The sequence below is a fragment of the Micromonospora pattaloongensis genome, from assembly GCF_900107255.1.
GTDB lineage: Bacteria > Actinomycetota > Actinomycetes > Mycobacteriales > Micromonosporaceae > Micromonospora_I > Micromonospora_I pattaloongensis.
In genome coordinates this window covers 1-55,770 of record NZ_FNPH01000009.1, presented here as the reverse complement: position 1 = coordinate 55,770, position 55,770 = coordinate 1, and the positions used below count along the sequence as shown (strand labels likewise).

The window sequence follows — 55,770 nt, the reverse complement described above, 5'->3', positions numbered from 1 at the left end:
CGGCCGGCTGCCGCGCCAGCCCGACAGGTGCGGCAGCACCCGCTCGGAGAGGTCGTGCTCGCCGGCGATGCCGTACATGATCTGCAGGCGGGCTCCGGCCCGCGGCGTCGCCGTCGCGGTCGTCATGAACGCGAAGAACTCCGCCGCCTCGTCCGGGCAGGCCGCCACCCAGAGCGCGTCCATCGTGAACGACGCGTCGCGGATCCAGGTGTAGCGGTAGTCCCAGTTGCGCTCACCCCCCACCGTCTCCGGCAGCGAGGTGGTCGGCGCCGCCACGATCGCCCCCGTCGGCTGGTAGCTCAGTGCCTGCAGCACGCAGCCCGAGTGGTGCACCTCGTCCCGCCACGGCCCCTGGTAGTTCTGGTGCAACTCCGACCACGCCCGCCACGCCCGCACCGTGCGATCCAGTTCCCCGCCCAGCTCGGCGTCGCCGTACGCCCGCGGCCGCTGTCCGTCCAACGGTCCCCAGTGCAGCGCGAACCGCACCGTCTGCCCGGCCCGCAACCGCACGGTCCCGTGCGCCGCGCCCTCGTCGATCGTCAGCGGGACCGGGCTGGACAGCACGGTGCTCGCCGGGCCGCCGCGGGCGTTGATGCCGCCGTCGACCGGGACCAGCAACGGCACCACGAGTCCGTACTCCGGGCGCGGGCGGAACCGCACCTGGACGTCGACGGCGCCGTCGAGGCAGGCCACCGAGCGGACCAGCAGGTGTGGGGCGTGGGCCCCCAACGCGTGCGGGTCGCGGTCGCCGCCGGTGGCCAGCGCGTCGGTGACGGTGAGCGTGCCGTCGGCGGCCCGGAACCGGGTCTCGAGCACCATCGTCGCCGTCAGGTAACGGCGGGTGGCGGTCGCCGGGCCGGCCGGGCGGATGGACCAGCTTCCGGCGTCGTCGTCGAGCAGCGCCGCGAACAGCGACGGGCTGTCGAAGCGGGGGAAGCACAGCCAGTCCACCGAGCCGTCCCGGCTGACCAGCGCGGCCGAACGCCGGTCGGACAGCAGCGCGTACTCCTCGATCGCGGTGCCGACCACCACCGCCACGCTAGTGTCCGACCCGGCGGCCGCGACGGCGAACCGGCGGGTCCGGGCGGGTCACCGGGCCAGCCCGGCGATCAGGTTGATGGTGCCGGCGATGATGACCGCGCCGAACAGGTACGACACCAGGGCGTGGCGCAGCACCGCGGCCCGCATCTCGCGGGTGCTGACGTTGGTGTCGGAGACCTGGAACGTGATGCCCACCGTGAAGGCCGTGTAGGCGAAGTCGGCGTAACACGGCGGGTCGGGCTGGTGGAAGTCGAGGCCGCCGTCGGGGCCGGTGTAGTAGAGGCGGGCGTAGCGGGTGGTGAAGACGGTGTGCACCACCATCCAGGACAGCAGCACGCTGACCACGCCGAGCGCCACGTGCAGCGTCTTGTCCATACCCGGGCTCGACGACGCGGTCCCCACCACGATCGCCACCGCGAGCAGGCTGGCGAGGCAGGCGACCAGCAGCAACGCGTCGGCGAGCGCCCGGTTCGGGTCCTGGCGCACCGCGAGCCGGGCGGTCGCGGCCGAGTCCAGCCGCGCGATCGTCAGCCACGCCCCGGCCAGGTAGACCGCGGCGGTCATGTCCCAGCCGACCAGCGCCGCCACCAGCGGTGGCTGCGACAGGCCGGCGAGCAACCCGGCGACGACGCCCGCGGCGAGCGCGGCGATCCTCTGGAGCCAGAGCGGCGCCACCTCGCCGCGGGCGCTGCGCCGCATCACCGGCGATCTCCGCTCGCCGGGCGCGGTCGTCGCCCGGCTGCCCCCGGCGTCATCGCCGCGGGGGCAGCGCGGGCCCGGTGCGGCCCGGCGGCTGACCGAAGGGGAGCGGGACCGCGGCGAGCGCGGTCGCCGTGGCGGCCGAGCCGAGCACGATGCCCCAGCCGACCGGACCGAGCGGACGGCAGCTGAAGAATCGGCTGACGACCGGCGTCTGCACGGCCCCGACCAGGGCCGCCATCGACACGCCGGCGGCGGCCAGCACGACGGGGTCGCCACGGGACGCGACCACGGTCTGCCCCAACTGGCTGGCCACCAGGGAGGCCAGCGCGACGCTGCTGGCCCGGGTGCGCGTGCCGGTGAACCGGGCCAGCAGCCAGCTCCCGGTGGTCGCCACCGCCGTCGCCGTGGCCCGCCGGGCCACGTCCCGGGACAGCGCGCTGCCGAGCGACGCGTCCGGCCCCTCGCGGGTCAGCGCCTCCGCGGTGACGTGCCGGGGCGGGCGCACCGCGACCGTGATGGCCGGCAGCAGGTCCGTCAGCAGGTTCACGAAGAGGAGCTGACGGGCGTTCAGCGGCTGGCGCGCCGCGACGACCGACGATCCGAGGGTGAACATGATCTCGCCGAGGTTGCCGCCGAGCAGCAGCGACAGCGCGTCGCGGACCGCGACCCACATCGCCCGCGCTTCGATCACGCCGTCGGCGATCGTCTCGATCCGGCTGTCCGCCACGATCATGTCCGCCGCCTGACGCGCGGCGGTCGTGCCGTGCCCGCCCAGCGCGATGCCCACGTCCGCGAGCCGGATCGCGGGCGCGTCGTTCGCGCCGTCGCCCGTGACGCCCACGACGTGCCCGAGCCGGCGCAACGCCCGGACCACGGCGACCTTGTGCGCGGGGCTGACCCGGGCGAACACCCGCGCGCCGCCGACCATCGCGTCGAACTCCGGCCGGTCGGCGTCGTCCAGCCGCGCCCCGGTGACCACGCCGCCCCCGTCGGCCGCGCCGCCCCCGCCGCCCTCGGCGGCCACGCCGCCCCCGTCGAGCAGGCCGAGGTGCCCCGCGATCGCCTCCGCGGTGCTCGGATGGTCGCCGGTCAGCATCACCACCGTGACCCCGGCGTCGCGCAGCCGCCGTACCGCCTCGGGCGCGGTCTCGCGCGGCGGATCGGCGAGTCCCAGCAGCCCGCACAGCTCCAGCCGCTCCACCCGGCCGTCGTCGAGGTCGTCGCGCGCCGACGCGCGCCGTTCCGCCACCGCCAGGACCCGCAGCCCCTGCCGCGCCATCCGCTCGACCTCGGCGTGCACGCCGTCCCGATCCGCCTCGGTCAGCGGCGCCGACCGGCCGTCCCGGCGCCACGCCCCGCAGCGCGGCAGCACGATCTCCGGCGCCCCCTTGACAGTGATCAGACCCGCCTCCGCCAGCCGCCCCAGCACCGCGTGGAAGCCCCGTCCCGGTTCGAACGGCAGCTCGCCCAGCACCCGCCACCCCGGCGCGCCGTCGCCGGTGTCGACGCCGGCGTCCCGCGCGCCGGTCAGCACCGCGTGGTCCGTGGGGTGCGGCAACGGCTCGTCGCCGTCGGGCTGCGGGGTGGCGCGCAGCGCGGCGGCGAGCACCTCCCGGTACGCCGGGCCGAGCCGCGCGGCCGGCTCGGCCCGCCGCCCATCGGAGACGCTGTGCAGCCCGATCCGCCCGTGCGTCAGCGTGCCGGTCTTGTCGAAGCAGATCACGTCGACCCGCCCGAGCGCCTCCATCGCCCGCGGGTCGCGTACCAGAATGTCGTGCCGGGCGAGCCGCTTGCTCGCGCTGAGCTGCGCGGCGGTGGCGACGAAGGGCAGCCCCTCGGGCATCGCGGCCACGGCCAGCGCGACCGAGGAGGTCATCGACTCGGCGACCCGGCCGCGCAGCAGCCCGCTGCCGAGCACGCCGGCCGCCGCCGCCACCGCGGCGGGGATCGTCGCCGAGGTGAGCTTCTGCAGCCGGGCGTGCACGCCGCCCCCGGGGGCCTCCTCAGTCACGCCGTGCGCGCTGCGCCCCGCCTCGGTCGACCGTCCGGTGGCGACGACCACGGCGGCGCCGGTGCCGGCCGCGACCGTGGTGCCGGCGTACACCATGCTGTTCCGGTCGGCCACCGCGGCAGCCAGGCTCGGCGTCACGGTCTTGCGCACCGGAACGGATTCCCCGGTCAGGTTGGACTCGTCCATCTCCAGCCCGGCCGCCTCGATCAGCCGGCAGTCGGCGGGCACCGCGTCGCCCGGCTCGAGCGCCAGCAGGTCGCCCGGCACCAGCTGCTCGGCCGGCACCTGACGCACCCCGTCGGGACGGATCAGCCGGACCTGGACGGCCGCGGCCGTGAGCAGCTGGCGTAGCGCCCGGCCGGCGGTCACCTCCTGGGCGCCGGAGAGCAGCGCGTTGGCGAGGATGACCGCGAGCACCAGCACGGCGTCGACGGGGGAGCCGCTGGCCGCCGAGACGCCCGCGCCGGCGGCCAGCGGCGCGGTGAGCGGGGTGTTCAGGCCGTCCAGGGTCGCCGTGAGGAGGCCGCGTTCCTCGCCGTCGGCCGGCTCGTCGATCTGGTCGTCGCGGCGTTTCGCGGCCTCGGCGTCCGACAGGCCGGCCGTCGACGTCTCGAGCGTGTGCAGCACGTCATCGACGGAGAGCGCGTGCCACGGCACGACGTCGTCCGGCACCGGAAGGGGGCGCCGGGCCAGCCGCTGTGCCGCCCACACGCCGTTCGCGAGGTTCGCGAGCGCGGCGACACCGCCGGCGAGCAGGGCGTTCCGGCCCGCCTGTGGGCGGGTGTCGAAGAGTCCGAGCAGCGCGCCGGCGGCGGAGCCGAGCAGCGACAGCCGGACGCTGCGCCCGCTGACGTGCCGGGCCAGCGTGGTCGCCTCCAGCGCCAGCCACGCGTTCTCCAGGCCCGGTCCGGACAGCAGATGCGCGCCCCACGGCGGGCGCCGCCCGTCGCTCAGGATCCCGATCCCGCAGTCGGCGGCCGCCAGCGCGGCGTCGTTGCGGGCGGCGATCAGCAGCACGCCGTGCCCGTCTCGTTGGGTCGTGCGCACCGAGTCCGCCAGCCGGGACCCGCCCGCGACCGAGCCGTCGGCGTGCACGCGTTGTCCCACCTGCGAGCCCAGTCCCGCGATCAGCAGCCGGCCCACCCTGCGCGCCGCGGCGGCCAGCGCGGGCGCCAGCGGGTCGAGCGCGATCTCCACCCGCAGCAGCGCGACCAGATCCGTCCCCTCCGCGAGGGCCAGCACGTCGCCGCGGCCGGCCCCGATCTCGTCCAGCCGCGCCATCGCCTCGGCCGGCAGGGGCGCCTCCAGCGCGGAGGGAGCGGTCAGCCGCCATCGCGCGGGCGAACCGGCGTCACCGTGGTCCCGTTCGAGCAGCTCGGTGGCGCGCGCGCGGGCGTCCTCGGCGGTGCCGCGCACCGGCACGACGTGGGTGACCACGCTGCGGCCGGTGGTCAACGCCGAGGCCTCGATGATGACGGTGTCGACCCGGTCGAGCCGGCGCAGCGGCTCGGGATCCCGGACGATGACGCCGCGGCGCGCCAGCACCCGGCCGAGCTGCGCCGCGTACGCCTGCCGTCCCAGGTGCGCGCCGTGCGGCGAGCCGGTGGTGACCGCCCGGGCGGCCTGTGTGATCTTCCCGGAGAGCGGCAGCAGCGCGCTGCCGGCGAGCAGCGTGACGGTGCTGATCCGCTCCGCGAACTGCTCGATCGGGCCGCCGGGCAGCGGCCGCGGCCGGGCGCCGACCGCCGGAGCCGACGCCCGGCTGGACTCCCGGTCGCGGTGCAGCTCCGGCGCGCGGCGCGCCCAGGCGTCCCGGTATGCCGCGGTCTCCGCCAGCATCCCGACCCGCAGCGCCGCGTCGGTGAGGCTGGCCAGCGGGCGCTGGGACGCGGCGGCGATCGCCGACGACGCCAGCGCCAGACCGAGGTCGGCGCGGACCGTGCCGAGAACGCGACGCAGCCGCCGGCGCAGCCGCGGGATCTCGAACGCCGCCGTCAGCGCGGCCAGCTCGGCGGGCACCGCCGGCAGCCGCAGGGCCCGACCCGCCAGCCCGACCCCGGCGCCGATCAGGTCGCCGGCCAGCGAGACGGCGTCCCGGACGGCGGGATCGACGTCCGGGCTGCCCTCCGCCGGCTCGCCGATCCGGCCGTCGCGCCCTTCCACCGTCTCCACCGCGGCCACCAGGTCCGCCAACCGCACCCGAGCGGGGTCGAAGCTGACCACCACGCGCCGCAGCGCGCCGTTCCAGGCCGCCCACCGCACCCCGTCGGCCGCCTCGACCGCCTGCTCCAGCCGCGCGGCGTCCTGCGGACACAGCTCGCCCGGCCCGCACCGCACCTCGATGTGGGCGTACCCGTCGCCGGCCCAGGCGTGCCGGTGCCGGGACGCGCGCAACCGGGGTGGCAACTCGGCCGTGGTAGCGGTCGCCGAAGCCGCCGGGGGCGATTGCGCCTGGTCCGCTGCCATCTTCGCCGATTCCTGCTCGCTCGTCGGGTACACCTTGCCGCGGCCGCCGGGAGCGGCGCTGCCGAGCCGATGTGGATGCGTCGCGGCGTGGCGCGGGCAGGCCCGCTCGAACAGCCAACCGGGGAAGAGGAAGTCCGCCGCGGCCGCCACGGGCCGCCGAATGTGGCGCGCAGGCTCACCATATCGGCCGACCGCCGCGATCCGAGACGCTTTCACGGTCTGCGCCGTGGCCGCCATGCCCGCCGTGCCCGACTGGGCTGGCGGGCGTGCTCGGGCCGATCGGGGCGACTTTCCGGGACTCGCCCGACGCCCACCGATGGTCGGCATACAGTCGGAGCCGATCGCGCAGCACGCTCAGCCGGCGAGCCGTACCGGGGGCAGGCGGTGGACCCGCCATCCGGTCTTCGCCGAAGGCGGGGGAAGGGGGCCGCGATGGGGCGGTCGGCGGACGAGCTCAGCGTCGCCGAGATCTTCGACCGGCGGGTGGCGCCGGTCGCCGGAGTGGCCGACGACGCGGAGGCCATCGCACGGGCCTGCCACGCGATGGCGCTGCGGTTGCAGCGCGGGGGCAAGCTGATCGTCTTCGGCACGGGCGCGGCGAGCACCGACGCCGCCCACGTCGCCGCCGAGTTCGTTCACCCGGCCGTCGCCGGGACCCGCCCGCTACCGGCGATCTCACTCACCGCGGACGTCGCGACGCTGACCGGGATCGCGGAGCGCTCGGGGCTGCCGGAGATCTTCGCCCGGCAGATCCCCGTGGTCGCCGCCGCGGACGACGTCGCGCTCGGGATCTCCACCGACGGCCACTCCGACAGCGTGCTGCGCGGCCTGCGGGCCGCGCGCGCGGCCGGCCTGCTCACCGTGGGGCTCACCGGCGGCGACGGCGGCGACCTTGCGGCACTGGCCAGCGTGGACCATCTGCTGATCGTGCGCTCCCACGACCCACAGGTGGTCAAGGAGGGCCACGTGACGATTTACCACATCCTCGCGGAGCTGGTGCAGGTGTTCCTGGAGCAACCGCGCGTGCCCGGAACGGAGGCGCTGTCATGACCGCGCCCGGGTCCGAGCCGCGTCCGCGTGACCGGGACGGCGCCGGTCCCACCGGGGTGGCCGGCGACGCGAGCCTCAACGTGCCGCTCTATCCCTTCCTCACCGCGCAGCACGGCGACCTCGACGCGGTGTTGGCGGGGGTCCGCCGCGCCGCCGCGGAGCGGATCGACGAGATTGTGGCGCTGCGCCGTACGGTCCTGGAACGCGACGCCGATCGGTTGGCGGCGTGTGCGCGCTCAATGGCGGCCTCGTTCACCGCCGGCGGGCGTCTCCTCGCCTTCGCCAACGGCGTCAGCGCCACGGACGCGCAGGAGCTGGTGCGACTGTTCCTGTGCCCCCGGGACGCACGGTCCGAGGGCGTCTTCCGCGCCATGCCGGCGTTCGCGCTGACCACCGACGTGGCGGCGGTCACGCCCCCGAGCACCGGAGTGGGCTGCGACTCGGTCTTCTCCCGGCAGGTGGCCGCGCTCGGCCGGGCCCGTGACATCGCGGTCGGGATCTGCACCGGCGGCGGTTCCGCCAGCCTGGTGCGCGGGTTCGAGGCGGCGGACCGGCGCGGGATGCTCACGGTCGCGATCACCGGGCACGACGGGGGCCTCATGGCGGAACTGGACAGTGTCGACTACCTGTTCGTGGTCCCGTCGCCATCGCCGCAGCGCGTGCAGGAGGCGCAGACGACGATCTGCCACGCGCTGTGGGAGCTGACGCTGCGTGAGGTGGGACGGGGCTGAGGTACCGGCCGCGGCGGGCAGGGCGCCGTGGGCGCGGGAGGGAGTGCGACGTGCACCGCACCACCGACGTGCTGCGGCAGGCCACGGCGATCGCCGACGGCACGTTCTACGCCGGCTACCTGCGATTCCCGTACCGTGCCGGGCAGCGCGACCGCGGCGAGCGCCATCAGCTCGGTGTGCTGGTGCCGCCGGGGGCGCGGCGGCAGAGCGGCGAGCACGACAGCGCGCAGACGGAGTGCCTGCTGCTGCCCGTTCCGGACGCGACGCTGCGGATCCGGCTGCGGTTCCTGCAGGCCCAGTCGCGCGGCGTCGAGCTGGCGGACGCGGACGGACGGTACCGGCCGGTGCCGTCGGCGTGGGTGGCGGGCACCCGTTTCGCCGGCTGGGACGAGGCGGTCGAGCGGGAGGTGGACGTCGCGCTGCCCGTGGCGGAGCTGCCCCGGGGCGTACGCCGGGTGCCGTTCACGGTGCCCGGCGGGCAGGAGACAGAGACGCTCTCCGCACGTCGCCCCACGGCCCGGCTGGTCCGCCGTCGCTGGCCGATCTCCGGCGCGCTGGAGGTCGGCGCTCATCGTCTCGACGGGCCGCACGGCGCGCTGCGGCTGCGGGTCGAGGTGCACAACGACCTGCCGTGGCGGGACTACGAGGCGCCACGCGACGCGGTGCTGCGCCGGGCCCTGCTCGGCACGCACGTCGTACTGGTCGTCACGGCCGGCCGGTTTCTGTCCATGCTGGACCCGCCGGCCTGGGCCGGCCCGGCCGCCCGCGACTGTGTCAACGTGCGTGCCTGGCCGGTGCTGGTCGGCGACCCGCGCCGCGCCGACGCGATCCTTTCCGCTCCGAGCGCCCTCTCCGACTATCCGGCGTGCGCCCCGCGGCCGCTCGTCGCCGCCGAGCCGCCCCGCGGGCTCGTCGTGGCCGCTACGACGCCCGCGGGGGAGACGCTGCGGGACCGGGTGGACGCGGCGCCGCCGCGGGGCCGGGACGACTGCGAACCGGACCGTGCCGGCGGCGCGGCGGGCCCGGCGCCGGAGTGAGGCGACGAGCGCGTCACGCCTCCTCGGGCGTGCGGCTGCGGTGCAGCTCCCAGAGCAGCCAGCCGATCGAGACCGCCGCGACCACGACGAAGGTGAGCGGTCCGGGAACGGCGTTCCAGATCGTGTGCAGCGCGACCACGCCGATGAAGGCCGCGATCAACGAGATCAGGCGGGTCCGCCCGCCGTGCAGGTAGACCCGCCACAACGCGGCGCCGGCGACGCCGGTCCACGCCAGGTGCGCGGCGGAGGCGAGCAGTCCCCGCAGGAACAGCGTGACCTCCACCGCGCCAACGTCCCCTTTGGAGTCCAGTAGCACCACGAAGGCGTACCCCATGGTCTCCAGCGCCGCGAAACCGGCGCCGGTGGCGGCGCCGACCACCAGCCCGTCGGCCATCCGTCCCGGTCGCCCCAGCCAGCGCGTGAACAGCACCGCCGCCGGGATCGCCAGCTTCACCGCCTCTTCGATCACGGCGACCAGCAGCGCCGGGAACCACTGCAGGTGGCGCAGGGTGTTGTATTCGAGCAGACCGGCCATAACCGCGCCGAGGACCCCGCCGAAGAGCGCGAACGCCGCGAGCGTGGGCGCGGAAACCTGCCAGGTCGGGGCCCGGTTCGCCATGAACGTCACGAACGCGGCCGGGATCACGGTCGCGCCGAGCAGGAGCATGACGGGCACGAGGTTGGGGTTCTGCGTGGCGACCAGGGTGGACAGCACCAGGAAGTAGAGGAGCAGTCCGACCCCCAGCACCGCGAGCCACGTCCACCGCCGTCCCAGCGCCATACCTCGGGATTCTCCCGTTCGGGGCGGGAGGTCGTCGGCGATCGTGGCAGTTGGCATCATGTGCGCTACTCCGTGGTGTGCGCGCCGCCGCGGCCGGGGCGCCAGTGGTAGTGGAGGTCGTCGGGGGCCGCCCCGACGGTCACCCGCCGCAGCGCGGCGACCAGCAGCTCGTGCCGTCCCGGCTCCGGCGTTCCCGCGGCGTCCGCGGCGCCGCGCACGTACTCCTGCCAGACCCGCGCCTCGGTCCGGTCGGCCGGCACGAGCATCCGGGGACAGTCGCGGTGCGGGCAGCCGTAGTAGCGGCCGCCGGTGGAGGTGCAGGTCGGGATCATCAGCTGGCCACAGGGGTCGCAGTGCAGCAACCCGCGCAGGACGTAGGTGTCCCGGCCGGCGCGTGGCAGCCCAGACAATCCCACCCCCGGTGGCTCGAGCGTCCCGGCGCGGGGACGCGTGCACGGCGGGTACCCGGGTTCCGGCCGAGCTAACGGGTCGACGCCGCAAGCGGCGGCGGACGCGGTCGGGCCCGCCCCGGCGGATTGCCGGAGCGGGCCCGATGACGTGGCGGGGCGGGTTACTCGGAGCTGATCGCGCGCAGCACGTCGACCCGGCTGGCGCGCCGGGCCGGCCCGATCGCGGCCAGCACCCCGACCAGCGCCGCGACGACGAGGTACGTCAGCAGGGTGCCCACCGGCACGCTCACCGCGGTGATGCCCTCCGCGGCGAGCGACCGGGCCAGCGCCACCCCGGCGCCGGTGCCGAGCGCGACGCCGGCGAGCGCGCCGAGCAGCGACATGAGCACCGACTCGCGGCGGACGACCGTGCGGACCTGCCGCCGCGTCGCCCCGACCGCGCGCATCAGCCCCAGCTCGCGGGTGCGCTCGACGACCGAGAGCACCAGCGTGTTGACGATGCCGAGCACGGCCACGATGACCGCGAGCAGCAGCAGCGCCGTGACGATGCCGAGCAGTTGGTTCACCGACGCCTGGGCGTCCTTCGTCAGCTCGGCGGGATCGCTGACCTTGACGTTCGGGTATCCGCTCAGCACGGCGGTGACCGCCGTCTTGACCTGCGCCCGGTCCACCCCGGGCGCCGCCTTGACGAGGATCGCGGCGTCCAGCCGGGAGGTGACGTGCCGCGCGTAGTCGGGCAGCGTCAGCACGTACCCGGTGCCGATGAGCGACTCCCGCTCGAACGTCGCCGCGACCCGCAGGCGGGTGGCGCCGGTCTCCGGGAAGGTCACGGTCAGCGTGTCGCCCACCGTCGCGCCGATCGCCTTGGCCTGCTTCGTCGACAGCAGCAGCGTGCCGTCCCGGAAATCGGCGAGCGCGCCGGAGCGGATGCCGAGGTCCGCGACGCCGGCGATCCCGGCGGCGTCGACGCCGGCGACGAAGCCGTTCACGCCGTTGACCTGGGCGCCGCTGAACCGCATCTCGACCACGGTCGACACGTCCGGCCGCGCCCGCAGGATCTGCGCGGCGGCCGGGCTGATGCCGCCGCCCTGGGCCGCGGTCGGCTTGAGGATCAGGTCCGAGCGGTTGCCGCCGTTCACCGAGTCCGCGACCGACACCTTCGTGGAGGAGGCGGTCACCGAGACGGCGCAGACGACCGCGAGACCGATGGTCAGGGCCAGCGCGGTCGCGGCGGCGCGCTTCGGGGCCCGGCCGACGTTGCGGGCGGCGATGCGCCAGCCGCCGCCGGGGCGACCCCGATCGGCCAGCCGGGCGATGCCGCGGGCCAGCAGCGGGCCGGCCGTGACGAGGCCGGCGAACGCCACCAGGGTGCTCAGCCCGGTCAGCCCGGGCTGGTTGCCGGCCACGGCGGCGGCGACCAGCCCCGCGGCGCCGGCGAGCAGCAGAACCAGGCCGGCGATCTGCCGTGCCCGCCCGATGCGTCCGGTGACGGGGGTGGCCTGCCGCAGCGCCTCGATCGGGGCGACCCGGGTCGCCTTCCACGACGGGATGACCGCCGCGCCGACGGTCACCACGACGCCGACCAGCAGCGCCGCGACGACCGTACGCGGCGCGACCACCGCCGTGGTGGTCGGGACCTCGATGCCGATCGCCTTCAGCAGCCCGCGGATGCCGACGGCGAGACCGACACCGGCGCCGATGCCGAGCGCGGCGGAGACCAGCCCCACCACGATCGCCTCGATGACGATGCCGCCGAGGACCTGGCGGCGTACCGCCCCGACCGCGCGTAGCAGCGCGACCTCGCGGCGGCGCTGGGCGACCAGCACGTTGAAGGTGTTCCAGATGACGAACGAGCCCACCAGCAGCGAGACCGCGGCGAAGACCAGCAGCACCGTGGTGAAGATGCCGAGACCGTCGCGGACGGCCTTGGCGTTCTGGTCCGCCGCGTCCTGCGAGGTGATCGCCTCGACGCCGGCCGGCAGGACCGTGGCGATCCGGTCGCGCAGCTCCTCGGCGCTGACCCCGGATTCGGCCCGGACCCCGACCTCATCGATCTTGCCGACCTTCCCGAGCAGCTCCTGGGCGGTCCGCTTCTCGAAGGACGCGAGGGTGGCGCCCGCCATGCTGTCGCTGTCGCCGAAGCCCGAGATGCCGACCAGCGTGAACTCGCGGGTGCTGTCCTGGAAGACGATCTTCACCCGGTCGCCGACCCGGTAACCGACCTTCTTCGCGCTGCCAGCGTCGATGACCACCTGGTCGGGGCGGGTCGCCGGGCCACCCGCGCGGAAGCTGAAGGCGCCCGTCACGCTGCGGTCCGCGCTCAAGCTGGCGCCCAGCGTCGGCGCGCCGCCGGGCTGCACCGGCTTGCCCTGCTTATCGAGGATCAGCGCGAAGCCGGTCACCGAGCCCTCGGCCGCGTCCACCCCGGGGACCTGCCGTACGGTCTCGACGACCGACTCGTCGATCGGCCGTGTCTGCCCCTGCGTGCTGATGTCGGTGTAGGCCGCCTTGGCCCGGACGTTGACGTCGATGCCCTTGGCGAGGCCCGCGTAGAGCTGGTCGAACGCCTTGCCCATGGTGTCGGAGAGCACGAACGTGCCCGACACGAACGCCACGCCGAGGGTGACGGCCGCGACCGTGAGCAGCAGTCGCAGCTTGTGCGCGAGGAGGTTGCGCAGGGAGAGCTTGAGCACGTCAGTCTCCCAGCCGCTTCATCGTCTCCAGCACGCCGTCGCGGGTCGGACCGGTCATCTCGTCGACGATCCGGCCGTCGGCGAGGAAGATGACCCGGTCGGCGTAGGAGGCCGCGATCGGGTCGTGCGTCACCATCACCACGGTCTGCCCGAGGTCGTCGACCGCGGACCGGAAGAACCCGAGCAGTTCGGCGCTGGTCCGGGAGTCGAGCGCGCCGGTCGGCTCGTCGCCGAAGACGACGTCGGGCTTCGAGGCCAGCGCCCGGGCCACCGCCACCCGCTGCTGCTGGCCGCCGGAGAGCTGCGCCGGGCGGTGCGTCAGCCGGTCGTGCAGCCGCAGCGTGTCGATGATCTGGTCGAACCACGCGCGGTCCACGCGACGCCCGGCCAGGTCGGCCGGGAGCGTGATGTTCTCCTCGGCGGTCAACGTGGGCAGCAGGTTGAAGGCCTGGAAGACGAAGCCGAGCCGGTCGCGCCGCAGCAGGGTGAGCTGGTTGTCCGAGAGCGTGGCCAGGTCGGTGTCGCCGATGTACGCCCGACCGGAGGTCAGCGTGTCCAGGCCGGCGAGGCAGTGCAGCAGCGTGGATTTGCCGGACCCGGACGGTCCCATGATGGCGGTGAACGCACCGGCGGCGAAGTCGACGGTGACGTCGTCGAGCGCGACCACGGCGGCGCTGTCGCTGCCGTACGCCTTGCGGGCCCGTTCGACGCCGGCGGCGACGGCGCGCGCGGTCGTCCCGGGCTGAGTGGCCAGATTGCTACTGGTCATGGTGGTGCGGTCTCTTTCTTCGAGGATCCCCGTGGCCCCCGCACGCGGCGCGCTGGCGGGCGGCGGACGCCGCCGGGCCCGATGAGCGTGCGAAACGTATGGTGAACGTTGTTCACCGTCAAGGACGCGCGCGGGGGTTTGATCAAATCCGCACGATCGGCTGATGATTTCCGTCGTAGAGGCCGATCCCGGTGATTTTCTTCGGCGGCTGCCGCACCACCGTCCGGTTTGGAGAGGCACGGCGGGGTCGGGCCCGGCCGCGCGCCGTCCCCGCGCACCGACCACCGGCGCGCGGCTCAGTCGAAGAACCGCGCCAGATGCCCGGCGTCCGGCTCCGGGTCGGCCGGCCCGAGCGCCACCAGATCCGCGAAGACCGTGGCGCCGTCGCACGAGGCGTGCTGCGGCCGCCAGCGGGGCACCGGTCCGGGCCGCGCGCAGATGCCCTTCACGGTCTGCACGTCGAAGAAGCGCACGTGCGTCGGATCCGCGACCGCGTTCACGTGCCGCCACCACGGCGACAACACGTGCAGCACGCCCGCCGGGCGCAGCGCCCGGTGGCACTCGTCGACGAGCCGCAGGAAGTCCGTCAGATGCTCGAGCACGTGCACGGCGAAGATCTGGTCCACGGTGGCGTCGGCCACCGGCAGCCCCTGCGCCAGGTCGGCGACGGCCGCGACCGACCCGCCGGGGCGCCGATCGAAGCCGATGTTGCCCGGGTACTGCAGCGTGTCCCCGCAGCCGATGTCGATGATCACCGGCTCGCGCCCGGCCACCCGGATCCGGTCCCAGACGGCGTGCACCCCGGCGAGCCGCCCGATCGCCTCCCGTACCCGACGCAGATCGTCGGCGTCGTCGACCTCGCCGGTCAGGTGCGCCACGCCGCCGTCGAAGCGGACCCGCACCGCGAGCCCGCGCAGCCGCCCGTCGTGCGCGAGCAGGTCCGCGGCGGTCGTCGTCAGCCAGTCGTCGTAGCGCCGCTGTCGCGGCGACGAGAGCGGCTCGGCGCGGTGCACCGGGCCGGCGTACCCGTGGGGCGGGCCGGGAAACGCCGCCGCGCCGTCGCCCCGCGCCCCCGGTGGCCCGGCCGGTCGGGGCCCGGCCGGTCGGTGGTTACGCATCCCCGTCGGCTGCGCGGGTACCTCAGGCGATGACCGGGTAGCGGCTCGCGGACCGGCGCAGGCGATGGGGGGATGCGATGAGGTACGACCAGTTCCTGAACAACGTGCGGGACCGCGGCGGGTACCGGGACCGGCAGGAGGCCGAGCGGATCGCCCAGGTCGTGCTGGCGGTGCTCGCCCGGCGGCTCGACCCCGGCGAGGCCCAGCACCTCGCCTCGCAGCTTCCGGTACAGGCCGCGGTGATCGTCGTCGACCAGGCGGGGCCGTCCGCGCAGGCGCTGAGCACCCGGGAGTTCCTGGCGCAGGTGGCCGAGCGGACCGGCGGCAGCGACCGCACCGCACAGTGGGACGCCAGCGCGGTGCTCTCCACCGTCGCCGACGCGATCACCGGCGGTGAGCTCCACGACGTGCTGACGCAACTGCCGTCCGGGTACGCCGCGCTCTTCGGCCGTCCGGTGCTGAGCGGCTGACGCGCCGAGCCGTCCGGACGGCCGCCGCGTGCCGGGGGCGTCAGGCCGGGCGGATCAGGCACATCCCGCCCGCCGCGGCGGGCCCGGCCATCGCGGCCATCGCGTCGGGGACCTCGGCGAGGTCGATGGTGCGGGTCACCAGCTCGGCGGGGCGCAGCACCCCGGCGGTGACCAGCCGGAGCAGCTCCGGGTACGCGTGCGCGGCCATCCCGTGGCTGCCCCGCAGCTCCAGCTCGTGCGCGATGACGCGCTCCATCGGGATCGCCGGGCGACCCTGCGCGGGTGGCAGCAGGCCGACCTGCACGTGGCGCCCGCGGCGGCGCAGGCTCTCCACCGAGGCGACGCAGGTGGCGGGGCTGCCCAGCGCGTCGAGCGACAGGTGCGCTCCGCCGCCGGTCGCCTCCCGGATCGCCGCGGCGACCGCGCCCGGGCCGGTCAGGGCGGTCGCGTCCAGGCAGAGCGCGGCCCCGCACCGGCGCGCCAGCTCCAACGCGCCGGGGGAGACGTCCACGGCGACCACCCGGGCGCCGCAGGCGACCGCGATCATCACCGCCGACAGCCCGACTCCGCCGCAGCCGTGCACCGCCACCCACTCGCCGGCGGCGACCCGGCCCTGGGTGACCACCGCCCGGAACGCCGTCGCGAACCGGCACCCCAGCGCCGCGGCGGCCGGGAAGTCGAGCTCGTCCGGGAGCCGGATCAGGTTCACGTCCGCGTTCTCGACGCCGACGTACTCGGCGAACGAGCCCCAGTGCGTGAAGCCGGGCTGGGTCTGCCGCTCGCAGACCTGCTGGTCGCCGGCGAGGCAGGCCGGGCACTGTCCGCAGGCGCAGACGAACGGCGCGGTGACGCGGTCGCCGGGGCGCCACCCGCGGACGCCGGCGCCGACGGCCGTGACCACCCCCGCGAACTCGTGGCCGGGCACGTGCGGCGGCCGGACGTCCGGGTCGTGCCCCTGCCAGCCGTGCCAGTCGCTGCGGCACAGGCCGGTCGCCTCGACCCGGATGACGGCGCCCCCGGGCGTGGGCGCGGGGTCCGGGACGTCCCGCAGCTCGGGCCGGGCGCCGAAGTCGTCGAAGATCACTGCGCGCATGCGGCCCATCCTCACATCTCCCGCCCCGAACGGTGATCAAGGGGCCGGCAGCGCGCCGGGCGGTAGACCGCGCTGCCGGCCCCTTGATCACCCGGGCGACGGCGGGGGGAAAGCCGGGAATTCACGCCAGGTATCGGCGTGTGTCACCGGATGTCACTCCGGCGGGGTCGGACAACTGCCACGATGTGACGGATGAGCCAACACGTCATGGTTTTCGCCCCCCTTCCGCAGCTCACGCTGACGATCGAGCAGGGGAGCGACAGCCCCGACCTGCACCTGCACCCCGGTGGACAGGGCATCTGGCAGGCGCGGATGATCAACAGTCTCGGCGTGCCGGTGACGCTCTGCGCGGTCCTCGGTGGGGAGACCGGGACCGTCCTGGAGCAGCTGATCACCGCCGAGGGGATCGAGCTGCGGATGGTCGGGCGGCAGGCGACGAGCGGCTGGTACATCCACGACCGCCGGGACGGCAGCCGGCAGGCGTTCGCGGAGTCGCCGGGCACGCCGCTGAGCCGGCATGAGCTCGACGAGCTGTACGGCATGGCGCTGGCCGAGGGCTTCCGCGCCGCGGTCAGCATCCTCAGCGGGCCGGCCGATCCCTCCGTCGTCGCCCCCGAGGTCTACCGACGGCTCGCCTGCGACCTCACCAGCAACGGGGGCCGGGTCGTTGCCGACCTCTCCGGCGATCACCTCTCCGCGGTCCTCGACGGCGGGGTCTGCTTCCTCAAGGTGAGCCACGAGGAGCTGCTGCGGGACGGGCGTGCCGCGGGCGACAGCGTCGACGAATTCGTGGCGGCGCTGCACCGGCTGCACGATGAGGGGGCGGAGACTGTGCTGATCAGTCGCGCCGGCGACCCCGCCCTGGCCCTGCTCGAAGGCGACGTCTTCGAGGTGGAGGTGCCGCGGCTGCAGACGGCCGATCCGCGCGGGGCCGGCGACTCGATGACCGCCGGGGTCTCCGCGGTGCTGGCCCGCGGCGGCGAGCTGGACGAGGCGATCCGGACCGGGGCGGCCGCCGGCGCGCTCAACGTGACGCGGCACGGCCTGGGAACGGGACGGGCGCAGGCGATCCGGGAAGTCATCAAACGGGTGAGGTTGAATCCGCTCGGCAAGGCAACAAAGAGCCCATGAACAGATCTACACGGGTGTTGATCACGAACGACGACGGGATCGGCGCGCCGGGGATCCGGTACCTCGCCCGGGCGGCCGTGGAGCACGGGCTCGACGTCGTGGTCGCCGCGCCGGCGACCGAGGCGAGCGGGATGAGCGCGGCGATGACCGCGGTGACCCGGGAGGGCAGGGTCGGCGTGCGCCCCCAGGAGCTGGCGGACCTGACCGGCACCCCGGCGTACGGCGTGGACGCCTCGCCGGCGTACATTGTCGTGCTGGCCAGCCTCGGCGCGTTCGGCCCGCCCCCCGAGCTCGTGCTCTCCGGCATCAACCGGGGCGCCAACGCCGGCCACGCCGTACTGCACTCCGGCACGGTCGGCGCGGCGCTGACCGCGGCCGGTCGCGGCTACCGGGCGATGGCGGTCTCCCTCGACGTCGTCTCGCCCGCTGCGGCGCACCTCGGCGGGGCGTTGGCCGCGATCGCCGCGCTGGACAGCGCCGACGACGACGTGCGGCACTGGTCCACCGCCGCCGGCGTCGCCCGCGACCTCATCCCGGCGCTGCTCGCCGCGCCCGCGCGCACTGTGCTCAACCTCAACGTGCCCGACGTCGCCGCCGCCGAGGTGCGCGGGGTCCGCCGGGCGGCGCTGGCCGACTTCGGACAGGTGGAGATGGCCATCGCCGAGGCGGGCGAGGGCTACCTGCGGACCTCCATCGAGGAGAACGGCGCCCGCCTGACCCCCGGCACCGATCTGGCGCTGCTCGCCGACGGGTACGCGGCGGTGACGCCGCTGCGCCCGGTGGACGAGGCCGCGGAGGTGGAGCTCGCGGTCCCGTCCGTCACCGCCTACGCCGGCCAGGGTTAGTCGCCGCGACGGCGGGAACCTCAATCACCATGACCGGCAAGAACAAGGAAGGCACCAACCAGGCCCGGCGGGCCCTGGCCCGCGACGCCCGCGAAGCGGGGCTGAGCCCGAGCGAGGCCGGGGTGACGACCGGCGCGTCGAAACAGCACGAGTACCGGACGCGGAACCGTCGCGAGGGTCCACCCCCCGCGGGGGCGCGCAAACCCGTCCCCGGCACGGCGCGGCCGCCCGTCCGGCAGGAGCCGGAACGGCCGTGGCCGATGCCCGAGCCCGACGGGCCGGGCGCGCAGGCGGCGGCCCCGCCGGTGGTGCGCTACCGCGACCTCGTGACCGAGGTCGGGCGGCGTACCGGGCTGGACTTCGACCAGGCGCGACGCGCCGCGGAGGCCACCGTGATGGCGCTGGCGCGAGCGCTGGACGAGATGGAGCGCGAACGGTTCCTGCAGGGCGTGCCGCGCGAGCTGCACAACGACCACGGCGTCGTCGACGCCGGCCCGCCGCGGGACCTGCCCGGCTTCATCCGGGAGGTCGGCCGGATCGCGCACCGCCCGCCGGAGCAGGCGCGCTACAACTGTCAGGCCGTCCTCAGCGTGCTGATGGAACAGGACCCCACGGTGATCGAGGGGCTGCACCTGCCCGACGGCGTCCACGAGCTGACGGCGCCGCCGAACGCCGGGGGCGGGCTGGTCGGGCCGACCGGTCACACCGCGCCGCTCAGCGGCGAGGAGCTGGCCACCGCGTTGGGACGGCTGCCGTACTGGACGTTGACCTCCAACGGGCTGGCGCGGGAGATCACGCTGCCGAGCGCGAACCTGGAGCGGGTGCTCCGTCGGCTGACCGCGCTCCGCGACGACGTGGGCCGCGCGCCGCACATCGGCCGGCTCAGTCCGGACACGGCGCGCCTGGTGGTACGGACGCAACAGGCCGAGGGTGCGGTGACCGCGCTCGACATCGACCTGGCACGCCGGGTGGACGCGGCGATCGACGAGGCCGGCGCGGGCATGGCGTCGTGACGGCGGATCCCGTCGACGCGGCTCGCGCCACGTCACCGCAGCTCGCCGAGCGCCTCGCTGACATCGTTCGGTGAGTTGAAGCGGTCCGCGGGCAACGACCGGATCGTCTGCAGCACGTTGGTGTCGGCGCCGAGTTCCTGCGCCCGCCGCAGCAGATCCTCCTTGCCGACCGGGTAGTCCAGGCCGCCGAGGAACTTCTGCAACTGGATCGGGTTGACGGTCATGGCGCGCGGGTACCCGCTGCTGCGCGCCGCACACCCGCGTTCGACCGAGCCGGGGTTGCGAGGTCAGAGCAGCCGCAGCTCCCGAGCCCGCCGCACCGCCTCCCGTCGCCGCGACGCGTCCAGCTTGCGGTAGATGCTGCGGACGTGCGTCTTCACGGTGTTGACCGACAGACGCAGCTCCGCGGCGATCTCCACATTCGACAGCACGCCCTGCAGATGACGCAGCACGGTCAGCTCGCGATCGGTCAGCGGGTCCCCGGCCGGGTCGGCCGGCGTCTCCGCCGACGGGCCGCCCGCCGACACCGCCATGCCCGCGGGCTGCTCGGCCAGCTGGGCCGGCGCCGCCGGCACGACCTCGCCGAAGACCCGCCGGTAGCCCTCCGGCTCGGCCAGTTCCCGGACCCGCGCCAGTGCCGCGTGCGTCCGCCGCTGGTCACCGAGATCCCGTGCCGCCCGCGCCTCGACGACGGCCGCCGCCAACCGCACCGGCACCGGCAGCCCGTGGTCCTCGGTCCACGGCGGCAGCAGCCGGGTCGCGACGTGCGGATCCCCGTCCCGGAGCGCGCCCCGCGCCAGCGTCACGGCGAACAGCGCCGGCGGGCCGGCGGGCCCCTCGACCAGGGGCGCGAGCCGGCGTCGCGCGGCGTCCGGGTCGCCGCCGCCGAGCAGCAGCTCCGCCTCCACCGCGGCGCACCACTGCCCCGCGCAACGGCCCGGCGCCGGCCGGCCCCGCCGCCGTCGCGTCGCGCGCAGCGCGGCCATCGCCCCCCGCCGATCGCCGGTGGCGCTCCGCACCAGGGCGCGCAGCGCGCCGACCCACGCCGGCAGGGCCAGGTCGTGGTCGCCGGCCGCGAGGCAGAGCTGCGTCTCGGCGTCGTCGAGCCGGTCCCGGAAGAACGCCGCGAGCGCGAGCGCGAGATACGCGTACCCGGCCCCCGGCGTCCGGCACGGCTGCCCGTCCCGTCCGGCGCCGATCGCCGCGCGCGCCGCGGTCCGCGCGGCGGTGAGCTCGCCGCGGAGGGCCCGCAGGAAGGCGAGGCGGCCGAGCGCCGCCGCCCGCGCCGCCTGCAGACCGCACCGGTACGCCGCGGCAACGGCGGCCCCGAGCCGCAGTTCGGCGGCAGCCAGCTCGCCCGCAGCGAGCGCCTCCTCGCCGAGCGCGGTCAGCGCGATCGCCTGCGCCGCCGCCGGCTCCGACGCGTCGCGGCCGCGGCCCTCGCCGGGCGCGGCCAGGGTGAGCAGTCGCGCCGCGAGCACCCGCACCCGGTCCCGATCGCCGGCCTGCTGCGCGTCGGCGAGGCACAACGCGGTGGCGATGACCGCTGAGCGGGCCCGCCGGGGGCCGACGAACGGCTGCGCGGCGCGTTCGGCCACCCGCAGCGCGGCCCCGGCCGGCCCGGGACCGGGCCGGGCGGCGGCGTGCGCCACCGCGAACTCCGGGTCGGCGGGCGGCCCGGAGGTCACATCGTCCACGATCGACGTGTCCAGCAGCACGTCGCGCAGGCCGCGCGGCTCGCGGTCGGGCAACCGCGCCACGAGATGCTCGGCGAACGGCTCCGCCTCGCCGGTTGCTGCGTGGGCCAGCGCCAGCGTGGCCAGCCGTACGGCAGCCGGCCAGCCCCCGGTGCGGGCCTGCAGCCGGTCAAGCTCGGGCCGGGCCAGCGGCAGGCCGTGGCCGACGAGGTACCGCGCCGTCTCGGCCCGACTGAACGCGAGTCGCCGCGGGCCCAGCTCGGTCAGCTCACCCGTGAGCCGCCAGCGGTGCAGCGGCAGCGCCGGCGGCGTGCGCGCCGCGATCAGCAGCCGCAGCCGTCCGACGCCGTGCCGCAGCAGAAAGGCCACGCCCTGCAGGACCCGGGCGTTCCGGACGTGGTCCAGCTCGTCGAGGATCAGCAGCGTCGGCGCCGGCTGCCGGGCCAGCGCGTCGGCGAGTCGGGTGAGATAACGCTCGTCCGGCGCGCGGGGCGGCGGCTCGCCGCGCACGTCCGGTGGCAGCGCGGCGTGGACCCGGCTCCAGAAGTGGCTGTCGTCGCCGGGCGGGACCGTCACCCAGGCGACCGGGTGGTGGGCGGCGGCCCGGCGGGCGCCGACGTTCAGCAGGGTCGTCTTGCCCCAGCCGGCGGGCGCGGCGAGCACCGTGACCGGGCGGGCGCCGCCGGCGTCGAGGAGGCTGCTCAGCCGCGGCCGCTCGACGAGCGGGCCGGGCAGGCGCGGCAGAACCGGATGCGCGGCGATGGTCGGCTCGTCCCGGGCCGCCCCGCGGCGGTCGGGCCGGCCCCGTCCGACCCGGGTCACGTCCTCGCGCATTCGTCCCACCCCCGCGGAGACGAACCATGTCGACGACCATGCCCTGCACGTGCTGCGGTGCGCGTCGCGGCGATCGGGGGAGGTCCGGTACCCCCTCCGCCAACCGCCGTGTCGAGCGGCGCGGCTGGCAACGCGACTGAAGCTACCACGGTGGTGGGGCGGCCGCCGGCGGCTCGTCGCAGTTGCCGGCGCCGCCAGAGCGTCACCCGCCGGGGGCGAGTCCGGCTCACCCCGACACCGCCGATGATGGGCCCGACGGAGACCGCCTCGACCCGCCGGTCCGTCGCGGCGCCTGCGGCCGCGGCGTGCCGTGCCGATCCACGCGCACCGCGCCGAGCACCGGAGGATGAGCCAGATGAGTGACGGCCGCACCGAACTGGAGTCGTTGGCATCGCAGGTCGAGCGGCGCCTCGCGGAGCTCGCGGAGGCCGCGCCGGAGCATGAGCGGGCGCGCGCAGAGCTGCTCGTCGAGGACTCCCGGCAGGCCGTCCGGGAGCAGGGGCCGGCGGACCGGATCGGCACGCTCGCGGCGGAGCTGCAGCAGCTCGAACGGACGCTGCTGGCCCGCGAGACGCCGGCCGGGGAGCCGGGCGGCGCCGTGTCGGCGGGCTCCGAGCGGTCGCAGCCGGTCGACGAGCCCGCGGACGACGTGATCGAGGCGGACTTCCGGCCGAGGTGAGCGATGAGCCACCAGCAACCCGACCCGGTGTGGCCCGAGCCCGGCGCGCCGACGACACGGCGGGCGGTGCCGTCGCCCGACGGTGGGCTCGCCGCGGTGGCGGAGCGACTGCGCGAGGCGTTGACCGAGCTGGAAGGGGTGTGTGCGCGGCACGAGCGGCAGGTCATCGCCGAGCGGGTGGCCGAGCGGGCGCGGGTGGTGGCGGCCTGGCTGCCGGTGCTGGATCGGATCGAGCGCGCGTTGGAGCTTCCGCGCGGCGACGCCGGGGCGCTCGCCGAGGGCCTGGCCGCGGCGCGTGACGAGGCGGTCGCGGTGCTCGCGGAGCTCGGCTATCCCCGGCACGACGAGACCGGGGTGCCGTTCGAGCCCGCCGCGCACGAGGTGGTGGCCGTACTGCCGGAGACCGACAGCGACGCGCCGGCCGGGACGGTCCTGCACGTCGTGCGTCCGGGGTACGGCGACGGCGAGTGGCGGCTGCGCCCGGCCGCGGTGGTGGTGGCGGGTGGTCCTGCGTAGGGGTGACCGATGATCCACTGTGGTCGACGAGCGGGTGGGGAGGCGGCATGGAACGGTTGACGCCGGAGGCGCGCGAGGCACTGGATGCGGCCCGGCGCGTGGCCGCACGCCTTGAGAACACCGAGGTGGACGGCGAGCATCTGCTGTTGGCGCTGGTCGAGGAACCGGGGCGGAGCGGGGCGCGGCTCGTCGCCGAGCTCGGTGCCGACCCCGACCCGTTGCGCGTGCAGCTCGAGGAGGAGCTCGCCCTGCGACCGCGGGTCCCCGGCGCCGATGCCGAGCCCGACGAGCGGCTGTTCACCACGCGGCTGCGCCGTTTGGTCGCGGCCGCAGGCCGGGAGGCCGACGAGCTGGGCGATGACCTCGTCGACGAGGAGCATCTGCTCGCGGCGCTGATCGGGGAGGACGGACGGACGCCCGGCGGGCTGCGGCTCGCGGAGCACGGGGTGACCCGCGACGCGTTCCGGGCGGCGCTCGGGCGACGGCGGAACGCCGGTCCGGACGCGGCCGATGGCTCAGCCACCACCGACGCGGCCGATCGCTCGGCCACCACCGACGCCTGGTGATGTCCGCGTTCACGCGCGCGGCTCGTCCGTGCCGCCCGCGACCACGCCCCGCACCGTGCCGTTGCCGCTGCCCAGCAGTTGACTGCGCTCGCGGGGCAGCCACTGCGGATGCCGCGTGTGCAGGAACCGGATCAGCCCCTCGCGGATCTCGCAGCGCAGGTCCCACGAGCTGGGGCCGTCGGCGGCGGAGGCGAGCACCCGTACGCACATCGTGCAGGGCGTCGCGTCGACCACCTGCATCACCCATTCCCGCCGGTCCCACAGCGCCGACGTCTCGACCATGCGCTTCGCCTCCGCGCGCAGCACCTCCATGTCCGCGGTGAAGTCCACGTGCAGGGTGACCGCCCCCAGGACCTGCGCCTCGTTGCGGGTCCAGTTCTGGAACGGGGTGGTGGTGAAGTAGGTGGTCGGCAGGACCAGGCGTCGTTCGTCCCAGACCCGCACCACCACGTACGTCAGCCGCATCTCCTCGATGCGGCCCCACTCCTGCTCCACCACCACGACGTCGTCGAGGCGGAGCTGCTCGCTGAAGGCGAGCTGCAGCCCGGCGAAGACGTGCGCCAGCAGCGACTGCGCGGCCAGCCCGGCGACCAGTCCGGCGATACCGGCGGAGGCGAGCAACGACGCGCCGATCGCGCGCAGCTGCGAGAACGTCATCATGGTGGCGGCGAGGGCGACGATCGTGATGATGACAGCGGTGAGCCGGCGCAGCAGGCCGATCTGCGTGCGTGCCCGCCGGCGGCGCCGATTGTCCACCATGTCCACGGGCAGCCGCCGGTAGGCGGTCTCCTCGAAGACGAACAGCACCCGCACCGCCAGCCACGACGCCGCGTAGATCAGCGCCAGCAGCAGCACGTGTCCCATCGTCCGGCGGGGATGACCGGTCAGCCCGGAGAACGGCAGCCCGGCGAAGAGCGCGGCGACCAGCAGCAGCGCGGTCCAGGGGCGGTGGCACTCCTTGTGCACGGTGTTGAGGAACGGGGCGTAACGGCCGCGGGCCGCCCGGCGTACCAGGATCCCGGACAGCCGCGCCACGAGCAGGGCCGATGCCACGGCGGCCACCGTGACGAGCACGAGCCGCGGCAGCTCCGCACGCCCCCACATGCGGGTCACCTCCACTCAGGGCGGCACGCGGACGCCCGTCGGCGCGGCGCGCGGCGGCGGATGCCGGTCGCGCTCAGGCCCCGGGGTCCACGGTGATGTCGTTCTGCACGGCGGTGACGCCCGGAGCGCACCAGCTGATGCGCTCCGCCTCTGCCCGGTGCACCCAGGACCGCACGGTCCCCCCGAGGAGCACCGTGCCGCCGTCGGTGTCGACGGTGACCCGCCGCGGGTCGGTCTCGGCGCTGCGGCGCAACGCGTCGGTCAGGCGCCGCCGCAGCTCGGTGGGGGAGGGGTTGATCCGCGGCTGCACGGCGATCAGATTCGTCACGCCCCGTACGCCGGCCAGCCGACGCACCGACTGTTCCGCGGCGCGCCGCTGGAACTCCCACTCCACCTCGCCCTTGAGGGTGAGCCAACCGCGCGTCACCGTGACGTCGAGCCGCTCGATCGGCACGAACGCGTCCCACTCCAGCGTCCCGGTCGCCGCGGCGGCGATGTCCGTGTCGGTGCGCTGGTGAGCGCTCGGCAGCCGGACCTCGACGTCGTTCGCGACGGCCGTGACGCCGCGCACCCGGTGCGCGGTCCGCTCCGCGGCCCACTTCTTGCCGTAGTTGTCCACCCAGCCCATCAGGGTCACCACGCCGTCGCGCACGGCGACGCCGATCTCGTTGGGCTGCACCCGGGCGTCCCACTGCAGCTCGTCGAGGACGTCCCGCTGGACCTCCTCATCGGTGCGGGTCCTGGTCGCGGTGGTCATCGGTGCTCTCCTCCTGTCTGGGCGGATGCGGGCGCGCCGGCGCGGCGGGGCGGGCCGTCGTACGCCCCGCCCGATCGGCGGGGTGTCAGAGCAGCCGGAGCTCCCGCGCCCGCCGCACCGCCTCGCGTCGGCGCGGCGCGCCGAGCTTCTGGTAGATGTTGCGCACATGCGTCTTCACGGTGTTGACCGAGAGGAACAGCTCGGCGGCGATCTCGCCGTTGGACAGGGTGCTCTGCAGGTAACGCAGGATGGTCAGCTCCCGCTCGGTCAACGGCTCCGCCGGCGCGGCGTGCCGCCGCTCGCCATGGCGCCGATCGGTCGCGGCGATCACCTCGTCGATCGTGGGCCGGTGCGCGGTGCCGCGGTCGAGATGTTCAGCGAGCAGGGTGCGCAACGTCGACGGGCCGCGCGTGAAGACCCGGCGGTGCCCGTCCGGCTCGGCCAGTTCCAGCACACGCTCCAGAATCTGGTGTGCCCGCCGCTGGTCGCCGAGGCCGTGCGCCGCCAGCGCCTCGACCAGTCCGCTCTCCAGCCGCAGCGCCAGCGGTGTCGGCTGGTGCGGCGGCGTCGACCAGTCCGGCAGCGCCGCCGCGGCCGCGGCCGGGTCACCGGCGCGCAGGTGCGTCCGGGCCAGCGCCACCGACAGCGCGTCGTCGCGCCCGTCGCATCCCGCCAGAGCCGCGGCCACCAGCTCGCGCGCGGCCGCCGTCTCGCCGCGGGCGCCCCGCAGCTCGGCCTCCGTCGCGCAGAGCCACTGGTCGAGGTGGCGGGTGCGCTGGCCGGCGTCGAGCTCGCGCCGGCCGGCCAGCAGCGCCTCCACCGCTTGGCCGGGCTCCCCGTCGGCCTGCAGCAGCCAGGCGCGGACGATCGCGATCGGCGCGGCCAGCGCCGGTTCGGTGGCGAGCGCGGCGGCGCGCTGCAGGTGTCGTGCCGCCTCGCTCCGGGCGTCCCGCTCGTGCGCGACGACGGCGAGCGCGAGGTGCGCGGCGGCGGTGTGCGACGGGCACCGGCGGCCGCGGCAGCCGGGTACGGCCAGCGCGGCGCGGGCGGTCGCGTCGGCGACCCGCAGCTGCCCGGCGAGGGCGTGCAGCAGCGCGAGGCGCGCGCCGGACAGCCGCGCGCCGCACCCGTACCCGATGTCGTTCGCCTCGCCCAGCCCGGTGCGCAGCGTCGCCTGCGCGGCGGCCGGCTCGCCGCGGATCAGTTGGGCGCCGCCGAGCGCGGCGAACGCGATGACACCGGCGGGGCCGGCGACGGCGGCGTCGGTGGGCCCGAGTCCGCGCAGCTGGTGCGCGCGGCGGACCGCCTCGGTCAGGTCGCCGGCGGCGGTCGCCCGGAGCACGTGTCCGGTCACCAGCTCCGGCGTCGCCGTGGGGTGCGTGTCCACCCGCCGCAGGTACTCGTCGGCACCGGCTGGATCCCCGGCGTCGAGCCGGTCGGCGGCGTACGCGAGCGCGAGCAGCGTCCCGGTGTCGTCCGGCGCCGGGGCCGGTAGCGGGGCCCGCAACGTCTCGTCGTGCCCGCAGAGCAGCACGGCGGGCCAGTGCCGCGCGAGCACGCCGACCGCGGTGGCCCGGTCGCCGCCGGCGAGCGCGTGCCGCAGCGCGGCGCCCGGGAGCCCGTGTCCCGCGTGCCAGCGCGCCGCCCGCCGGTGCAGCTCGGGGACGTCGTCGGGGCGTTGCCGGACCAGTTGCGCGTGCAGCAGGTCGCCGACGAGGGGGTGGCACCGGTACCAGCCGGGTTCGCCGCTGAGCGGGACGACGAACCCGGTCGCCTCGCCGGCGGCGGTGGCAAGCGCCCGCTCGCCGTCCGTCCGGCCGGTCAGCGCGTCCGCGGAATCCCCGCACAGCCGCTGCAGCACCGCGGTGCGCAGCAGGACGTCGCGTACCTCCGGCGACAGCGGGGTGAGCAGTTCGGCGGTGAGGTACTCGGCGACGCCGGCCTGGTCGCCGCCGAACCGGGCGACGAAGCCGGCCGGGTCGGGGTCGGCCCGCAGCCCCAGGGCGGCCAGCCGGACACCCGCGGCCCAGCCCTCGGTGCGGGCGTGCAGCGCCCGGGCGAGCTGGCCGGGTAGGGACAGCCCGTGCCGCACGATCAGCTCCGCGGTTTCCGGCTCGGTGAAGGCCAGATCGGCGGCGCGCAACTCGGTCAGCTCGCCGGTGAGCCGCCACCGGTGCAACGGCAGGCCGGGCTCGGTGCGAGCGGCGATGACCAGTCGGAGGCGTCCGTTGCCGTGCCGCAGCAGGAACTCGAGTCCGTGCAGCACGCCCGGATCGTCGACGAGGTGGACGTCGTCCAGGATGACCACGACGGGCTCGGGCAGCGCGGCCACCGCGGCCGCCAGCCGGGGCAGGAACGCCTCGTCGGCGGTGGTCGGCGGCGGCGCCGCCGGGGGCTGCGCGTGATGGGGCAGCACCGCGGAGCTCAGCGCGGCGCGCAGGTACGACCAGAAGCGCGGCCCGCGGTCGCTGGGCTCGACGGTCATCCACACGGCCGGGAACCGGGCGTAGCCGGCGGCGAGCCACGACGACAGCAGCACCGTCTTCCCCCAGCCCGCCGGGGCGGCGACCAGCGTCACCGGGCCGCCCGTGCCGGCGTCGAGCAGCGTCGTCAGTCGCGGCCGCAGCACCACGGCCGCGGGCGGCTCCGGCACGGTCAGCTTGGACGCCAGCAGCGGCAGCCCGTCGGGCTCGGCGGTGCCCGCCGGCGTCGACGACGCGAGTGTGGCGGGCTGGACCGTCGCGGCCGGTCGTGACGGCCGTTGCCACGTGGTGGTTTCCTGACCAGCTGTGCGCATACCCGTTCCCTTCCGGGCGCTGTCGCCTCGCCGGGGTCGAGGCATCGCGGAATGGACGCGCCGCCGCGTGGGGCGGGACCGACGGGCTGGCCCCGGAGGATCCGGCCGGCGCGTCGGCCCCCGCGTTCCCGGATCGTCCGCGAACTAACGTGCCCGCGCGACGCGGGGAGGAGCCCGGCGCGCGGTCGCGGCGCGTCGGCGGTGGCGGAGCCCGGCCCGGCCGGGAGGGGGGTGGCCAACCATCCGACCCGGGTGAACCGCGCTCATCCGTCGCGCCCGGAGCATCGACTCATGATGCACGGCACGGATCTCCCGCTGCCCCGTACGCCGGCGCCCGACTTCACGCTCCCGGCGTCGCCGCACCGCGCGGTGTCCCTGTCGTCGCTGCGAGGACGCCCGGTCGTGCTGGCCTTCTATCCGGGCGACCGCAGCCGGGTCTGTGGCGAGCAGTTGGCGCTCTATCAGACGCTGATGCCCGAGTTCCACCAGTTCGGAGCGACGGTGTTGGGAGTGTCCGTGGACAGCGTCCGGTCGCACCGGATGTTCGCCTCCCGCCGCGGCATCCGGTTCGATCTGCTCTCCGACGCGCGTCCCCGCGGCGCCGTCGCGCGGCGGTACGGCGTCTACCGCCCGGATGACGGGTTCTGTGAGCGGGCGCTGTTCCTGATCGACGGGGACGGAACGATCGTCTACAGCCACGTGTCGCCGCGGGAGGTCAACCCGGGCGTGGACGGAATCCTGGCCGCCGTCGAGGCGCTCGCGCTCGGCGCCTCGCCGGGGCGCGCCCAGCGGTGGTGACGGCATCGACGTCCCACCGACCCGTCGCGTTTACCGGCACAACCCCGGGTAATGCTCAGGTATCCGGCCGTTGCGTCGGGGTGACGCCCCAGGGGGTGCGTGGTGCATGACATCCCGTCGAGGCAGGACGACGCCCGACCGCTGCGAATCGCGATGATCGTCCCGCCGTACTACGAGCTGCCGCCGCCGAGCTACGGCGGTGTGGAGCAGGTCTGCGCGGCCCTGGTGGACGCGCTGGTCGCCCGCGGCAACGAGGTCACGCTCTTCGGCGCGGGCAGCAGGACCGGCACGTCCGCGAACTTCGTCAGCACCATTCAACAGCCGCAGGCGGACCGGCTCGGGGAGTCGATGCCGGAACTGGTCCACCTCGCCCGCGTGGACCGGCTGATCGAGGACGACAGCTTCGACGTCGTGCACGACCACACCGTGGTGGGGCCGCTGGCGGCGGCGCAACGGCGGGTCCCCACGGTGGTCACTGTGCACAACGCGCCCTCCGGTGAGCTCGGCGAGTACCTGCGGCACATCGACCGCGCGGTGGCGTTGGTAGCCATCTCGTACGCGCAGCGGCGCGTCGGGGCGGGGCTGCCCTGGGCCGCGACCGTCTACAACGGACTGGCCGCGGGGGTGCGCCCGAAGTCCGCGCCGACCCCGGGCGGCCCGGCGCTGTGGCTCGCGCGGTTCTCGGAGGCGAAGGGGCCGGACCTGGCGATCGCGGCGTGCCGCGCCGCCGGGGTGCCGTTGGTGCTGGCCGGCAAGGCCAGCGAGCCGCGCGAGCAGCGCTACCTCGACGAGATGATCCGACCGATGCTCGGGCCGGACGTCGAGCTGCTGATCAGCCCCAGCCGTGAGCGGTGCTGGCAATTGCTCGCGCAGGCGCGCTGCCTGCTGATGCCGATCCGGTGGGAGGAGCCCTTCGGCATGGTGCTGCTGGAGGCCATGGCCGCCGGGACGCCGGTGGTGGCGCTGCGGCGCGGGGCCATCCCGGAGGTGGTGGTGCACGGCGAGACCGGCCTCATCTGCGATCGCCCGGAGGAGTTGCCGGGCGCGATCGAACAGGTGGCGCTGACCGATCCGCAGGTGTGCGCGCGGCACGTGCGGACGAACTTCTCTCCGGACGTGATGGCGATGCGGTACGAGCGGATCTACCGCCACTGGCGCCGCACCGTCCCGCCGATGCGGACGCACACCGAGCGGGCGGCGCAGCGGGCGCTGGCCGGCGAGAGGGTGAGGTGACCGAGGTGCGCTCCTCCGCCATGCTCGCGCTGCGGGGCGCCATCGCCGTCCTGTTCGGTCTGTGGGCCGTCTTCTGGCCGCGGCTGACCGTCTACGCGCTCGCCCTGCTCTTCGGGGCGTTCGCGTTGGTCAACAGCGCGTTCGTCCTGATCGACCTGGCGCGTCGCGGCGACGGCACGCGGCAGCAGCGGCTGCGGCGACGCGCGCCGCAGGTGATCGCCGCGCTCCTGGGCGTCGCCGCCGGGCTGGCGACGCTGATCTGGCCGCAGATCAGCGTGCTGGTGCTGGTGACGCTGATCGGAGCCTGGGCCGTGATCACCGGTGTCGGTGACATCTGGGCCGCGGCGCAGCAGCGCGGGCACTGGCTGATCGCCGTGACCGGCGCGGTGACCGTGGCGGCGGGCGTGCTGGTGCTCGTGCTGCCCACCCTCGGCGCACTGGCGATCGCGCAGGTCATCGGCGTGTACGCGCTCGTGGTCGGCGTGCTGATGCTGATCGACGCCGCCCGCGTCCGGCGGGCGGGGACATCCGGGGGCGCGGCACCGGCGGGGGCGCGATGAGCTCGACGGGGTTCGGGGGATGGAATGGAAACGAATGGATTTCGCAATACCTTCGCGAAATCCCGCGCGCTGCCGAGAGGATGACCGAGGGGCAACTGACTGGCTGGGTGGGGGAACACGGAATGGAATTCTCGGTGGTGGAGCTGGGGTATGACCGCGAGCAGGTCGACCACTGCCTGGAGGATCTCGGCGAACAGCTCGACAGGATGACGACGGAGACGCGGGCCGCCGTCGCGGCGGCCGCGGAGCTGACGCTGTTGCGCGAAGAGGTGACGCGACTGCGTCGGATGCTGCGCGGCCGCCCGGCGGTGTACCGGACGTCGGCGCGGCTGCACCACATGCTCGAGCTGGCGCAGGAGGAGGCGACCGAGATCGTGGCGCAGGCGAACGCCGAGTTGGCGGCCGCCCGTCGCGAGGCCGCGCAGGTGCGCGAGCAGGCGTACAACGACGCGCTGCAGGCGCGACGGGACTTCGAGGCCGCGCTGCACGCACGCCGGCGGCGTGAGCAGGAGGTCGACGTGATCCTGCGGCAGATCCGCTTCACCGACCGGGCGGACGCGCCGGGGGAGCCGACGCCGGGCGCGACCCCGGGGCGGCAGCCGGCGGCCCCGGCGGCGCGGACCGGGACCGGCGGCGGCGACGCGCAGCCGCCGGCGTCGAACGGCGGGAGCGCGCCGGCCGACGGCGGGTCGCCGCGTCCGGCGGGGGCGCGGTGGCCCCGGATCCGCAGTCGGATGATCTCCGCTGGGCGGTAGTGACCGGAGGTGTCAGGTGAGGAGCGCGTCCACCACGGCGGTCGCCCTCGGTTCGTGCTTGGCGTACGCGTCCGGGAACGCCGACTTCTGCACGCGCTGCGCCGCGACCGTCAGGCTGAGCTGCTCCCAGCCGGGCACCTTCAGCAGTTCCCGGTAGAACTGCTGCGCGGCGAACGCCGGGCGCATCAGGTCGCGCACCGCGCCCCACCCGGTGCTGCTCCGCTGCTGGAAGAGCCCGACCGAGTCGTGGTCGTACCCCATGCCCTGGTTCGGGTAGTTCTGCGACTCCGGCACCACGCCGCTGGCGAGGTTGTAGAGGTTGCTCTCCTGCATCGCCGTGGCGACCGCGACGATGAGCCCGAAGCGCGGCACCTTCTCCTTGGCGCCCGCCTGCACGATGGCGCGGGCGTTGTCCATCTGGGCCTGGGTGAGACCGGCGACCGGCGCGACCCGGGCCGGAGCGGGCGGCTTCTTCGGTGTCGGTGTGGCGGCGGGCGTGGGGCTGGCCGTCGGCGACGGGGTGGCGGCGGCGCGGTCGAAGGAGCGCGATGCGGCCTGATCGGCGGCGGCGTCCCGTTCGGCGATCGCGGCCGGCGAGACGGGTGCGGTGTCGGTCGGCCGCTGGGCCTCCGTGTACGCGACGAAGCCGAGCGCCCCGACGAACGCCGTGGCGACCCCGAGCCGCAGCGGCCGGGACGTCAGCAGCCGCCGGCGGCGGAGCCCGAGCGGGTCGGAGTCGGCCGCGCGCGTGGCGCGGTGCCGGCCGGGGGGCTGGTTGGCCGAGGGGGGGTCCACCGAACGGGCAACTCGGCCCGGGGTGCCCGCCGCATGCTGAGGTCGCTTCTTCTGCCGCACGCGCCGAGGCTAAACACGGTTTTCACCGATGTGACGGGCCGGCTGTGTGGGATGCCGCACACTTACCGGCTGAGTAGTCAGTCAGGTTGTGGGAAGCCGGGCGGGACGGGTCGGTACACGGCGAGCGCACTATGTCCGTCTTATCGGTTTTATGGGTCTAAACCTCGCAATTCTCGCCGCACTGTGCGGCGCTCGCGCGCCCCGGGACCGGTCGGGGGAACGGCCGAGGGCGCCCCGGCCGATCGGGGCGGCCGCCGCTCGGGTGATCGGACGACGGCGCGGCCGCCCACTGCCGGCGGCCCCGGCCGGGCGCCGCGGGGCGTCGGCGGCGGTCGCGACCGGTCGGCCTGACTCGCCGTCTGCCTGCCGTCGCCCTCCGTTACCATGCCGCCGGTGGGGACGGAGAACATCAGCACCGGGGCTCAGGCCCTGCCGTCGCGGTCCCGCGGCGGCGGGATCGTCATCGCCGCGACCCTGCTCACCGCGCTGCTCGCCGGGCACCGCTTCATCCCCAACGTCCGCGGCGTCGGCAGCCTGATCGACAGCGGCGCACCCTTCCTCGGCCTCGGCGTTCCCGTCCTCGCGCTCACCGCGCTGCTCCGTCGGTCGCGGCGGGCGCTGCTGGCCGTGCTGGTGCCGGCCGTCGCCTGGGCCGCGCTCTTCGGCGCCGTCTGGCTGCCCGACGGTGGCGGGCCGGTCGAGCTGCGGGTGGCGAGCCAGAACCTGAAGGTGGGCAACGCCGACCCGTCCGCCACCGTGCGCGCCGTCGTGGCGAGCGACCCCGATGTGATCGCGCTGCAGGAGATCGCCGGTGAGGCGCGGCCGTCCGTGCGGGAGACGCTGCGCGATCGCTATCCGCACGAGGCCGAACAGTCCACGGTCGGGCTCTGGAGTCGGTGGCCGATCCGGGAGTCGGTCGGCGTCGACACCGGCCTGCCGTGGACGCGCGCGCTGCGCGCCGTGGTCGCCGCGCCCACCGGCGACGTGGTCGTCTACGTCGTGCACCTCGGCTCGGCGCGGGCCGGCCGGACCGCGACCCGCGACCACACCGTCGAGGCGCTCTCCGCCGCGCTGCGCCGCGACGGCGCACAGCGGATCATCGTGCTCGGCGACTTCAACACCGCGACCACCGACCGGATGATGGCGCCGCTGACCGACCAGCTTCACGACGCGCAGGCGGAGGCCGGGCGGGGCTTCGGCTTCACCTGGCCGTCGGCGCTGCCGGTGACCCGGCCGGACCACGTGCTCTACCGGGGTCTGACCGCCGCCTCGGCCGGTGTCGTGCGGACCCCGGCCAGCGACCACCGGGCGGTCGTCGCCGGTTTCCGCCGGTGACACACCCGCCAGTCCGTACGCGCGCGTCAGCGCGCCTCGTGGCCGGCCGGCACCACTGTCAGGGTGTGCCGCGGCTCCCCGTCGCGGCAGAACGGCCAGAGCCGGTCGGCGTACTCGACCAGCGATGACAGCTGTCGCGGCGAGAGGCCGCACGAGCCGATACTGGCCCGGACATCGGCGCGGTAACAGCCGTCCTCGTCGCGCTGCAACCGCGCCTCGGCCCGCACCTGGACGGTGTGCGACTCGTCGGTGATCTGGGTGGACGCCTCGACGGCGGCGTGGTGCAGGCACGACGCGAACGCCGCCGCCAGCAGCTGTTCCGGGGTGAGGCCGGTGCCCTCGGGCGCCAGCGGCGAGGAGAGTCTCGTCGATAGCTCCCCGTCGTCGGTGCGCACGCGTCCGCCCTCCGCGGTCGCCACGGCCTGGTGCACCCATGAACTCGAACTCGGCATCGTCGAAACCTCCGCGTTGTCCCACCCGCCAACGCCGTACCCGGCCCGGACCTGGTGAAACGCCGCGCGCGGCCGCCCGGTCGGCGGGTCAGCCCGACACCTCCCGGGCGGGGGACGCCGCCGTCGTGGTGGACAGGATCACCGCGGCGACCAGCTCGGGGTCGTCGTGCATCGGCACGTGGCCGCAGCCGACCAGATCGATGTGGGTCGCGGTGGGCAGCAGCTCGCGGGCCAGGTCCGCGCCCTCGTACGGCAGGATCCGGTCCCGGGTGCCCCAGGCGATCGTCACCGGCACGCGCGGCGCGCCCCGGAAGCCGTACCGGCGGCCGGAGCGGGCCACCGCGCGGAACGCGCGCGCGTTGCGCAGCGCCAGCGTGTCGGCGAGCGCCGCCTCGGCGGTGATCCGGCGCGGCCGGGACAGCAGCAGTCCGAACGACATCGCCCGCAGCAGCGACGACCGGTAGGTGGCCCGCAGCACCGGCCGCGGCAGGTGGGCGGCGTACCGGAGCATCCCGAGCAGCCACAGCGCCCGGCGCAGCTGCCGCGGGGTGCAGAACCCGGCCGGCGAGAGCGCGGTCGCGGAGGCGACGCGCCCGGCGGCGGCGAGCTCCAGCGCGATCGCGCCGCCGAGGCTGTTGCCGGCGACGTGCGGGCGCTCCAGCCCCAGCTGGTCGAGGATCTCGCTGATCGCCGTGACCAGCTGCGGCATGTCCTGCGGCAGGCCGGCGGCCGGCAGCGGGGACCGGCCGAAGCCGGGCAGGTCGATCGCGATCACGTCGTGGGTCTCGGCGAGCCGGTCCAGCACCGGCTGCCAGGCCTGCCAGTGGTGGCCGATGCCGTGCAGCAGCACCAGCGGCTCGCCGGCGCCCCGTCGTTCGTACGACAGCGGCAGCTCCATGGTCATCGCTCCTCGGGAGTCGTGGTCGGCGGCGCGACCGCGGTCGGCTGGGGGGTGTGGGCGCCGAATGAGCGACCCAGGGCGCGCGCCTGCGCCTCCATCTGCGGCACCGAGGTGCGCGCGGTGCGGGCGATGATCCGTTCGGCGAGCGGGCCGAGCACCACGGTGCGCATCGCCTGCACCGCGCCGACCACGCGGGGCACGTACACCCGGCGGCGACGCCGCTCGATCGCGTCCACGAACGCCGCGGCGCAGGTCTGCACGGACGTGGTCGAGCCCATCGGCCACGGCAGCTTGCGCAGCGCCTCGCGGAACGCGGGCAGGTCGTCCTTCGCGTCGCGGACCAGGTCGGTGTCGATCCACGACGGATGCGCCGTCCCGACCCGCACGCCGCGGTGCGCGAGCTCGAGCCGGATCGCGTTGCCGAAGTGCTCGACCCCGGCCTTCGACGCGCAGTAGGCGGCCATGCCGGGCAGCGCGGTGAACGCCGCCGCCGAGGAGACCAGCAGGAAGTAGCCGCGCCGGGCGATGACCTCGTCGACCGTCGCGCCGACGGTGCGCATCACGCCGATGAGGTTGACCTCGACCGTACGGGTCAGCGCCTCGATGTCGCCGACGGCGATCGTGCCGCGGTTGGCGACGCCGGCGTTGGCCACCACCGCGTCGATCCCGCCGAGCGCGTCGACGGTGCCCGCCACCGCGCGCGTCAGCGCGGCCTGGTCGGTGACGTCGCACTCGAACCACACGTGCGGCCCGCCCAGCTCCGCCGCGAGGCCGGCGAGCCGCTCGGCCTCCAGCCCGAGCAGCGCGACGCGGGCGCCGCGGGCCGCCGCGAGCCGGGCGGTGTGCTCGCCGATGCCCCGCGCCGCGCCGGTGATCAGGACGACCCTGCCGGCCAGCGAACCCTTCATCGCGCCTCCTCCGCGCCCGCGGCGACCCCGACGCGCTGCGCGACCGGGACCGGCCGGTACGCCGCGGCGTCGAAGCGCCGCGTGCGCAGCCAGTACGACCAGGTGTAACCGGGCCACAGGGTGGAGTTGCGGCCGGTGGCGTCGAGGTACCAGCTCCGGCAGCCGCCCCGCGACCAGACCGTGCCGCCCATCTTGCGGTCGACGCGGGCGACGAAGTCGGCCTGCGCCTCGGGTGTGGGCTCGATCGCCCGGACGCCGGTGGCGCGCAGGTGCCGCAGCATTCCGAGCAGGTAGCCGATCTGGCACTCGATCATGAACACGACGGAGGTGTGTCCTAGTCCCGTGTTCGGTCCGAGCAGGAAGAACAGGTTGGGGAAGCCGGTGACGGACGTCCCCTGGTAGGCGCGCATGGTGTCCCGCCAGGTGTCGGCGAGGGTGCGCCCGTCGCGTCCGCGCAGCCGCTGTGCGAGCGGCATGTCGGTGACGTGGAACCCGGTGCCGAAGATGATGGTGTCGGCCTCGTGCAGGCTGCCGTCCCGGGTGACGACGCCCTCCGGCCGGATCTCCGCGATGCCGTCGGTGACCACGTCCACGTTGTCGCGGGCGAGCGCCGGATAGTAGTCGTTGGAGAGCAGCACGCGCTTGCACCCCATGGTGTAGCTCGGGGTGAGCTTCGCGCGCAGCGCCGGGTCCTTGATCGCCCGGTTGAGGTGGGTCCGCGCGATCCGTTGCGCCACGCGCATCACCGCGGGGTGCAGGAAACCGACGGCCATCGCCTCGCGTCCCCAGTAGACCCCGGCGCGGGCCAGCCGCTGCGCCCCCGGCACGTGCCGGAACAGGCGTTTCTCGATGCCGGTGACGGCGCGGTCGGCGCGGGGCATCACCCAGGGCGGGGTGCGCTGGAACAGGTGCAGCCGCTCAACGGCCGGCGCGATCCGGGGCACGAACTGGATCGCCGAGGCCCCGGTGCCGATCACCGCGACCCGGCGTCCGGTCAGGTCGTGGTCGTGGTTCCAGCGCGCGGAGTGGAAGACCTCGCCGGCGAAGGTCTCCAGCCCGGGCAGGTTCGGGATGGACGGCTCGCTCAGCGGCCCGCCGGCGGCGACCAGGAACTCGGCCGTGTAGCGCCCCTGCGACGTGTCTATCACCCAGCGCCCGGCAGCGTCGTCCCAGGCCGCGGCGTGCACCTCGTGCTCCAGCCGTAGGTGCGGTCGCACGCCGTGCTCGGCGACGCACCGGCGCAGGTAGGCCCAGATCTCCGCCTGCCCGGAGAAGCTGCGGCTCCATTCCGGGTTCGGCGCGAACGACAGGGAGTACATGTGGGAGGGCACGTCGCAGGCGCAGCCGGGGTACGAGTTGTCGCGCCAGGTGCCGCCGACGTCGCCGCCGCGGTCGAAGACGACGAAGTCGCGGTAGCCCTCCCGGCGGAGCCGGATCGCGGCGCCGATGCCGCCGAAACCCGCGCCGATGATCGCGATGTGCGAATGGCGTTCGTCGGTCGTCATCGCGGCCCGCTCCTCACTGGACGCAGTGGTACCGCCCGGTACCACCCGTCAAGCGGGAAGTTACCACCGCGTTAACCAGAGCGGTAGATGTGAATTCTCGGCGGTACGATTCCGTACCGGCGCCGTCGCGGCGCGGAGCAGGGAGAGAGCGTGGCCACGACATCACGGGCCGCCGCCGAGGTGCGGCTGAGCCTGGCTCACGGGCTGGCGGCGGCGGTCACCGAAAAGGGGTACGCGGCGAGCACCATCGCCGACATCGTCGCGCACGCCCGCGTCTCCAAGCGGACCTTCTACGAGCACTTCGCCGACAAGGAGGAGTGCCTGATGGCGTTCTACGCCGACGCCGCCGCCCGGCTGATCGAGGTTGTGCGCGCCGCCGGCACGCCGGACCAGCCGTGGCGCGAGCGGGTGCGGGTGGTCGTGACGGCGTATCTGTCCGCGCTGGACGCGCTGCCGGCGGTCAGCCGTACGCTCCTGGTCGAGATCCAGGCCGCCGGGCCGCGCGCGTACGGGCTGCGGCAGGAGATGCAGCGGCGCTTCGCCGACGCGCTCGTGCAGATCGTCGACGAGGGGCGCGCGGCGAACCCGGAGATCCCGCCGCTGGCCCCTGCGCTGGCCGTGGCGCTCGTCGGCGGGATCAACGAGCTGATGCTCCAGGTCGTCGACCCGTACGCCGGCGAGGACGGTTCGCCGGGCACCGCCGCCTTCAGCACCCTGACCGAGTCGATCGTCCACCTCGTCTCGGCGGTCCTGACCTACCGCCCGTGACCGTCGGCCCGCCGTGCCTCCACGCGGACCCGAAAAAGGGCTGAACGATTGACCCGTCGCGCCCGTAATACGGCATAGCACCGGGTCCGCGTGGACCCGGTCCCCACTGTGGACCGGCGACGTCGCCGCGCCGGGCGAAGGAGGCCCCCCGATGACCGTACGCCGCACGCTCGCCGCCCTGGGCCTCGCTCCGGTCCTGCTGCTGGCCGCCGCGCCCACACCGGCCCGCGCCCACGGTGCGATGACCGACCCGGTCAGCCGCGCGGCGGCGTGCGCGTCGGAACAGCGGGCCGGGCTGCCGGTGTGCCGGGCCGCGGTGGCGGCCGGCGGCGGCCACGCGCTGGCGGACTGGGACAACCTGCGCATCGCCAACGTGCGGGGACGCGACCGCGAGCGGATCCCGGACGGTCAGCTCTGCAGCGGCGGACTCGACCGGTTCGCCGGGCTCGATCTGGCGCGCGGTGACTGGCCGACGACGCGGCTGCGCGCCGGCAGCCCCTTCACGTTCCGCTACGGCATCAGGATCCCGCACCGCGGCACGTTCCGGCTCTACCTCACCCGCGACGGTTACGACCCGGCCCGTCCGCTCCGCTGGTCCGATTTGGACGTCCGCCCGTTCCTGACCGCCACGGACCCGGCGCTGCGCTCCGGGGCGTACACGATGACCGGCACGCTGCCGGCCCGCACCGGCCGGCACGTCATCTACACCATCTGGCAGAACTCGGACACCCCCGACACCTACTACTCCTGCTCCGACGTGGTTCTCACCGGTGCCGGCGGCGCCGCCCCGACCGCCCGTCCGAGCGCCACTCTGCGCGCGACCGCGAGCGCGTCGCCCAGCGCGTCGGCGGCGGCGTCCCCGGTCGTCTCCACCGCTGCGACGCCCGCCGCGGAGACCGCCGCGCTCGACCCGGTCGCCCGAATCGAGCAGGACCCGGTGCGGCGGCTCGCGCTGCCGGCCGCCGCCTCCCTCGTGCTGGTCGCCGTGGCCGTCGCGGTCGCGCTCCGACGTCGCCGCCGCGCCTGACCCGCGCCGCCGGCCCGCGTCGCTCGGACTCGGCACGTCGAGCGCCGATGGGCCGGGGGTCCGGAAGGACCCCCGGCCCATCGCCGGGTGCGGGTGGCGGAACGGGTCAGGCGGGGAAGCCCACCGCGTGGGTGTCCATGAACTCGCGGACCCCCTCGATGCCCATCTCGCGGCCCATGCCGCTGTGGTTGAAGCCGCCGAAGGGGGCGCGCTCGTCCAGGTGGGCCGCGCCGTGCGCGTTGACGAACGTGTAGCCGGTGCGCAGCTGCTTGGCCACCGCGGCGGCCCGGTCGAGGTCCTGCGTCCAGACCGACGAGCACAGGCCCGACCACGTGTCGTTGGCCCGGGCGATCGCGTCGTCGTCGTTGTCGAACGGCAGGATCGGCAGGGTCGGGCCGAACTGCTCCTCGACGACCACGCGGGCGTCGTCGGCCGGATCCAGCACCAGCGACGGCCGCAGGAAGTTGCCGCGGGAGAGATCGGCGCCCTCGGCCGGCTCGCCGAACTCGCGCACCTCGGTTCCCGCCGCGCGGGCGGCACCGGTGAGCTCCCGGACGTACTCCAGCTGCCGGCGGCTGTGCAGCGGGCCCATCGTGACGCCTTCGTCCAGGCCGTGGCCCAGGCGCTGGGCGGCGGCGATCGCGGACAGCCCCTCGACCACCTCGTCGTACCGCGAGCGGTGCACATAGAGCCGCTTGGTGGCCATGCAGATCTGGCCGGTGGAGTCGAAGGTGCCGGTGAACAGCCGCTGCATCGCCTCCGGGCCGAGGTCGGCGTCGGCCAGCACGATCGCCGGGTCGTTGCCGCCGAGCTCCAGCGCCACCCGGGTCAGGGACCCGGACGCCATCTCCATGATCCGCTTGCCGCCGCCGACGCTGCCGGTGAAGCAGACCTTCTTGACGCGGTCGTCGGAGATGAGCGCCGCGCCGATCTCCGCGTCGGCGCCGGTGACGACGTTGAGCACGCCCGGCGGCAGGCTCTGCGCCACGAGCTGCACCGTGCGGACGGTGGCCAGGGGCGCGGTGGGTGGCGGCTTCACCACGACGGTGTTGCCGGCCAGCAGCGCCTGGGGGAGCGACGCGGCGAGGATCGCCAGCGGCCAGTTGAACGGGACGATGATGGTCACCACGCCCAGCGGCAGGTAGGAGATCTCGGTCCGGTACGGCGGGGCGGGCAGGTGGGTCACGTGCTCCAGCTCGTCGGCCAGGCCGGCGGCCAGGTTGAACCGGTGCGCGAAGACGATGGAGTCGATGAACGACTCCATCCGGATCTTGCCGTTCTCGCGCGTCAGGACCTCCGCCGTCGCCGGCCGGTCGGCCTCCAGCGGCGCGAGCGCCGCGGTCAACAGCGCCGCCCGCTCCTGCGGGGTCCGCGCCGCCCAGGCCGGGAACGCCCGGTGCGCGGCGGCGACGGCCAACTCCGCCTGCTTGCTGCTCGCGGCTGCCGCGTAGCCGACCACGGACACGCCGTCCGCCGGGTCGACGATGCGCAGCGCGTCGTCGGCGGTGTGCACGGCGCCGTCGATGAAGAGATCGGTCCTGATCTCGGGTAGCTGGTCCAGTGACACCATCTGATCTCGTTCCTCTCGGGTGCCGGCGGGGGACCGGGCGACCGGCTGCGGAGTGTGGGTCGGGCCACAGTAGCCCGGCCCGGCGGGTCGACTCCCGAGCAATCGGACGCGCGTCGATCAGGGCGTTCCGGCGAGTCTGCCTGCGTCATCTGACGTAGGCCACCGGTGACCGGGCGGTGGCGGCGGAAGTCCCCGAGGTGGCCGAGGCGATCCTCGCGCCCGCGCTGAGCCGTGCCTTCCCGCGAGCGGTACGACAGATGACGTAGACCGCCCCGGCACAGACGACGCGGCGCGGCCGGGTCGGTGGGCTCGGGTTTCTGCCGCGTTAACAAGTTTTCATTCACGTAACCGTGAGACCGGCATCACAGGTCGTGACGAACGTTCCCCAGCCGGCGTCCAGAGGAGTGCGCACGTGGCCCCACCCACAACCCCCCACGCGCCGTCGAAGCGCAGCATCTTCGCTGCCAGCTTCCTCGGCACGTCCATCGAATGGTACGACTACTACATCTTCGGCACCGCGGCGGCGCTCGCGTTCGGCACTCTGTTCTTCCCGGACTTCTCGCCCGTTGCCGGGACTCTCGCCGCCTTCGCCACCTTCGCCGTCGGCTTCGTCGCCCGCCCCCTGGGCGCCGCGATCATCGGACACTTCGGTGACCGGATCGGCCGCAAGTCGATGCTGATCATCACCCTGCTGATGACCGGCGGCGCGACGTTCGCCATCGGCCTGCTGCCGACCTACGCGGCGATCGGCGTCGCGGCGCCGCTGCTGCTGGTGCTGCTCCGCCTCGTCCAGGGGTTCGGTGTCGGCGGCGAATGGGGCGGGGCGGTGCTGATCGCCACCGAGAACGCCTCGCCGCGGCGCCGCGCCCTCTACGGCAGCTTCGCGCAGCTCGGCCTGCCGGTCGGCGTGCTGCTCTCCAACCTCGCCTTCCTGGCCGTCTCCGGGATGTCCGACGCGGACTTCCTCAGCTACGGGTGGCGCATCCCGTTCATCGTGAGCATCGTCCTGGTCGTCGTGGGCTTCCTGGTCCGCAGCCGGCTGCAGGACGCGCCGGAGTTCCAGGAGGTGAAGAAGGAGAAGGCGGTCAGCCGGGTCCCGATCGCCGACCTCGTGCGGCGGCAGCCGCGGGCGCTGATCCTCGCCAGCCTGGCCTCGATCGCCTCGCCCGCGGTCGGCTACACGGTGATCGTGTACATGCTGAGCTACGGCACCACGGTGGTCGGCTTCGCGCGGACCACGCTGCTCACGCTGATCCTGTTCTCCACCGTCGCCTGGGGTGGCGCGATCATGGCCTCCGCCGTGTTGGCGGACCGGTTCGGATCGAAGCGGGTGTTCGGCATCGGCGTGCTGACCGCGGTGATCTGGCCGCTGCCCATGTTCGCGCTGGTCAGCACCGGCGACACGATCGCGGCGCTGATCGCCTTCATGGTGGCCGCGGTGGTGCAGGGGCTCATGGCCGGTGCCCAGGGCGGTCTGTTCACCGAGATCTTCGAGGTGCGCACCCGGTACAGCGGCATTTCCATCGCCTACCAGCTCGGCGGCATGATCGGCGGCGCGGTGACGCCGATGGCGGCGACCGCGCTGTTCGGCGCGTACAAGTCCGCGACGCCGATCGCCCTCTACGTCTCCGCGCTGGCGCTGGTGAGTCTGCTCGCGACCGTCGGGCTGCCGCGCGCCGCCCGGCCCCGCCCGGACGGGACCGGATCGGCCCTCCCGCCGGTCGCCGGGGTCCCTGCCCGGGAGGCGGCCCGCTGAGCTGAACGAGGGGCCCGCCGGTGCGCGGGTCGGGGCCGCCGGGTCCCGACCCGCGCACCGCGCGGAGGCGATGGGGGACCCGCAGCCGAGCGAGTGGGTACGATTCGTCCCCTACGTCGAGGTAGAGGTGCGTCAGCGAGATGGATCGGCCGGCTGAGGAGGCGGTGCCGGGTATCCCCCCGGAGCCGCTGCTGCGTGCCCTCGTCGCGGTCTCGGCCGACGGTCTGGCCGTCCTCGACGGGCAGGGCCGCTTCGCTCTGGTCAACGCCGCGGCCGCCGATGTGCTGGGGGTGCCCGCCGACGGGCTCATCGGGCACCCGGCCCCCTTCGCCGTGCACGACGCGGACCCCGCCGCACCGGGCGACCACCGGCGCCGTGTCGTGTGGCCCACCCCGGACGGTCGCCGGCGCGACCTGGAGTACCGGCTCGCCCCGCTGGGCGACGGCAGGTACGCGGCCTGGTTCAGCGACGTCACCGATGGCCTGCGCCAGCAGGAGCGGCTGACGGCGATCACGCGGGCGGCCGCCAGCGTGGCCGACGCCGGATCGCTGCGGACGACCCTGGACGCCGTCGCCACCGAGATCGTCATGACCGCGAACATCGCCGCCGTCCAGATCCTGGCGATCGACGATCCGCGCGACGAGCTGCGGGTGCTGGGCATGGCCGGCTTCGGGGACGCGGCCGACTTCGTCGAGCGGCTCAGCGCGTGCCGACGGCTGGGCGCGCACGTCCGCTTCATGGACGCGATCCAGGAACGGGAGCCGGTGGTCGTGCCCAACCGCAAGCCGGCCATCCTGGCCGACCCGGCCTGGGCGCCGCTCCACGCGATCATGGACTATCCGGACTGGGACGGCTTCGTCTCCACGCCCCTGATCGTGCGGGGAAGGACGATCGGCGTCATCAACGCCTACTACGTTCCCGGCGAGGACCCCGGCCCGCACTCACTCGCCTTCCTCCAGGCGATGGCCGACCACGCGGCCATCGCGATCGACATCGCGGCGCACCTGGCCCGTACGCGGTCCCAGGCCCAGTCGGACGAGCGCCGGCGCCTGGCGCGGGACCTGCACGACTCGGTCGTGCAGCAGCTGTTCTCGATGCGTATGCAGGCCGAGGCGCTGCGCAGCCAGGTGGACAGCCGCGACGCCGATCCCGAGCGGATCCGCGGCCGCGCGCGGGAGCTGGCCGAACTGTCGGGCACGGCCCTCGCCGACCTGCGCGGGCTGGTCTTCGAACTGCACCCGTTGGAGCTCGCGGAGCGGGGGCTCGTCGACGCCGTACGGGCCCACGCGGCGAGCCTCGAGGCGCGCGGCGCGCTGGTCGTCGACGTCGAGGCCCCCTCGGAGTTGGCGCCGGAGCTGGCGATAGAGGTGCAGGAGGACCTCTACCGGATCGCCCAGGAGGCGCTGCACAACGTCGTCAAGCATGCCCGCGCCCGGGCCGTACGGGTCCGTTTCGCCCTGGTCGACGGCGCCCTGTCGATGGACGTCACCGACGACGGGTGCGGGGTGGATCCCGGCGCGCGGCCGGCGCCCGCGGGACGCCGGCCGCGGCCCACGCTCGGGCTGGTGTCGATGCGGGAACGGGCGGAGCGGTGGGGCGGCCGGCTGGTCGCCGGCCCGCATCCCGACGGCGGCTGGAGCGTCCGGGTCACCCTCCCGGCGGCGGGCCGGGTGAGGGAGATGACGAGTAGGTGAGCACCGACCAGGCGCAGCGCGCGGTGATCCGGGTGATGGTGGTCGACGACCATGCGATCGTTCGCCGCGGTCTGCTCGCGTACGCCGAGACCCTCCCGTTCCTGCAGGTGGTCGGCGAGGCGGCCGACGGCGAGCAGGCGGTGGCCCTGCTGCGGCAGTGGCTGACCACGGGTGAGCCGATGCCGGACGTGGTGCTGATGGACCTGCAGATGCCCCGGATGGGCGGCGTGGAGGCGACCCGGGCGATCACCCGCGCTCATCCGGACGTCAAGGTCGTCGTCCTCACCAGCTTCGGCGAGGCCGAGCGGGTCCATGCCGCCCTGGAGGCCGGGGCCGCGGGATACCTGCTCAAGGATGCGGACCCGTCGGAGGTGGCCACCGCGATCCGTGCCGCGGCGGCCGGCGAGGTCCACCTCGACTCGGCCGTCACCCGTCAGCTCACCCGGCGGATGACCGCCCCCCAGGTCGGGCTGGCGTCGCTGACCGCGCGCGAGCGGGAGATCCTCGTGCTGCTCGCGCAGGGCAAGTCCAACCGGGAGATCGCGGACGTCCTGCTCATCAGCGAGCGGACGGCACGCACCCACGTCAGCAACATGCTGGCCAAACTGCAGCTCTCCTCACGGACGCAGGCCGCGCTGCTGGCCGTCCGGGAAGGACTCATTCCGCCGGCCTGACCTCCCGGGCCCGCGCGACCGCGACGGATGACGTAGTCGATCCCCGCAGCAATGGACGTGAACCGCTGACATCGCGCCGATCCCCGTCCCCGGTCGCACTCTCTACGTTGGGCGGTGACGGCGGTCATACCGGACCGCCGGCTCACTCCGGCAACGACTCGGGAGGTCCGGCGCCGTGACGACATCCGCGGTCTTCGACGCACCCGCCCCCACCGCGCGCACCAGCTCCGACTTCGAGGCCGACGTCGTCGTGGTGGATCACCGCGACGAGGCGGACGGGGTCGTCGGCCTGCAGCTCTCGCTGCCGGACGGCGCGGCCCTGCCCTCGTGGACGCCCGGTGCGCACATCGACGTGGAGTTGCCGAACGGGTTGACCCGCCAGTACTCGCTCTGCGGAGACCCCTCCGACAGCACCCGCTGGCGCCTCGGCGTGCTGCGTGAGATCGACGGACGGGGCGGCTCGCGGTGGCTCGCGGACGAGCTGACGGTCGGCACGACGCTGCGCATCCGCGGACCCCGCAACAACTTCCCGCTCCAGCCCGCCGTCCGGTACGTCTTCCTGGCCGGCGGAATCGGGATCACGCCGCTGCTGCCGATGATCCGCGCGGCCGAGGCCGCCGGCGCCGACTGGGTGCTGCACTACGGCGGCCGGACCCGCGCGTCCATGGCCTTCCTCACCGAGTTGTCCGAGTACGGGCAGCGGGTGCGGATCTGCCCGCAGGACGAGACGGGGCTGCTCGACCTGGACGCCGCGCTCGGCGCGCCCGCCGCCGACACCCTGGTCTACTGCTGCGGGCCCACCGGCCTGCTCGACGCCGTCGCGGCGCGCTGCGCCGACTGGCCGTCCGGCGCGCTGCGCGTCGAGCGGTTCACCGCCGCCCCGGTGGTCCCCGACGGCGCGGAAACCGGCTTCGAGGTGGTCTGCGAGCGCTCGGGCCTGACCGTCACCGTGACCCCGGAGCAGAGCATCCTGCGGGCGGTGGAGGACGCCGGGATCGACGTGCTCTCCTCCTGCACCGAGGGCATCTGCGGCACCTGCGAGACCACGGTTCTCGAGGGCGAGCCCGACCACCGGGACTCCCTGCTCACCGACGACGAGAAGGCCGCCGGGGACACGATGATGATCTGCGTCTCCCGGTGCCGCGGCCCGCGCCTCGTGCTCGACCTGTAGATCCGCCCGCACCCCAGCTGGAGACGACGATGTCCACTACCCCCTCCGTCCTGGTGATCAGCGCCCACGCCGCCGACTTCGTGTGGCGGGCCGGCGGCGCGATCGCGCTCTCCGCGCAGCGCGGCGCTCCCGTGCACGTGGTGTGCCTGAGCTTCGGCGAGCGCGGCGAATCGCAGGGCCTGTGGAAGCAGGAGGGCATGACGCTCGAGGGGGTCAAGCAGGCCCGCCGCGAGGAGTCCTCGGCCGCGGCCGAGGTGCTCGGCGCCAGCATCGAGTTCCTCGACCTCGGCGACTATCCGCTGCGGGTCGACGACGCCGCCCAGGAGCGGATCGTCGGGATCATGCGTGAGCGGCTGCCGGACGTGATCCTCACCCACGTGGCCAACGACCCGTACAACCGGGACCACAACCTGGCGCACGAGACCACGCTGCTGACCCGCATGGTCGCCCAGGCCCACGGGCACGATCCCGGCGCGAAGCCGCTCGGCGCCGCCCAGGTGCTGCAGTTCGAGCCGCACCAGCCCGAGGTCTGCGGCTTCGTCCCGGAACTGCTGCTGGACATCACGCCGGTCTTCGACCTGAAGACCAGGGCGATGCGGTGCATGGCCGGCGGGCAGGGCCACCTCGTGGACTACTACACCGAGCTGGGCGTGCGCCGGGGCGTGCAGGCGCGCCGCAACGGCGCGCCGAGCAGCGTCATCCACGCCGAGGCGTACAAGCGCACGTTCCCGACCGTGGGGGAGGAGCTTCGATGACCCGTCACGTCATTGTCCGGACCAACCGCCGCCCGGACCCCGAGGCCGTGGCGGTGCTCGCCCGGGCCGGGGTGGCCACGGCGCACGAGGCGATGGGCCGGCGTGGCCTGACGCATCCCGTGCTGCGGCCGATCTACCCGGGCGCCCGGATCGCCGGTCGCGCGGTCACCGTGCTCAGCCAGCCCGGCGACAACCTGATGATCCACGCCTGCATCGAGCAGTGCGGCCCCGGCGACATCCTCGTCGTCACGACCACCTCGCCGTCGACCGACGGCATGTTCGGCGAGCTGTTCGCCACCCAGCTGGCCGCCCGCGGCGTCCTCGGCTTGATCATCGACGCCGGTGTCCGTGACGTCGCCGACCTGACCGCGATGGGCTTCCCGGTCTGGTCGCGCGCCGTCTCCGCCCAGGGCACCGTCAAGGCGACCCCCGGTTCGGTGAACGTGCCGGTCGTGCTCGCCGGGGCGCCGGTGCGCCCGGGCGACGTGATCGTCGCCGACGACGACGGCGTCCTGGTGGTTCCCCGCTCTGATGCCCCGCAGGTCGCCGCCGCGTCCCTGGCCCGCGAGGAGAAGGAGCAGGCCAAGCGCGAGCAGTTCCAGGCGGGCGTGCTCGGCCTCGACCTCTACGGCATGCGCGAGACCCTCGCCCGTCTGGGCGTCACCTACGTCGACGAGCCGGCGGACGACGCCGCGCCCGGCACCCTCTGAGGAGAACTGTCATGGCAGCCAACCCCATCGTCATGAACGGCTGGTACATCGGCGCCTGGTCCGACGAGGTCACGCGGACGCTGACGCAACGGTGGATCTGCGGGCGTCCGGTGTGCTTCTACCGGCTCTCGGACGGCAGCGCGAACGCCATCGAGGACCGCTGTCCGCACCGCCGGTACCCGCTGTCGCTGGGCCGGCTCGACGGCGACGTCATCGAGTGCAACTACCACGGCTACCGCATCGACGGCTCCGGCTCCTGCGTCGGCGTCGCCGAGCAGCCCGACGCCCCGAAGGCGTCGGTGCACCGCTTCCCGGTCGTCGAGCGGTACGGCATCGTGTGGATCTGGCCGGGTGACCCGGAGAAGGCCAACCCGGACGACATTCCGGACGTCTCCTGGCTGACCGACGAGAACTGGACCCACGTGCACGGGGTCGTGCCGTTGAAGGCCCGCCAGGTGCTGCTGGTCGAGAACCTGCTCGACCTGACCCACGAGACGTTCCTGCACCCGAGCAGCATCGGCAACGCCGCGGTCGCCTCGACCCCGATCGACGTGACCAGCGAGGGCAACAAGGTCTCGTTCATCCGGCACATGATCGGGATCGAGGCGCCGCCCTTCTACCGGTCCTCGATGGGCGTCACGACCGACATCGACCGGTGGCAGGACGGCGACTTCTACGCCCCCGGCATCTTCATCCTCAACATCCGGATCGCCCCGACCGGCACCGAGGAGCCCGAGGGCTTCCACATGAAGGTCATCTACGGCATGACCCCGGCGACGGAGACGGAGACGCACGACTTCTTCGCCCTCGGCCGCGACTACAAGATCGATGATGCCGAGCTGTCGGACTTCCAGCTCAGGCAGCAGTTGGCCGTCATGAAGGAGGACGTCGACGCCCTGGAGATCCAGGAGGTCATGGTCGCCACCGACCCGGGGATGGTCGAGTCGTCGATCCGCTCCGACGTGGCGGGCATCCGCGGTCGCCGGCTGCTGGAGCGGATGGCCAAGGCCGAGGCGGCGGCGGCCCAGCCCGCGAACGGTCGTCCGCGCCCGGCGGCGGCTCCGGCGGTGCGGGCATGACCACGTTCGTTCTCGTCCATGGGGCCTGGCACGGCGGCTGGGCCTGGGACCGCGTGGCCCCGCTGCTGCGCGAGGCCGGCCACGAGGTGCACGCGCCGACGCTGACCGGGCTCTCCGAACGGGCCCACCTGCTCTCGCCGCTGGTCGGGCTGGACACCCACATCGAGGACGTCGTCCGGCTCATCGACACCCTCGGCCTGACCGATGTGGTGCTGGTCGGGCACAGCTACGCCGGGCAGATCGTCACCGGCGTGGCGGACCGGCGGCCGGCGGCGATCGCCCGCCGGGTGTACCTGGACGCGTTCGTCGGCAGCGACGGAGAGACGGCCTGGGAGCTGCAGCCCGAGACGGTCGGACACCACTGGGCCGAATCCGCCGCCGAGCAGGGCTTCGGGTGGCTGGTGCCGGTGCGCAAGCTCTCCGTGCTGGGCGTGACCGAACAGGCCGACATCGACTGGTTGACGCCCAGGCTGACCCCGCACCCGTGGAAGACGTACACCGATCCGCTGCGCCTGACGGGCGCGGTCGACGGCGTGCCGGCGGTGTTCATCGAGTGCGTGAGCTGGATGCGGGTGTTCCGGGCGCACGCCGAGCGGGCGCGCGAACGCGGCTGGCCCGTACACGAGTTGGAGACCGGCCACGAGGCGATGGTGACCGCGCCGAAGGAGCTGGCCGGCGTCCTGCTCTCGCTCGTCCGAGACCACTGAGGAGAGATCGTGGAGTTTCTCGTCCGTTCCGAGAACCGCCTGCCCGCCGACACGCCCGCGCAGCGGCGGGAGGAGCTGCGCTCCGCCGAGCGGGCCCGGGCCATGGAGCTGCGGGCCGCGGGCATCCTCAAGCGGCTGTGGCGGGTGCCGGGGCGTAACGCCACCGTCGGGCTCTACGAGGCCGCCGACCCCGCCGAGCTGCACGATGCGCTGATGTCGCTGCCGATGGCGCCGTGGTTGGATGTCCACGTCGAGGCGTTGGCCCAGCACCCGCAGGAGCGCTGATGGCGACGACGGCCGCCGGACGCGAGCTGCGGATCACGTTCCGCCAGTACGACGGCGAGATGCTCGGGACGTGCTGGTGTGGACGGAGCTGGACGAGCGCGCACCCGCGCCAGATGTGGGACTGGCTGGACGACCACGAGCACGCCGTGCCGGCGGAGGGGAGCGCTGCCGATGCTGACTGACATCCCCGGTACGCCGGTCTTCGACGGGCAGACCAGCCGGCGCGGGTTCCGGATGAACAAGCTCTTCATGAGCCTGCGGTTCGCGGCGAACCGGGAACGGTTCCTCGCCGACGAGGGCGCCTACTGCGACGAGTTCGGGCTCACCCCGGAGCAGCGCGCGGCGGTCACCGGCCGCGACTGGCAGGCCATGATCGACCTCGGCGGCAGCATCTTCTACGTGTACAAGCTGGCGATGATGGACGGTCTGTCCATGCAGTACCTCGGGGGTGTCTTCACCGGGATGACCGAGCAGGAGTTCGTGGCGGCGATGCGGGCGGGAGGGCGGTCCGGTGGCTGAGGTGATCTGGGGTCTGGCGACCTCGCACGTGCCGTCCATCGGGGCGGCGATGGACCGCGGCAGGACGCAGGACCCGAACTGGAAGGCGCTGTTCGACGGCTACCAACCGGCCCGCGAGTGGCTGGCCGGACACAAGCCCGACGTCGCGATCCTGGTCTACAACGACCACGCCAACGGCATCGACCTCGACATCGTGCCGACCTTCGGAATCGGGACCGCCGAGCGGTACGACGTCGCCGACGAGGGCTTCGGGCGGCGCCCGGTGCCGGACGTGGTCGGCGACCCGGACCTGTCGCTGCACCTGCTGGAGAAGCTCGTCGACGAGGGCTTCGACCTGACCGTGTTCCAGGAGCTCGCCGTCGACCACGGGTTCACCGTGCCGTTGTCGGTCTGGACGCCGGACCCGGGTGACGCGTGGCCGTGCCCGGTGGTGCCGCTGCTGGTCAACGTCATTCAGTACCCGCAGCCGACGGCGGCGCGGTGCTACGCGCTGGGCCAGGCGCTCGGCCGGGCGATCGCGTCGTACGACAAGGACGTGACGGTGGGCATCCTCGGCACCGGTGGGATGTCGCACCAGCTGGCGGGGGCGCGTGCGGGCATGATCAACGCCGAGTTCGACGCGATGTTCATGGAGGCGATCGAGAAGGATCCGGCGAAGCTCGCGGCGCTCAGCCGCGAGGAGCTGATCCGCGAGGCCGGCTCCGAGGGCATCGAGATGATCATGTGGTTGATCATGCGCGGCGCGATGAACGAGCGCGTGCGCAAGGTGCACTCCCACTACTTCGTGCCGGCGTCGAACACCGCCGCCGGCCTGGCGCTGTTCGACAACCGCGCGGGGCAGACGGCCTGACCGCCACCGGCGTCGGCCGCAGGACGCCCGCCCGGCACGGCCGCGGGAGGTGTGGGTGCATTCGTTGTCGCGACAGCGGCAACAGATGCATCCACATTTCCCGTGCTGCCGCGTGGGGATGCGGCCCGTCGGCGACGGAATCGGCCGCCCTGCACCCACCGCGGCGACCCCGGCCCGTAGAATGCCGTGATTAGGGCAAATCGCCCGTCGCCCTCTACCTCAGCGTGATTGCCCGGTCGCGCCCGGTGGCGGGGGCGCAGCTCGGCGGAAACGCCGCTGGCCGATGGTGACGCATCACTCACAGCTCCGCCGCCGCCGGGGGTTCGACCAGGCGAACGATTACGGTAAAACGTGAGGCATTCAACGAAGATCTGCCGGTAAAGCGAGGGACCACATGACGGATGTCAAGCTCGACCACCCTGGTGGACAGCTGTCTATGCCGGTGCAGCCTGCCGTCGAGGGCCCGTCCGGGATCGACGTCGGTAAGCTGCTGAAGGAGACGGGGCACGTCACTTACGACCCCGGCTTCGTGAACACCGCGGCGTGCGCCTCGGCGATCACCTACATCGACGGCGACGCCGGGATTCTCCGCTACCGCGGCTACCCGATCGACCAGCTGGCCGGGAAGGCGTCCTTCCTCGAGACCTCGTACCTGCTGATCTACGGCGAGCTGCCCACCGCCGAGCAGCTGGCCGAGTTCAGCGGGCGGATCCGGCTGCACACGCTCCTGCACGAGGAGATGAAGCAGTTCTTCGACGGGTTCCCGCGCGACGCCCACCCGATGGCGGTGCTCTCCTCGGCGGTGAGCGCGCTGTCGACCTTCTACCAGGACAGCCTCGACCCGTTCGACCCCGAGCACGTCGAGATGTCGACGGTCCGGCTGATGGCCAAGGTCCCGACGATCGCCTCGTACGCGTACAAGAAGTCGATCGGCCAGCCGCTGCTCTACCCGAACAACGCGCTCGGCTACGTCGAGAACTTCCTGCGGATGACCTTCGGCGTGCCGGCCACCGAGTACGAGGTCGACCCGGTCGTCGCCCAGGTGCTCGACATGCTGTTCGTGCTGCACGCCGACCATGAGCAGAACTGCTCGACCTCGACCGTACGCCTGGTCGGGTCCAGCAACGCCAACCTGTTCGCGTCGGTCTCCGCCGGCGTCAACGCGCTCTTCGGCCCGCTGCACGGCGGCGCGAACCAGGCGGTGCTGGAGATGCTGCAGGCGATCCAGGCCGAGGGCGGCGACGTGAAGTCCTTCGTCCGTCGGGTGAAGGACAAGGAGCCGGGCGTCAAGCTGATGGGCTTCGGCCACCGGGTCTACAAGAACTACGACCCGCGCGCGGCGATCGTGAAGCAGGCCGCCCAGGACGTGCTGAACCGGATGGCGAAGCCGGACCCGCTGCTGGACATCGCGATGCAGCTGGAGGAGATCGCACTCGCGGACGACTACTTCGTCTCCCGCAAGCTCTACCCGAACGTCGACTTCTACACGGGTCTGATCTACAAGGCGATGGGCTTCCCGACGAAGATGTTCACCGTGCTGTTCGCGCTCGGCCGGCTGCCCGGCTGGATCGCGCAGTGGCGCGAGATGATCACGGACCCGACCACCAAGATCGGCCGTCCCCGGCAGCTCTACGTCGGCCCCACCGAGCGGGCGTACGTCCCGATGGACCAGCGCTGACGCCAGGCTGAATACGGCAACGGCCGCGACGCTTTCCGCGTCGCGGCCGTTGCCGTTGTGTGAGGGGAGTGCGCCGGACGGCGCCTACGCCTCGGGGTCGGGGCGGAGCCAGACGGTGGCGTACGGGCCGAGCTGCAGGGTCGCCGAGGCCGGCTGGCCGTGCCGGGCCGGACCGTCGGCGGTGACGCTGCCGAGGTTGCCCACCCCCGAGCCGCCGTAGAGCTCGGCGTCGGTGTTCAGCACCTCCGCCCAGCGCCCGGCCTCCGGCAGCCCGAGCCGGTAGTCGAGGCGCGGCACGCCGGAGAAGTTCACCACGCACGCCAGCGTGCTGCCGTCCGCCCCGCGGCGCTGGAACGCGATCACGTTGTTGTCCCGGTCGTCGTGCCGCAGCCAGCGGAACCCGTCAGACACCGTGTCCTGGGACCAGAGCGCCGGGGAGTCCCGGTAGATCCGGTTCAGGTCCCGGGTCAGGTCCTGCACCCCGGTGACGGACGGGTCGGCGAGCAGGTTCCAGTCGAGCCCGCGCTGCTCGCTCCACTCCTGCTCGTCGGCGAGCTCGCAGCCCATGAAGAGCAGCTGTTTGCCGGGGAACGCCCACATGTAGCCGAGCAGCCCGCGCAGCCCGGCCAGCCGCTGCCAGCGGTCGCCGGGGAGCTTGCGGATCAACGAGCCCTTGCCGTGCACCACCTCGTCGTGGCTGATCGGCAGCAGGAACTGCTCGTCGAAGGCGTACATCGCCGGCAGGGTCAACTCGTCGTGGTGGAAGCTGCGGTGCACCGGGTCCCGCGACACGTAGCCGAGGGTGTCGTGCATCCAGCCCATGTTCCACTTCAGGCCGAACCCGAGCCCGCCCCAGTCGGCCGGGCGCGACACGCCCGGCCACGCCGTCGACTCCTCGGCGATCATCACCGCGCCGGGGTGTTCCCGGTAGACGACGGTGTTGAGCTCCTTCAGCAGGTCGATGGCCTCCAGGTGCGCGTTGCCGCCCTCGTGGTTCGGCTCCCACTGGCCCGGCCCGCGCGAGTAGTCCAGGTAGAGCATCGAGGCGACGGCGTCGACCCGCAGCCCGTCGACGTGGAACTCCTCCAGCCAGTAGAGCGCGTTGGCGATCAGGAAGTTGCGCACCTCCCACCGCCCGTAGTTGAACACCAGGCTGCCCCAGTCCGGGTGTTCCCCGCGGCGCGGGTCGGGGTGCTCGTACAGGGCGGTGCCGTCGAAGCGGGCCAGCGCCCAGTTGTCGCGGGGGAAGTGTGCGGGCACCCAGTCGAGCAGCACCCCGATCCCGGCCCGGTGCAGCCGGTCCACCAGGTAGCGGAAGTCGTCGGGGGAGCCGAACCGGGAGGTGGGCGCGTAGTAGCCGGTGACCTGGTAGCCCCAGGAGCCGCCGAACGGGTGCTCCATCACCGGCAGGAACTCCACGTGGGTGAAGCCGAGATCCGAGACGTACTCGACGAGCTGCTCGGCGAGCTCGCGGTAGCTCAGGCCGGGGCGCCAGGAGCCGAGGTGCACCTCGTAGACCGACATCGGCCGGGCGTGGTGGTCGCCGCGCCGGGCCGCCAGCCACGCCGCGTCCCCCCATTCGTACGCCGACTCGTACACCACCGAGGCGGTGCGCGGCGGCACCTCGGTGGCGGCGGCGAGCGGGTCCGCGCGGTCGGTCCAGGCGCCGTCGGCGCCGTGCACGCGGTACTTGTACCGCTGTCCCGGCGTCACGCCCGGCACGAAGACCGACCAGACGCCGCTGCCCAGCCGCTCCATCACCACGCCGTCGTACGGTCCCCAGCCGATGGCGTCGCCGATGAGCCGGACCTCGCGGGCGTTGGGCGCCCACACCGCGAACCGGCAACCGCCGGCCCGCGGGTGCGCGCCCAACACCGTCCAGAGCCGTTCGTGCCGGCCCTGCGAGATCAGATGGAGATCGAAGTCGCTGATCGTGTCGATGGGGGACGCCTCCAGCGTGCGGGTCACCTACCTGCTCCGGCGAGGAGGTTACCCTCCGGGATCACCACCGCGGGGCGCCCCTGCGCCATCCGGGCCGCCGCCTGCGCGGCGTTGAACGCCGGCGCCTGGGCGATGGCCGCGGAGTAGACCGCGCTGGTCCGGTGTGCGATCGCCGACCAGCCGTACTGGTCGTGGACCATCCGGCGGGCCCGGCGCGCGAGCGCGCGCGCCCGGTCGCGGTCGGCCAGCAGCGCACCGACGGCGTCCGCCAGCGACTCCGGGTTCTTCGGCTGGAAGGTCATGCCGGTCACGCCGGGTTCGACGATCTCGGCGAGGCCGCCGGTCTCGGCGACCGCGAGCGGCGCGCCGGCGGCGGCGCCCTCCAGGGCGACCATCCCGAACGGCTCGTAGATGCTCGGCACCGCGAAGCAGTCGGACGCGGCCATCATCGCCGGCAGCTCGACCCCGCCGAGGAAGCCGGGGAAGGTGACGGTCGAGCGCAGCCCGAGCCGATCGACCTCCGCCTCCAGCTCCGCGCGGTACGGGCCGTCGCCGCCGATCACCACGCGCAGCCCCGGGTGCGCCTGACGCAGCTTCGGCAGCCCGGCGATCAGGTGCTGCACGCCCTTCTCGTAGACCAGCCGGCCGGCGAAGGTCACCAGCGGGCCCTCGCCGGCGAAGCGCTTGCGCGCCTCGACGACGGCCTCCGCCGGCACCTGCCAGCGCTGGATCTCCACGCCGTTGGCGACCACGTCGACGCGCTCGCCGGGCACCTCGAACAGCCCGGTGACCTCGTCCTTCATGTAGCCGGAGCAGACGATGACCCGCGCCGACTCCTGGCTCAGCCACCACTCGACGGAGTGGATCGCCTTGTTCATCTCCTCCGGCAGCCAGCCCTGGTGCCGGCCCGCCTCGGTGGCGTGGATGGTCGCCACCAGCGGGATGTCCAGGTGTTCCTTGAGCGTCATGGCGG

Annotated in this window: 52 protein-coding genes (1 of these 52 only partly in view); 30 read left to right on the top strand and 22 right to left on the bottom strand. The window is 74.3% G+C overall.

The features are described from left to right. The 3 genes in view from BLW47_RS19795 to BLW47_RS19785 are tightly spaced (at most 60 nt apart) and all read right to left on the bottom strand, a layout consistent with a single transcriptional unit that may run on beyond the window. A protein-coding gene (locus BLW47_RS19795) for a glycoside hydrolase family 15 protein (RefSeq protein WP_091560412.1) crosses the window boundary here: on the bottom strand, positions 1–1,029 show its 5' portion. 810 nt of this gene lie to the left of the window's left edge; only the first 1,029 of its 1,839 coding nucleotides appear in the window; its start codon is at positions 1,027–1,029; its stop codon lies off the left edge, out of view. Positions 1,030–1,089: 60 nt separating this feature from the next. Then, complete coding sequence (locus tag BLW47_RS19790) at positions 1,090–1,740, bottom strand: DUF1345 domain-containing protein (protein WP_091560060.1); 651 nt, start codon at positions 1,738–1,740, stop codon at positions 1,090–1,092. A gap of 52 nt (positions 1,741–1,792) precedes the next feature. Next, positions 1,793–6,370, bottom strand: coding sequence for a cation-translocating P-type ATPase (locus BLW47_RS19785; protein ID WP_091560057.1), 4,578 nt, complete (start codon positions 6,368–6,370; stop codon positions 1,793–1,795). A gap of 282 nt (positions 6,371–6,652) precedes the next feature. Here BLW47_RS19785 and BLW47_RS19780 point away from each other — a divergent pair, with 282 nt between their 5' ends. The 3 genes from BLW47_RS19780 to BLW47_RS19770 are packed head-to-tail and all read left to right on the top strand — an operon-like array spanning position 6,653 to position 9,038. Continuing rightward, positions 6,653–7,270 (top strand): D-sedoheptulose-7-phosphate isomerase, encoded by a 618-nt coding sequence (locus BLW47_RS19780; protein ID WP_091560054.1) that lies wholly within the window; start codon positions 6,653–6,655, stop codon positions 7,268–7,270. After that, positions 7,267–8,001: a D-sedoheptulose-7-phosphate isomerase gene (locus BLW47_RS19775; RefSeq protein ID WP_091560053.1), complete on the top strand. Its 735-nt coding sequence runs from the start codon at positions 7,267–7,269 to the stop codon at positions 7,999–8,001. The genes BLW47_RS19780 and BLW47_RS19775 overlap by 4 nt, the downstream gene beginning before the upstream one ends. A gap of 50 nt (positions 8,002–8,051) precedes the next feature. Further along, a complete protein-coding gene (locus BLW47_RS19770) occupies positions 8,052–9,038 on the top strand; it encodes a hypothetical protein (protein ID WP_091560049.1) in 987 nt (328 codons plus the stop codon). Positions 9,039–9,051: 13 nt separating this feature from the next. Here BLW47_RS19770 and BLW47_RS19765 read toward each other — a convergent pair whose 3' ends face one another. The 5 genes from BLW47_RS19765 to BLW47_RS19745 all read right to left on the bottom strand — a co-directional run bounded on the left by BLW47_RS19765 (position 9,052) and on the right by BLW47_RS19745 (position 14,809). Further along, complete coding sequence (locus BLW47_RS19765) at positions 9,052–9,819, bottom strand: PrsW family glutamic-type intramembrane protease (RefSeq protein ID WP_091560045.1); 768 nt, start codon at positions 9,817–9,819, stop codon at positions 9,052–9,054. A 65-nt stretch (positions 9,820–9,884) separates the two neighbouring features. Further along, positions 9,885–10,235: a recombinase zinc ribbon domain-containing protein gene (locus BLW47_RS19760; protein WP_139307379.1), complete on the bottom strand. Its 351-nt coding sequence runs from the start codon at positions 10,233–10,235 to the stop codon at positions 9,885–9,887. Positions 10,236–10,390: 155 nt separating this feature from the next. Next, positions 10,391–12,922, bottom strand: coding sequence for an ABC transporter permease (locus tag BLW47_RS19755; RefSeq protein WP_091560038.1), 2,532 nt, complete (start codon positions 12,920–12,922; stop codon positions 10,391–10,393). 1 nt (position 12,923) lies between these two features. Continuing rightward, the gene (locus tag BLW47_RS19750; protein WP_091560035.1) at positions 12,924–13,691 is read right to left on the bottom strand and encodes an ABC transporter ATP-binding protein; all 768 of its coding nucleotides are present in this window, start codon (positions 13,689–13,691) and stop codon (positions 12,924–12,926) included. Positions 13,692–13,987: 296 nt separating this feature from the next. Next, entirely contained in the window at positions 13,988–14,809 is an 822-nt protein-coding gene (locus BLW47_RS19745) for a BON domain-containing protein (RefSeq protein ID WP_091560032.1), read from the bottom strand. Between the two features lie 77 nt (positions 14,810–14,886). Here BLW47_RS19745 and BLW47_RS19740 point away from each other — a divergent pair, with 77 nt between their 5' ends. Further along, the gene (locus tag BLW47_RS19740) at positions 14,887–15,279 is read left to right on the top strand and encodes a DUF2267 domain-containing protein (protein WP_091560029.1); all 393 of its coding nucleotides are present in this window, start codon (positions 14,887–14,889) and stop codon (positions 15,277–15,279) included. A 40-nt stretch (positions 15,280–15,319) separates the two neighbouring features. On the opposite strand, the gene BLW47_RS19735 is transcribed toward BLW47_RS19740, so the two are convergent. Continuing rightward, complete coding sequence (locus BLW47_RS19735; protein ID WP_091560027.1) at positions 15,320–16,372, bottom strand: zinc-dependent alcohol dehydrogenase family protein; 1,053 nt, start codon at positions 16,370–16,372, stop codon at positions 15,320–15,322. 192 nt (positions 16,373–16,564) lie between these two features. Between BLW47_RS19735 and BLW47_RS19730 the strand changes: the two genes are divergently transcribed. Genes BLW47_RS19730 through BLW47_RS19720 form a run of 3 tightly spaced genes read left to right on the top strand, consistent with a single transcriptional unit; the run spans position 16,565 to position 19,361 of the window. Further along, complete coding sequence (locus tag BLW47_RS19730) at positions 16,565–17,503, top strand: 1-phosphofructokinase family hexose kinase (RefSeq protein WP_175543723.1); 939 nt, start codon at positions 16,565–16,567, stop codon at positions 17,501–17,503. Continuing rightward, positions 17,500–18,348, top strand: coding sequence for a 5'/3'-nucleotidase SurE (surE, locus tag BLW47_RS19725; protein ID WP_091560019.1), 849 nt, complete (start codon positions 17,500–17,502; stop codon positions 18,346–18,348). The genes BLW47_RS19730 and surE overlap by 4 nt, the downstream gene beginning before the upstream one ends. A gap of 29 nt (positions 18,349–18,377) precedes the next feature. After that, a complete protein-coding gene (locus BLW47_RS19720; RefSeq protein ID WP_091560017.1) occupies positions 18,378–19,361 on the top strand; it encodes a DUF2267 domain-containing protein in 984 nt (327 codons plus the stop codon). Positions 19,362–19,393: 32 nt separating this feature from the next. Here BLW47_RS19720 and BLW47_RS19715 read toward each other — a convergent pair whose 3' ends face one another. Together BLW47_RS19715 and BLW47_RS19710 are read right to left on the bottom strand one after the other, a co-directional pair. Next, positions 19,394–19,585 (bottom strand): DUF2795 domain-containing protein, encoded by a 192-nt coding sequence (locus BLW47_RS19715; protein ID WP_091560014.1) that lies wholly within the window; start codon positions 19,583–19,585, stop codon positions 19,394–19,396. Between the two features lie 63 nt (positions 19,586–19,648). Beyond that, positions 19,649–21,892, bottom strand: coding sequence for a helix-turn-helix transcriptional regulator (locus BLW47_RS19710; protein ID WP_091560009.1), 2,244 nt, complete (start codon positions 21,890–21,892; stop codon positions 19,649–19,651). A 355-nt stretch (positions 21,893–22,247) separates the two neighbouring features. On the opposite strand from BLW47_RS19710, the gene BLW47_RS19705 reads away from it, so the two are divergent. Genes BLW47_RS19705 through BLW47_RS19695 form a run of 3 tightly spaced genes read left to right on the top strand, consistent with a single transcriptional unit; the run spans position 22,248 to position 23,653 of the window. Continuing rightward, complete coding sequence (locus tag BLW47_RS19705; protein WP_139307378.1) at positions 22,248–22,571, top strand: hypothetical protein; 324 nt, start codon at positions 22,248–22,250, stop codon at positions 22,569–22,571. Between the two features lie 3 nt (positions 22,572–22,574). Then, complete coding sequence (locus BLW47_RS19700) at positions 22,575–23,087, top strand: nucleotide exchange factor GrpE (RefSeq protein ID WP_091560003.1); 513 nt, start codon at positions 22,575–22,577, stop codon at positions 23,085–23,087. A gap of 47 nt (positions 23,088–23,134) precedes the next feature. After that, positions 23,135–23,653 carry a Clp protease N-terminal domain-containing protein gene (locus BLW47_RS19695; protein ID WP_091559999.1) on the top strand — a complete coding sequence of 173 codons (519 nt, stop codon included), beginning with the start codon at positions 23,135–23,137 and terminating at the stop codon, positions 23,651–23,653. A gap of 9 nt (positions 23,654–23,662) precedes the next feature. Here BLW47_RS19695 and BLW47_RS19690 read toward each other — a convergent pair whose 3' ends face one another. The 3 genes from BLW47_RS19690 to BLW47_RS19680 all read right to left on the bottom strand — a co-directional run bounded on the left by BLW47_RS19690 (position 23,663) and on the right by BLW47_RS19680 (position 28,311). Next, entirely contained in the window at positions 23,663–24,757 is a 1,095-nt protein-coding gene (locus BLW47_RS19690; protein ID WP_091560409.1) for a mechanosensitive ion channel family protein, read from the bottom strand. A gap of 73 nt (positions 24,758–24,830) precedes the next feature. Continuing rightward, positions 24,831–25,514, bottom strand: a complete 684-nt coding sequence (locus BLW47_RS19685) for a BON domain-containing protein (protein ID WP_091559995.1) — start codon at positions 25,512–25,514, stop codon at positions 24,831–24,833. 85 nt (positions 25,515–25,599) lie between these two features. Next, positions 25,600–28,311: a helix-turn-helix transcriptional regulator gene (locus tag BLW47_RS19680; protein WP_091559991.1), complete on the bottom strand. Its 2,712-nt coding sequence runs from the start codon at positions 28,309–28,311 to the stop codon at positions 25,600–25,602. A 291-nt stretch (positions 28,312–28,602) separates the two neighbouring features. On the opposite strand from BLW47_RS19680, the gene BLW47_RS19675 reads away from it, so the two are divergent. The 4 genes from BLW47_RS19675 (at position 28,603) to BLW47_RS19660 (ending at position 31,657) form a co-directional block, all read left to right on the top strand. After that, positions 28,603–29,109, top strand: coding sequence for a redoxin domain-containing protein (locus BLW47_RS19675; protein WP_091559987.1), 507 nt, complete (start codon positions 28,603–28,605; stop codon positions 29,107–29,109). 153 nt (positions 29,110–29,262) lie between these two features. Next, positions 29,263–30,342, top strand: a complete 1,080-nt coding sequence (locus BLW47_RS19670) for a glycosyltransferase family 4 protein (protein WP_091560406.1) — start codon at positions 29,263–29,265, stop codon at positions 30,340–30,342. Between the two features lie 5 nt (positions 30,343–30,347). Next, entirely contained in the window at positions 30,348–30,902 is a 555-nt protein-coding gene (locus BLW47_RS19665; RefSeq protein WP_217634902.1) for an HdeD family acid-resistance protein, read from the top strand. Positions 30,903–31,024: 122 nt separating this feature from the next. Beyond that, on the top strand, positions 31,025–31,657 hold the full coding sequence (locus tag BLW47_RS19660) for a hypothetical protein (protein WP_091559983.1): 633 nt from the start codon (positions 31,025–31,027) through the stop codon (positions 31,655–31,657). A 12-nt stretch (positions 31,658–31,669) separates the two neighbouring features. Here BLW47_RS19660 and BLW47_RS19655 read toward each other — a convergent pair whose 3' ends face one another. Next, positions 31,670–32,452, bottom strand: coding sequence for a hypothetical protein (locus tag BLW47_RS19655; RefSeq protein WP_245736799.1), 783 nt, complete (start codon positions 32,450–32,452; stop codon positions 31,670–31,672). A gap of 453 nt (positions 32,453–32,905) precedes the next feature. Between BLW47_RS19655 and BLW47_RS19650 the strand changes: the two genes are divergently transcribed. Then, the gene (locus tag BLW47_RS19650; protein ID WP_245736797.1) at positions 32,906–33,847 is read left to right on the top strand and encodes an endonuclease/exonuclease/phosphatase family protein; all 942 of its coding nucleotides are present in this window, start codon (positions 32,906–32,908) and stop codon (positions 33,845–33,847) included. A 26-nt stretch (positions 33,848–33,873) separates the two neighbouring features. Here the strand turns inward: BLW47_RS19650 and BLW47_RS19645 are convergent, their stop codons facing one another. The 4 genes from BLW47_RS19645 to BLW47_RS19630 all read right to left on the bottom strand — a co-directional run bounded on the left by BLW47_RS19645 (position 33,874) and on the right by BLW47_RS19630 (position 37,613). Then, positions 33,874–34,299, bottom strand: a complete 426-nt coding sequence (locus BLW47_RS19645) for an OsmC family protein (protein WP_091559972.1) — start codon at positions 34,297–34,299, stop codon at positions 33,874–33,876. Between the two features lie 88 nt (positions 34,300–34,387). Beyond that, complete coding sequence (locus BLW47_RS19640; protein ID WP_091559969.1) at positions 34,388–35,203, bottom strand: alpha/beta fold hydrolase; 816 nt, start codon at positions 35,201–35,203, stop codon at positions 34,388–34,390. Next, complete coding sequence (locus BLW47_RS19635; protein ID WP_091559964.1) at positions 35,200–36,108, bottom strand: SDR family oxidoreductase; 909 nt, start codon at positions 36,106–36,108, stop codon at positions 35,200–35,202. Before BLW47_RS19635 ends, BLW47_RS19640 begins: the two co-directional genes overlap by 4 nt. Continuing rightward, positions 36,105–37,613: a flavin-containing monooxygenase gene (locus BLW47_RS19630; RefSeq protein ID WP_091559961.1), complete on the bottom strand. Its 1,509-nt coding sequence runs from the start codon at positions 37,611–37,613 to the stop codon at positions 36,105–36,107. Before BLW47_RS19630 ends, BLW47_RS19635 begins: the two co-directional genes overlap by 4 nt. A gap of 150 nt (positions 37,614–37,763) precedes the next feature. Between BLW47_RS19630 and BLW47_RS19625 the strand changes: the two genes are divergently transcribed. Then, complete coding sequence (locus BLW47_RS19625) at positions 37,764–38,381, top strand: TetR/AcrR family transcriptional regulator (protein ID WP_175543722.1); 618 nt, start codon at positions 37,764–37,766, stop codon at positions 38,379–38,381. Positions 38,382–38,532: 151 nt separating this feature from the next. Then, positions 38,533–39,408: a lytic polysaccharide monooxygenase auxiliary activity family 9 protein gene (locus BLW47_RS19620; RefSeq protein WP_091559953.1), complete on the top strand. Its 876-nt coding sequence runs from the start codon at positions 38,533–38,535 to the stop codon at positions 39,406–39,408. A gap of 106 nt (positions 39,409–39,514) precedes the next feature. Here BLW47_RS19620 and BLW47_RS19615 read toward each other — a convergent pair whose 3' ends face one another. Beyond that, on the bottom strand, positions 39,515–40,978 hold the full coding sequence (locus BLW47_RS19615) for an aldehyde dehydrogenase family protein (protein WP_091559948.1): 1,464 nt from the start codon (positions 40,976–40,978) through the stop codon (positions 39,515–39,517). A 412-nt stretch (positions 40,979–41,390) separates the two neighbouring features. Between BLW47_RS19615 and BLW47_RS19610 the strand changes: the two genes are divergently transcribed. The 13 genes from BLW47_RS19610 (at position 41,391) to BLW47_RS19550 (ending at position 52,856) form a co-directional block, all read left to right on the top strand. Next, positions 41,391–42,734: an MFS transporter gene (locus BLW47_RS19610; protein ID WP_091559943.1), complete on the top strand. Its 1,344-nt coding sequence runs from the start codon at positions 41,391–41,393 to the stop codon at positions 42,732–42,734. Between the two features lie 140 nt (positions 42,735–42,874). Next, complete coding sequence (locus BLW47_RS19605) at positions 42,875–44,428, top strand: sensor histidine kinase (protein ID WP_091559937.1); 1,554 nt, start codon at positions 42,875–42,877, stop codon at positions 44,426–44,428. Continuing rightward, positions 44,425–45,102, top strand: coding sequence for a response regulator (locus BLW47_RS19600; RefSeq protein ID WP_245736795.1), 678 nt, complete (start codon positions 44,425–44,427; stop codon positions 45,100–45,102). The genes BLW47_RS19605 and BLW47_RS19600 overlap by 4 nt, the downstream gene beginning before the upstream one ends. Positions 45,103–45,277: 175 nt before the next feature. Further along, entirely contained in the window at positions 45,278–46,273 is a 996-nt protein-coding gene (locus BLW47_RS19595) for a PDR/VanB family oxidoreductase (protein WP_091559934.1), read from the top strand. A gap of 29 nt (positions 46,274–46,302) precedes the next feature. Continuing rightward, positions 46,303–47,028: a PIG-L deacetylase family protein gene (locus BLW47_RS19590; RefSeq protein ID WP_091559930.1), complete on the top strand. Its 726-nt coding sequence runs from the start codon at positions 46,303–46,305 to the stop codon at positions 47,026–47,028. Further along, positions 47,025–47,738, top strand: coding sequence for a 4-carboxy-4-hydroxy-2-oxoadipate aldolase/oxaloacetate decarboxylase (locus BLW47_RS19585; protein ID WP_091559927.1), 714 nt, complete (start codon positions 47,025–47,027; stop codon positions 47,736–47,738). The genes BLW47_RS19590 and BLW47_RS19585 overlap by 4 nt, the downstream gene beginning before the upstream one ends. An 11-nt stretch (positions 47,739–47,749) precedes the next feature. Beyond that, positions 47,750–48,817 (top strand): aromatic ring-hydroxylating oxygenase subunit alpha, encoded by a 1,068-nt coding sequence (locus BLW47_RS19580; protein WP_091559924.1) that lies wholly within the window; start codon positions 47,750–47,752, stop codon positions 48,815–48,817. Beyond that, positions 48,814–49,524 carry an alpha/beta hydrolase gene (locus BLW47_RS19575; RefSeq protein ID WP_091559919.1) on the top strand — a complete coding sequence of 237 codons (711 nt, stop codon included), beginning with the start codon at positions 48,814–48,816 and terminating at the stop codon, positions 49,522–49,524. The genes BLW47_RS19580 and BLW47_RS19575 overlap by 4 nt, the downstream gene beginning before the upstream one ends. 9 nt (positions 49,525–49,533) lie before the next feature. Next, positions 49,534–49,809, top strand: coding sequence for a muconolactone Delta-isomerase family protein (locus BLW47_RS19570; RefSeq protein WP_091559916.1), 276 nt, complete (start codon positions 49,534–49,536; stop codon positions 49,807–49,809). Beyond that, a complete protein-coding gene (locus BLW47_RS19565; protein WP_091559913.1) occupies positions 49,809–49,991 on the top strand; it encodes a hypothetical protein in 183 nt (60 codons plus the stop codon). Before BLW47_RS19570 ends, BLW47_RS19565 begins: the two co-directional genes overlap by 1 nt. Further along, positions 49,981–50,328: a protocatechuate 4,5-dioxygenase subunit alpha gene (gene ligA / locus BLW47_RS19560; RefSeq protein WP_091559909.1), complete on the top strand. Its 348-nt coding sequence runs from the start codon at positions 49,981–49,983 to the stop codon at positions 50,326–50,328. Before BLW47_RS19565 ends, ligA begins: the two co-directional genes overlap by 11 nt. Continuing rightward, on the top strand, positions 50,321–51,178 hold the full coding sequence (locus BLW47_RS19555) for a class III extradiol dioxygenase subunit beta (protein WP_091559905.1): 858 nt from the start codon (positions 50,321–50,323) through the stop codon (positions 51,176–51,178). The genes ligA and BLW47_RS19555 overlap by 8 nt, the downstream gene beginning before the upstream one ends. Before the next feature lie 394 nt (positions 51,179–51,572). Beyond that, the gene (locus BLW47_RS19550) at positions 51,573–52,856 is read left to right on the top strand and encodes a citrate synthase (protein WP_091559901.1); all 1,284 of its coding nucleotides are present in this window, start codon (positions 51,573–51,575) and stop codon (positions 52,854–52,856) included. A gap of 84 nt (positions 52,857–52,940) precedes the next feature. On the opposite strand, the gene glgB is transcribed toward BLW47_RS19550, so the two are convergent. Both glgB and BLW47_RS19540 read right to left on the bottom strand, forming a co-directional pair. After that, positions 52,941–54,824 carry a 1,4-alpha-glucan branching protein GlgB gene (gene glgB, locus BLW47_RS19545; protein WP_139307377.1) on the bottom strand — a complete coding sequence of 628 codons (1,884 nt, stop codon included), beginning with the start codon at positions 54,822–54,824 and terminating at the stop codon, positions 52,941–52,943. Beyond that, positions 54,821–55,770: glycosyltransferase family 4 protein (locus BLW47_RS19540; RefSeq protein ID WP_139307376.1), on the bottom strand; the 950-nt coding region annotated here is incomplete at its 5' end. The genes BLW47_RS19540 and glgB, both read right to left, overlap by 4 nt.

What these genes read in the sequence shown, in the direction of transcription:
- BLW47_RS19790 (WP_091560060.1), bottom strand. Translation starts at nt 1,740, where the DNA reads ATGCGGCGCAGCGCCCGCGGCGAGGTGGCGCCGCTCTGGCTCCAGAGG.
- BLW47_RS19780 (WP_091560054.1), top strand. Translation starts at nt 6,653, where the DNA reads ATGGGGCGGTCGGCGGACGAGCTCAGCGTCGCCGAGATCTTCGACCGG.
- BLW47_RS19775 (WP_091560053.1), top strand. Translation starts at nt 7,267, where the DNA reads ATGACCGCGCCCGGGTCCGAGCCGCGTCCGCGTGACCGGGACGGCGCC.
- BLW47_RS19765 (WP_091560045.1), bottom strand. Translation starts at nt 9,819, where the DNA reads ATGGCGCTGGGACGGCGGTGGACGTGGCTCGCGGTGCTGGGGGTCGGA.
- BLW47_RS19750 (WP_091560035.1), bottom strand. Translation starts at nt 13,691, where the DNA reads ATGACCAGTAGCAATCTGGCCACTCAGCCCGGGACGACCGCGCGCGCC.
- BLW47_RS19745 (WP_091560032.1), bottom strand. Translation starts at nt 14,809, where the DNA reads ATGCGTAACCACCGACCGGCCGGGCCCCGACCGGCCGGGCCACCGGGG.
- BLW47_RS19740 (WP_091560029.1), top strand. Translation starts at nt 14,887, where the DNA reads ATGAGGTACGACCAGTTCCTGAACAACGTGCGGGACCGCGGCGGGTAC.
- BLW47_RS19735 (WP_091560027.1), bottom strand. Translation starts at nt 16,372, where the DNA reads ATGCGCGCAGTGATCTTCGACGACTTCGGCGCCCGGCCCGAGCTGCGG.
- BLW47_RS19730 (WP_175543723.1), top strand. Translation starts at nt 16,565, where the DNA reads ATGAGCCAACACGTCATGGTTTTCGCCCCCCTTCCGCAGCTCACGCTG.
- surE (WP_091560019.1), top strand. Translation starts at nt 17,500, where the DNA reads ATGAACAGATCTACACGGGTGTTGATCACGAACGACGACGGGATCGGC.
- BLW47_RS19720 (WP_091560017.1), top strand. Translation starts at nt 18,378, where the DNA reads ATGACCGGCAAGAACAAGGAAGGCACCAACCAGGCCCGGCGGGCCCTG.
- BLW47_RS19715 (WP_091560014.1), bottom strand. Translation starts at nt 19,585, where the DNA reads ATGACCGTCAACCCGATCCAGTTGCAGAAGTTCCTCGGCGGCCTGGAC.
- BLW47_RS19710 (WP_091560009.1), bottom strand. Translation starts at nt 21,892, where the DNA reads ATGCGCGAGGACGTGACCCGGGTCGGACGGGGCCGGCCCGACCGCCGC.
- BLW47_RS19705 (WP_139307378.1), top strand. Translation starts at nt 22,248, where the DNA reads ATGAGTGACGGCCGCACCGAACTGGAGTCGTTGGCATCGCAGGTCGAG.
- BLW47_RS19700 (WP_091560003.1), top strand. Translation starts at nt 22,575, where the DNA reads ATGAGCCACCAGCAACCCGACCCGGTGTGGCCCGAGCCCGGCGCGCCG.
- BLW47_RS19695 (WP_091559999.1), top strand. Translation starts at nt 23,135, where the DNA reads ATGGAACGGTTGACGCCGGAGGCGCGCGAGGCACTGGATGCGGCCCGG.
- BLW47_RS19690 (WP_091560409.1), bottom strand. Translation starts at nt 24,757, where the DNA reads ATGTGGGGGCGTGCGGAGCTGCCGCGGCTCGTGCTCGTCACGGTGGCC.
- BLW47_RS19685 (WP_091559995.1), bottom strand. Translation starts at nt 25,514, where the DNA reads ATGACCACCGCGACCAGGACCCGCACCGATGAGGAGGTCCAGCGGGAC.
- BLW47_RS19680 (WP_091559991.1), bottom strand. Translation starts at nt 28,311, where the DNA reads ATGCGCACAGCTGGTCAGGAAACCACCACGTGGCAACGGCCGTCACGA.
- BLW47_RS19675 (WP_091559987.1), top strand. Translation starts at nt 28,603, where the DNA reads ATGATGCACGGCACGGATCTCCCGCTGCCCCGTACGCCGGCGCCCGAC.
- BLW47_RS19670 (WP_091560406.1), top strand. Translation starts at nt 29,263, where the DNA reads ATGATCGTCCCGCCGTACTACGAGCTGCCGCCGCCGAGCTACGGCGGT.
- BLW47_RS19660 (WP_091559983.1), top strand. Translation starts at nt 31,025, where the DNA reads ATGGAATTCTCGGTGGTGGAGCTGGGGTATGACCGCGAGCAGGTCGAC.
- BLW47_RS19645 (WP_091559972.1), bottom strand. Translation starts at nt 34,299, where the DNA reads ATGCCGAGTTCGAGTTCATGGGTGCACCAGGCCGTGGCGACCGCGGAG.
- BLW47_RS19640 (WP_091559969.1), bottom strand. Translation starts at nt 35,203, where the DNA reads ATGACCATGGAGCTGCCGCTGTCGTACGAACGACGGGGCGCCGGCGAG.
- BLW47_RS19635 (WP_091559964.1), bottom strand. Translation starts at nt 36,108, where the DNA reads ATGAAGGGTTCGCTGGCCGGCAGGGTCGTCCTGATCACCGGCGCGGCG.
- BLW47_RS19630 (WP_091559961.1), bottom strand. Translation starts at nt 37,613, where the DNA reads ATGACGACCGACGAACGCCATTCGCACATCGCGATCATCGGCGCGGGT.
- BLW47_RS19620 (WP_091559953.1), top strand. Translation starts at nt 38,533, where the DNA reads ATGACCGTACGCCGCACGCTCGCCGCCCTGGGCCTCGCTCCGGTCCTG.
- BLW47_RS19615 (WP_091559948.1), bottom strand. Translation starts at nt 40,978, where the DNA reads ATGGTGTCACTGGACCAGCTACCCGAGATCAGGACCGATCTCTTCATC.
- BLW47_RS19605 (WP_091559937.1), top strand. Translation starts at nt 42,875, where the DNA reads ATGGATCGGCCGGCTGAGGAGGCGGTGCCGGGTATCCCCCCGGAGCCG.
- BLW47_RS19590 (WP_091559930.1), top strand. Translation starts at nt 46,303, where the DNA reads ATGTCCACTACCCCCTCCGTCCTGGTGATCAGCGCCCACGCCGCCGAC.
- BLW47_RS19585 (WP_091559927.1), top strand. Translation starts at nt 47,025, where the DNA reads ATGACCCGTCACGTCATTGTCCGGACCAACCGCCGCCCGGACCCCGAG.
- BLW47_RS19580 (WP_091559924.1), top strand. Translation starts at nt 47,750, where the DNA reads ATGGCAGCCAACCCCATCGTCATGAACGGCTGGTACATCGGCGCCTGG.
- BLW47_RS19575 (WP_091559919.1), top strand. Translation starts at nt 48,814, where the DNA reads ATGACCACGTTCGTTCTCGTCCATGGGGCCTGGCACGGCGGCTGGGCC.
- BLW47_RS19565 (WP_091559913.1), top strand. Translation starts at nt 49,809, where the DNA reads ATGGCGACGACGGCCGCCGGACGCGAGCTGCGGATCACGTTCCGCCAG.
- ligA (WP_091559909.1), top strand. Translation starts at nt 49,981, where the DNA reads ATGCTGACTGACATCCCCGGTACGCCGGTCTTCGACGGGCAGACCAGC.
- BLW47_RS19550 (WP_091559901.1), top strand. Translation starts at nt 51,573, where the DNA reads ATGACGGATGTCAAGCTCGACCACCCTGGTGGACAGCTGTCTATGCCG.